The sequence below is a fragment of the Rathayibacter sp. AC451 genome (assembly GCF_979253095.1).
Genome location: NZ_CEEDBD010000001.1, coordinates 3,911,121 through 3,964,991, shown reverse-complemented (window position 1 = coordinate 3,964,991; position 53,871 = coordinate 3,911,121). Strand labels below are relative to the sequence as shown.

Sequence of the window (53,871 nt, the reverse complement as noted above, 5' to 3'; positions counted from 1 at the left end):
ACGGCCTTCTCGATGCCCTTCTTCAGGGTGATCGGGTCGGCACCGGCCGCGACGTTGCGCAGGCCTTCGCGCACGAGCGCCTGAGCGAGCACGGTCGCGGTGGTGGTTCCGTCGCCGGCGACGTCGTCGGTCTTCTTGGCGACCTCCTTGACGAGCTCGGCGCCGATCTTCTCGTACGGCTCGTCGAGCTCGATCTCCTTGGCGATCGAGACGCCGTCGTTCGTGATGGTGGGGGCGCCCCACTTCTTCTCGAGCACGACGTTGCGGCCGCGCGGGCCGAGGGTCACCTTGACCGCGTCGGCCAGAGTGTTGAGTCCACGCTCGAGGCCGCGGCGGGCTTCTTCGTCAAAAGCAATGATCTTGGCCATGTGTGTTTCTCGTCCCTCCCGGACGTCAAGAAAGTTTCATTCCTGGCACTCGGATCAACCGAGTGCCAAGAGCGATTCTGGCACTCACGGGTGACGAGTGCAAGCGACGCGACACGGGCGGAACGACAGGAGCCGCCGTCCGCTCGAGGCGGGCGACGGCTCCTGCGACAGGCGCGCGGATCAGACCACGCGCACCGATTCCGCCTGGGGTCCCTTCGATCCGCTGCCGACCTCGAAGGCGACGTGCTGGCCCTCCTCGAGGACCTTGTAGCCCGACATGTCGATCGCGGAGTAGTGGACGAACACGTCCTGTCCGCCCTCGTCGACCGTGATGAAGCCGTAGCCCTTCTCAGCGTTGAACCACTTGACGGTTCCGTTCGCCATTTCCACTCCCAAAGTGCTGTGCTGCCCTCGACACCAGCGATGCGCTAGTGCCTCCGAGTCGAGATACTAATCCGCGGAATGACGCCGGAAACGGCCGGAACGGGCGTTCGGGAAAGAGTTGTCCGCGATTCAACACGGATTAAACGTGCCGGAAACAGAACACCCCCTCCAACGCGAGGATGAATCGGCTCCCGGGCTCCGGAGGCCTCAGTCGACCGGGTAGTCCGCACCGAGGACGACGACCAGATCGCCGGTCTCGACGAACTCGTCGCCCTGCACGATCTCACCGGCGCCGAGCGACTCGACGAGGCCCAGTGCCGCACCCTCGAGGGCGGCGTCGCTGTAGTAGACGGTCGTCACGGCCTGATCCTCGGAGTTCGCGTTCGCGACCGTCGGCACCGTCCAGCCGGCCGTCGTCAGCTGATCGCCCGCACTCGCGGCGAGCCCCGCGGTCGCCGTCCCGTTCAGCACGGCGATCTGCAGCGCCGGATCGAGGGTCGGCGTCGCGGAGGGCGACGCCGACGCGTCCGCGATGCCCGTGGGGGCGGTGAAGACGTCGTTGAACTGGACGCGGTTGTCGATCACGAGGAGGCCGATGAATCCCAGCAGCACGATGACGCCCGTGGCCAGCGCCGCCCAGGCGAAGGCCACGAGGCGCGCGTGCGGGGCAGGAGGCCGACGGTGCGCTCCGACGCGCCCCTCCGTCGCCGGGATCTCGTCGAAGCGGTCCTTGGGGTGCGTGTTCGACATCGGGTCGGGGCCGGCCTTCCGTTGCGGTGTGCTCGAGCAGCGGGTCTACTCGGGGCGCCCGAGGCGTCGTGCCGCGCGGGCACCGGAGCGTCCGTCGCGGATGCGCAGGAGGCGGTTGACGAGCATCGGGTCGTGAGCGAGGGCCGCCGGAGAGGCGAGGACCGCGCCGAGGACCTGATAGTAGCGGGCGACCGAGAGGCCGAACCTGGACCGGATCGCGTCCTCCTTGTCGCCCGAGCGCGAGGTCCACTCGCGCTCGAAGGCGAGGACCTCGCGGTCCCGGTCCGAGAGGGTCGCGCCCGCGCCCCGCGTCGTTCCCGTCGTCCCGCTCATCGCTCCAGCGTAGGCACGCCGTCCGCCCGCGCCGGGGAGGCGCTCCGGTACATGCTCACGTGGGCGATGCCCGCCTCCCGGCACTCGTCGCCGAACGCCGCGAACCCCGAGCGCGCGTAGAGCCCCGCGACGTACGACTGCGCGTGCAGGAGCATCGCCTCCTGCCCGTAGCGCTCGATCACCGCCCGCACCAGGGCGTGGGCGAGTCCATGACCGCGCCGGTCCGCGCGCGTCACGACGCGTCCGATGATGCGGTGCGCATCGGCGTGCTCCGGCTCGTCGTCGCGGAGGGTGCGCAGGTACGCCGCGGCCCCGCGCTCGTCCGCGATCCACCAGTGGCGCGTGGTCGGCTCGAGATCACGCGCGTCGAGCTCCTCGTCGTCCACTTTCTGCTCCCGGAGGAACACGTCGGTCCGCACCCTCGCGAACGAGTGGACCTCCTCGATCGTGAGTTCGCTCCACGCCTTCGAGATCACGGAATTCGCCTGCACGGCTGGGAGTTTACGAGAGAGGAGGGGAGCACCCCTCCCCCGTAAACTGGCGAGGAATCCTAGGGAGACCCATGTCGTCGTATTCCGTGAACAAGACCGACGCCCAGTGGCGCGAGGAGCTCGACCGCGAGCAGTACGCGGTCCTGCGCGAAGCCGCCACCGAGCGTCCGTGGACGGGCGAGCTGCTCGACGAGCACCGCTCCGGCCTGTACACCTGTGCCGCCTGCCACGCGGAGCTCTTCCAGAGCGGCACCAAGTTCGACTCCGGCTGCGGCTGGCCCAGCTTCTACGAGTCCGTGAACCCGGACGCGGTCCAGCTGATCGAGGACAGCACCCTCGGCATGGTGCGCACCGAGGTGCGCTGCGCCAACTGCGGCTCGCACCTCGGCCACGTGTTCCCGGACGGCTTCGGCACTCCGACCGGCGACCGCTACTGCATGAACTCGATCGCACTCGAGTTCCAGGCCGAGAGCGAGTGACGGTGCCCACTCCGGTGCTCGACGCCGTCCTCGCGAGACGCTCGCGGTCGAAGGTGACGGCGGAGGCGCCGGGGCACGACGAGATCGCGACGTACGTCCAGGCGGCGTCGCGCCTCGCCGACCACAGCTCGCTGCGCCCCTGGCGGGTCATCGAGATCCGCGGAGCGGCGCGCGACCGCATCGGCCGCGCCTTCGCGGCGGCGTCCGGGTCGAAGAAGGACCCGCGCAAGTACATCGAGAAGACGCACCGCGCCTCGCTCCTGCTCGCCGTCGTGGTGAGCACGAAGAAGTCCAGCGTGCCGGACTGGGAGCAGGAGGCCGTCGCCTCGGGCGTCGCGCACCTCCTGAGCCTGCTGCTCGACGAGGCGGGCTGGGGCGTGTTCTGGCGCACCGGCTCGTACACGCGCGCCAAGGCGGTCCGCAAGGCGCACCGTCTCGAGAAGGGCGAGGAGCTCCTGGGCTGGCTGTACGTCGGGCGCCCCGACGGCAAGATCGGCGGGCCCAAGCGGCCGACGCCGGCCGAGAAGCACCTCAGCGTCCTCGCGCCCTGACGCCCGCGGGCGCCCCGCCACTCCGGCGCGGCGCCCGCGATAGTGTGTCCGGGTGCCTCCGGGCACCTGCCGACGTGGCGCAATTGGTAGCGCACCCGACTTGTAATCGGGCGGTTACGAGTTCAAGTCTCGTCGTCGGCTCAAAATATGCCGGTCAGGCCCCGTTTCGGCGGGGCCGACCGAGCGCTGAACTTGCTGCAGTCACGATCTGGTCATGATTGCCTCAAGGACAACGCCTTTCTGCGGGCTTGCTCGACTGCCTTAGTGACCTCGTCGAGACGATTCGGCCAGAGATGCGTGTAGGTCGCGAACGTCTCGCGAACGTCCTCGTGCCCGAGCATGCTGGCGATCAAGAGCGGGTCAGCGCCGGCCGCAATCGCCATGCTCGCAGCAGTGTGCCGCAGCTTGTGAGGCGTCAGCCCGGGGACGTCCAGACCTGATCCGAGCATCGCCTTCACCCAGACGCGATTGCGCCAGTTCGCATCGTGGATCGATGTGCCAGTCGGGGTCGCGAACAGCCAATCACCTGGCTTCCGCTCACCGATGAGAGCCGCAAGCTCGTCACAGAGGAACACCGGCACCGGCACCACCCGACGCTCGGAAGTCTTCGGCAGCCCTAGTACCCGCTCCCCCTGCGCTCCCTTCGTCCAAGTGCGATCCACCCGGAGTCGTTTCTCCGAGCGGGAGAAGTCACCAACGCGCAGCGCGAGCGCCTCGTTGATCCGGAGCCCCACGTAGGCCAGCGTGAGAACCAAAACGCGATCAGTCGCTCGACCGGTCGCCCCCTCCGCCGCGACCGCGAGAGCCTCAACCTCCTCGAAGTCGAGAAACACGGGTTCGTCAGCGTGCGACGAGGCGCGCGCGAGCTCGATTCCCCGGGCAGGATTCGCCTGAATCCAGGCTTGATCGACAGCGAATCCGCACACAGCCGAGAAGATGGTGTGCAGGCGCCGAACAGAAGCGGCCGCAAGTACCGAGCGGTCGCGCTCATCGAGAAAGGCAGCGGGGGCTTCTCCGCGCTCGAGAGCCGTGACCCAGTCCTCTACCTCGTGCCGCTTGATCGACGCGATCCGTCGACCACCCCACTGCGGCAGGACGTAGGTGCGGAGATCTCGTTCGTAGGCGTGACGACTGCTCGTCTTGATCTTCCGCTTAGAGTCGATCCACTTCTGTGAAACGGTCGCGAACAGCTGCTCCCCCAGCGCCGCCGGCCTGTAGGAGCCCTCCCGTGTCTGATGGTCGACGCGGGTCGCGAACTCCTCGGCAGACGCCTTCTCCGCGAACGACTTCGACCGCTGCTTCTGGCGTCCGTCCGGTTGCGTCTCGTACCAGTCGACACGCCAGCGCATCCCACGGCCAAAGGTCGGAGTGCGGAACTCCTCGGGGAGCCGTTTGATGGCCTGCAACTGCCGGGACGTGGGAGCGCGTCGCTCGACGACCGTGCCAGCTTCGTCACGAACTTGATGATCGCGAACCCACCGATCGCTGACCCAGGCGCGAGCCATTAGAGCTGCGTAGTCATGCTCTGCCCATCGAGGTGGCGCGCAAGCCACGCCTCAGGGACCTCAACCCCATAGTTGTCTCGTAGTTCTCGAGCATCGCCTTCGATGATGCGCCGGTAGCTAGCGATGGCCTGCCGCGATTCGCCGGACAGGGGCTGAAGCGTCGCCGCTGAGTTTGCCGCATAGATCCAGCTTGAGGCCTCCTCGATATCGTTCAGAAGATCCAGCACCCGTCGCGCGCGGTTGTGCGAGTCCGGCAGGTGCGAGAGCTCGAACCGAAGTCGGAACCAACGTTCCGCCTCGAGGTTCGTGAGCGTCCTAGCCATCGTCGGCAGCTCCGCGACGGCGAACGGGTCCTCGAGATCTAGGAGCAGTTCGAGCGGCGACCGGTTCAGCGTCTCCGCGATCGCCAGCAACTCTCCGACCGACGGATCACTCTTTCGGCCCAGCTCGATGTTGACGATCGTCGACCGCGTCACAGCCTCGCTCGGCACTGCGTCAGCGAGGGCCTGGGCATCCCGGAAGCCTGCCATCTTCCGGTACTTCGCGACCCGCAGGCCAAGCCCAGTCTTCTCGTACGCGCGCTTCGGTCGATCTGTCATGCGTCGAGTCTTCCAGATTCTCACCAGGAGGATCGAGCGTGCGTGATCGTAGCGCTAGTGCGCACAGCGGGAATGATGTGTTAGTTTCTCCTCAGGGCGAGAAGCAGCGCAATGGATCAGTCCTGATTCGCACAGTGGCAACTTTCGGCCCAGAACGTGAAGAAAATTTCATAGCCGCCGGTTATCCCTCTCTCCCGTGGGGTCGGCAAGCCGCGCGGTTGCACCGAACCAACCGCACGGCGACCCTGCCGCTCAACCGGACCGGTGAATAGAGGACTTGCCCCGCCCGCTGGACCGTCGCGAAGACGGACGCCGGGATGCGACGCGGGAATGGTCAAACTGCGCTGCCGGGTCCGCTTCGATGCGGTCGACGCAGCACCCACAGTCGAGCGCGCCCGCGTTCGCTGAACGAATAGAGGAGCTCATGGATTCACTGACGGCGGATCTCAAGCCGCTGAACAACCCGCAGGAGACTGCCGCGTTTCTCGGCAGGACCGTCGGCGCTCTCGCGAACGATCGCTACACCGGGACGGGTCTTCCGTTCGTGCGAGTCGGTCGATCGATTCGCTACGAGCGGTCTGCGATCGCCGAGTACATCGCCGCGAACCGATACATCCGGACGGACGAGCGCGCGGCCTCGTGACCGCAAAGAAGAAGGCCCCCGGCGTTTGCACCGCCGGAGGCCAGAACCCCACCCGAACCGTTACCACACGAAACGAAGGAGCTATTCCTGTGACTCTAGCATTCACCACCGACATCGAGCCCGAACGGCACCGCCTGGTGCACCCGATCGCGCTCCCCGCTCTCGCAGCTGCGGGGGCGGAGGTCTACGTCACCGCAGACGCGCATGGCTTGATCTGCTACGGCTCGCACCTCCCGGAAGGGTTGTTGTTCTCGACCCCCGCCGGCACGCCCTTCACAGACCAGTACGGCGCGCCCTGGACCTTCCTCGGCGCCTATGAGCTCGACGGCTACAAGCGCGGCATGGCGAATCTGCGACTGCTGTCGCCCGTCCCGTGCGTCGACTTCGACTGGTGCCGGGGCCACGAGCTCGACGACAACGCCGACCTGCTCGAGCCCGGGTGGCACGAGGCCTCGCGCGAGACGGTCGGCGTGATCAACGGTTGCGACGTCACCGCCTACCGCGTGGTCTACGAGGACGTCGACGACACGACCAAGGACCAGACAGCGATCTTCACTCCGCAGTCGATCGACTACTCGCTCGACCGGGCCGGTCTCTTGTTGTTGGCTGACGACCTCGAGCGCCTCAGCAAGCGCGTCCGCAACCTCGCCCGCAAGGCTCAGTCGTGAGTCCCGCGGAAGTGGTCGGCGCCCCGGATGGCCCCGGCCGCTCGCTCCGCAAGCTGCGCAAGCTCGCAGGAGTCGCGCTCTCCGACGCGGCCCACTCGGTCGGCGTGTGCGTCCCCTCGCTCCACAGGGCCGAGGACGGTGACTGCCGGATGCTCACCATCAGCGAAGTGTTCGCGCTCTCGACCCTCTACGCCCAGGCAATGAAGAACGGCGGCGCACGATGACCGCCGCATTCGTCGATGCGCGCTTCGCGGGCGGACCGATCAAGGTCGAGCCCGACGAGTTCCTCGAGCAGATGGTGGTTCGGGTCGACGTTCCCGGGCTGACGGTGCCGCTCGCGCCGGATGAGGCCGTGCGTCTCTCGGTCGAGCTGATCGCCGCCGCGCACCGCGCCGAACACCCCAAGCCCGATGACTGGATAGGTGAATGACTAAGCGAGACACGCACTCCGGTCAATTGTTGCGGCGCAACTAAGCGCACCGGAGACAACAGAACATCTGAATCTGAGGGGCGCGGGCAGCAACGACGTGGAACTGCCCGCGCCCTTTCATCTTATCTCCCCTGAACGAAAGGAGGACCAATTGGATGCACGTTTGAATTGCGCCTGGCACGGACGAATGGACATGGATGGACTGTCGGATGCTGCGTGGCGCGTCTTCACGAACGCTCTGATGTGGTCCAACGCTAACGGCACTGATGGATGGATTCCGGGTCGCTACCAAGTGCGGATGCACCCGAGCTACGACAGCGGCGTCATACGCGCTGCTGAGGCCGAGCTTGTCGCGGCGAGCCTCATCGTCCCAGGCAACGACTCGAGCGGCGCGATGGGGTACCAGATGCCCGGCTGGGCCGAGACGAACGGCCTTGGTCAGTCCACCGCGGAAGAGATGAAGCTCTACAAGGCCAACGCCGCCACGAGATCCCGACGTTACCGCGAGAAGCAGCGGCAGGCACTCGCGAAGGCCGTCGGGTTCACCGAGGAGGAGAGCGTCACGCGTGACGTGACTGGTGACGTGACGAGTGACGTGCGGGCGCACGTAGGCAAAGGCAAAGGCGAAGGCAGAGGCAAAGACCGAGGAAGTGTTGCTGAAACGAAATCAGCAGCAGATTCCACACCTCGGCAGCCCGGAAGCCCCTCGGCTGAGCAGTCCGAGTACCGGCAGGTTCTCGACCCTCGGACGGGCGAGATGGTCGACGTCCTGCCTGGCGTTCCTCGGCAGATCGGGGCTCAGACGTTCTACCTCCCGAAGGAGGCGTCGTGACCGTCGACAACGTGACGTGGTGGCCGACCAAGGAGCCGGGGCGTCCGTACCGGTGGCTGCTGGATCTCGACACTGAGCGGCCGGCCCCGACGTGCCCGACCCACCGCGAGAAGACCGATGGTCTAGGCGTCTGTCAGGGGTGCGTGTACGCGTGGCGCGTGGCGCTCAATTTCGAGGGTGCCCCGTGGACAACTTGCACCGTCTGCGGCTTCCCTATCCACCCCGCAGCAGAAGTACCAGGCAATACCACTTGCCCAACATGCGATATCGAGTTTGTGAACTACAAGAAGGAGTCCGTATGAATCCCCTTACTGCACTCGTCCAGCATCTCGAGATTGAGAATGCGCGGCTCATTCAGGAGAACACGTTGTTGCGGCAACAGGCGAAGGATCGCCGCGGTGGCATGACGAGGGAGAACAGGAGGTCGGCGTCGTGAGTGTCCCGGATCTCTTCAACGAGCACGTGCAACTCACTGGGTACCAGTTGCTCGCGGCCTCGGCTGATCGGCATTCGCGGGCTGAGATCGCGACGTCCGCGTTCGCCGCTGTCCCGGAGGTGGAGCGGGAGCGGTTCATGGGTGCGCTCCTCGGCGAGATCCTTGAAGCGTTCGACATGGTCCTGGCCGTGCACCCTGCGCGCGCCAGGTTCCTGCAGCTCGTCCACTCCAAGGCCGACACGTCGTCGGCGTTCAAGAAGCCCCAGTCAGGAAGAAGCGAATGATGAGCAAGAACAACGACCAGTCCGTGAACGAGCTCGACACCCTGAACTGGTGGGCGCTCCGATGGATCAAGGCAGCAACGGCGAACGACGAGAAGCCGTACCAGGCGAACTACGCAGAGTTGGTGAAATCCGGCGTCGACCCCATCGATGTCCTCACGGCACTCGCAGCAATCGTCGTCCCCCTCGTGAAGCTCAACCCCGAGTGGGAGGCGATACTCGACCGTCAGATCGAAGAGCTCGACCTCATTCGGCGTCTGGGCATCGAGGAGGATCTCGAGCGGCGAGACGACCAGAGATGACCGGAAGCCAGCAGACGGGTAGCGCACCACGTCCACCCACCGCGTACGTCCATGGTGTCGCCGGCCCCGTCGTGATCGTCCCAGGGCGCGTCGCCGCGTGGCTCGAGCAGCGCACTGACCTGCAGCGCGCGCGAGTCGACCATCGAGGGATCGACGCGGAGATCGACAACGTCCTCCTCGCTCTGCGCCTCGCTGGTCTCGCGTGGATGACTGCCGCGACCGGAAGCCCGACCGCCCCTGCTCCGGAAGCCGGGACACGATCTCCCTGGGTGAGCACGACGCAAGCCGCAACGCTTCTCGGCATCACGCCGAGGGGTGTGCGGCTAGCGATCGCGGAACACCGCCTGCCGGCCGAGAACGTCAACGGACGGTGGCGTATCGCCCGGCACGACATCGAACACGCGAGAGCCGCACGAGCGGCCTGACGAAAGGACAACAGGATGAGCCTCACCACTGATCAGGCGGACTCGATCAAGGCGAGCTACCGCGCAAGCCTCCTCAGCATCCGCGACAACCCGAAGCTCAGCGAGGAGGGGAAGCGAGAACTGATCAACGACAGCTACAGACAGACACGCCTCGAGCTCGACCGGCTCCGGGACAGCGACCAGGCAGCTACCGCGGCGCGTCGCACCGACCTCACCAGTCGGCTTCTCGCGAGATCCGTTTTCGAAGGGCAGGACCCCAGCCTCAGCATCTCCTATCGAGATGCGCACGAGCGCGCTGCACGGCTGAAGGACCAGGAAGAGGCGGTCACGCTCCTCCTCCAAGCCGTCGACAGCAAGGACGTTCCCCTCGAGAAGGCTGTCCTCGGTCGTGCCTACAAGGAGCGGTGGGTCGACGTGGCGAACACGTACAGCGCCAACCATCCCTTCTACGAAGCGGAGGTCGATGAACTGTGGGAGCTCACCGCACCGACGGGAGGGCGTGCCTCAAGCGACATGCGTGCGGCGCTCGAAGAGTCGATGAACTACAGCCTCGACAAGCCTGCGGAGTGGACGCCGTAGCTCCTGCAGCGGGACGGGGGGAGGCAACCCCTCCCTCCCCCATGCGCGGCGCTCCGGCGGCATAGCGCTTTTTCACACACGGGAAATTTCACGTCGAGAGCGCCCACGACCTGTGCCCTGGGAGCGGTCGAATAGGGCAAGCGATACCGTTCATAACGGCAATCCGCTATCCTAAGAGTGCTGCTGCATAGGGCGCCCATATGACCATCCCGATTGGTCATATGGGCGCCTTTCTTGTGTCCCTGGCCTTTTCCCGTCGATTAAGATAGAAGTGCCGGAACGCTCCGGCTGCAATAGTCATGTTCTCCCGCGTGACCCGATTATCGGGAGAATCGTGGCGGGAACTTTCTACCAGGCGTTCGTGGACGTCGTGCCTTCGGCTAAGGGCTTCGGCTCCGCGCTCGACAAGCAGGTCAGCCCTGCAGGAATCAGCGCGGGCAAGTCTGCGAGCAGCGGAATCAATTCCGGCATCCTCGGCGGCTTCAAGTCTCTCGCCGGCCCTCTCGTCGCCGCGGTCGCTGGTCTCGGTATCGGCAAGGCGTTCTCCGACTCGATCAACAACGCTTCCGACTTCCAGGAGGCGGGCACCGCGATCACCGCGGTTTTCGGTGACGCGGATGTCACGATTCAGAAGTTCGCCGCGGGTGCCGCCCAGTCTCTCGGCCAGTCGACGAATCAGGCCCTCGACGCCGCCCGTACCTTCGGGGTATTCGGCAAGGCCGCTGGCCTCTCCGGTCAGGAGCTCGCGGGCTTCTCCACCGACTTTGTGGGGCTCGCTGCCGACCTGGCCTCCTTCAACAACACTTCTCCCGAGCAGGCCATCGAAGCCCTCGGCGCTGGACTTCGCGGCGAGTCGGAGCCACTGCGTCAGTACGGCGTCCTCCTCGACGACGCGGCGCTCAAGGCACGCGCTACCGAGCTCGGCATCTACTCCGGCACGGGAGCGCTGACGCAGCAGCAGAAGGTCCTCGCCGCGCAGGCGGAGATCCTCGCGCAGACGAACACCCAGCAAGGCGATTTCGCCCGTACGTCGGGTGGCCTGGCGAACCAGCAGCGCATCCTCTCCGCCGGTATCGAGAATCTGTCGACGTCGTTCGGCGCCCTGCTGCTCCCCGCAATGCTCGGCGTCGTCGGCTTCCTGAACACGGCCGTCGTACCCGGACTCGCCCGCGTCGTCGATGCCGTGGGGACCGTGCGCAACGCCTTCCAGGGGCAGCCGCCGACCGTCGCGATGGGCGCGTGGACGGAGCCCCTGACGACGTTCGGCGCGTACCTGCGAACCGTCGTGGACTCGATCGGCTCCGCGTTCGCCGCCCTCGACTTCGGAGCTCTCGTCTCGAGCCTCGCCCCGCTTGCATCCGCGGCGCTCGGACTGTGGCAGGCGTTCTCCCCGCTGAACATCATCTTTCAGGCCATCGCGCCGCTGCTCCCTCAGCTCGGGGCGACGTTCGTGCAGCTCGGCTCGACCATCGGCGCCGCTCTCCTGCCCGTACTCACCGGCATCGTTGCCGCAGTCCAGCCCGTCGCCGCAGCCCTCTCCACCGGCCTCGGAGCCGTCATCGCGACGCTGCTGCCCGTCATCGCCCAGCTCGTCACTCTTCTCGCGGAACGTCTCGGCTCGACGCTGACCCTCGTGCTGCCGATCATCACTCAGATCGCGACGACGCTCGGCACGGTACTCGGCACTGCCATCAACGCGCTGCTGCCGATCATCACGCAGCTCGCCACGTTCGTCGGCGATCTCCTCGTCGCCCTGGCGCCCCTGTTCGGCATCCTCGTGCCCCTCATCGGTGCCGTGCTGATGCTCGTCGCCCCGCTGCTGCAGCTCATCGGGGCGGCGCTGACGCCCCTCATCAACCTCCTCGGCGTGATCATCGCCCCGATCACGACGCTCGTGTCCGCGCTCGTCGGGCTGCTCGTACCTGCCGTGCAGTTCGTCGCCGACGTCCTGACCGTGCTCGTCACCGCACTGTCGGTCGCGATCAAGTGGATCGTGAACCTCGTCACCGGCTCCGGCCAGGCCGGCTCGCAGCTCGCCGCCATCTGGAACGGCGTCGGCCAGATGTTCTCGACGTTCTTCTCGAACACGGTCGGCATGTTCGTCGACTTCATCTCCAACACGGTCGGCATGGTCACCGACTTCGGCTCCCGCGTCGTCGCCGCGTTCAACCTTATGTGGAACCTCGCAAAGACCGCAGTCTCGACCGGCGTCAACAACGTCATCGAGTTCGTCTCCGAGCTCCCTGGCCGCGCCCTCGCCGTCCTCGGCAACCTCGGCGGACTCCTCGTCGACTCCGGCCAGGCGCTCATCCAGGGGTTCATCGACGGCATCTCCGGCATGATCGGCGCCGTGGGCGACGCGGTCGGCGGAGTCATGGACTTCGCTGCTGGGTTCTTCCCCCACAGCCCCGCAGAGCGCGGCATCTTCTCCGGCGTCGGCTGGAACGCCGTCGAGGGCGCAGGCGTCGCCATCGTCAACAAGTTCGCCTCCGGTCTCGCCGACTCTCAGGGCGTCGTAGGAGCCGCGACGAACGCGATGCTCCCGAACATCAGCGGACGCGTCGCTATCTCGCCTGCGCCCCGCGTGGACGTCGGCAGCAACGCGAGCGGCGACCCGTCCGGCTGGGCGATCGAAGTCGTCGACAAGACCGGCGGCAGCCTTACGGACCTCATCGACTTCCGGATCGTGCAGAAAGTCGAGCGCCCAGCTCGCGCCGCCCTGATGATGTCAGGACTCCGCTAGCTCTACACGCCGGGGTTCTCCGCTGCGGCCTCAGCTTTCATCTCTGCACGCATCTGCTCGAGCTCCTCGGGGAGATAACTCTCGAGGAGCGAACGCATCTGGTCCGTTCCAGGGACCGCCGGCTCGAACAACACGCTCAGCTTGGTTGTCGGCGTCACGTGCACCGCGATTGTGACATCGTCCCCCTCGGACTTGCCCGGCATCGGAACCCACTCGAAGGCGCCCGCCGCGATGATTCGTCCGAGAAGCTTCCGAAGCACCACAGCGGACTCGTCGTCCTCGACGACGATCGTTTGATCGTCCACTCGAAATGTTGCCGTCATAACCGTCTCCTCAACCACTGAGCGCGGGAACATCCTCACGTCACACTGGCGAGACTACTGGTCACTTTTCACACACAGGACGCGCCAGCTCCGCTCAGCGCGGGGAGGGGTCGCAGCCATCACCAGCGGGCTTAGGCGCCGTCCTTGAGCTGGCTACTTCGCGGCGCTTGTTCCTCTGTCCATGTCCCGCAGGATCGCGTTGACCGCGAGTTGCGCTTCGATCGCGTGCGCCTGCCACTTCTCGGTGTCCTCCTCCGCCGCGAGAGCCCGCAACCCGTCATCGTCCATCGACACACGGTCAGCCCAGAGATCCGGCACGCGGTCCTTGCCCAACATGCCGATCAGCGTGAGAGCTTCGGCGCCCATCCGGCTCGACTCTTGCCGATCCGTCGAACCTCCGCGGTTCATGTTCTCGAGCAAACGAGTAGCTGCCGATAGCTCGACCTCGAGACGGGCTTGCCGTGCCGCCGCGGCCCGGTCCTGGGCGGCGATCTCGCGCGCGTTCTTCCGGTCAGCGGCTGAGATGTAGAGGGCGACGAGGGATGCGGCTACGGCCACGACGACGGCGATCACCTGGACGAGGTTCGAGACTTCGGTAGGGGTCATGACGTGACTGTAGAACTGTGTCGACGCCTTCGCCGACGACGACCATGGCTCTCGTCGACAACAGCAGGACCATCACGCTCGCCATCAACCCGAGCCACACCTCCTACAGCTACGACCCGACCCGCATGGCGAAGGACATCGTCCGCACGCAGTCGCAGGCGCTCGCGCTCTACGACAACTGACCCATCTGGGGCGGGTCCACCCTCGGGCACCCGCCCCAGACCTCCGGGTCAGGCTGTTGTCACACGCGGGGTGTTTAGCGCCCTTTCAGAAACGGGAACCGGTCAGCGGCATGGAGGCCGTCGCTCGGTTCAGTCCGCGGGACCGTTGCCGTGCAACGCGTTCGTCAATCTCAGCAACTTCATACGGCGGGTTCGCACACAACATGAACCGCTCACTGCACGTTCTTGCAGACGTCAACCCCAGGTTGACGATTTCGCGGCCCGATGTGACACTTGTGACACCTACAGATGAACCGCGGCGAGGAGTCGAGCGAATCACGCTCGCCCGTACGCGCCCAGTACTCGCGTCCAACGCGCCGAAACCCCTCATGAAGGCAGCTGACCAAATGGCTACCACTCTCCAACCGTCCGCCGTACCCGAAGGTGAACTTGCGATTCTCGAACGCGCACACGACGCCATGCCGGCCGATTCGGCACTCGCGTCGACGATCGGGATGATTTTGCACGACCTGCGCGCTGGCGACCCCGTCACGATTGCTGCAGCCCAGGATGAGCTGACACCTTCGCAGGTGGCGAAAGCGTTGGGGGTCAGCCGGGGACTGGTCTATAAGATCCTCGACTCGGGAGCGCTGCCGTTCCGTACCGTCGGCGAGCGGGATCGACGGATCGCTGTTCGTGACTTCGACAGCTACCACGCTCAGACGATGGTGGCCAGGGCCGCGGACGCTCGCGCGGTTGCGTTCAGCGACGACCTCGAGGCGAGAGTCTTCAACGCGACGAAGTAGCGCCCACATATGCTGAGCGCATGAACGATGCCCGCCGAGTGACCCTGCGCTGCCTCACTGACGATCTCGCCGACGACTGGGAGGACGCAGAACACGCTCGACTGGTGGCGGATCTGGCGCAAGTTGTCGAGGCAAACGTCGCAGATTCGAGCGACGATGCGGCCATCATGCGGGCACTGCGTAAGTTGCCTGTGATCAATAGGCTCGGTCACCCGATTATTCGCTACTTCGATTCATCCTTCTCGACCGAGGGTGACGAGGCGCGAGAGAGCATAAGTGGGCTTGCTAACCCGCACTGGTGGAAGCAGAAGACGGGCCGCTGGCGGGGGGCTGCTACAAATCACGCGATGCTCGAAAGCAAAGGAGTAGCGTGGTTGTGCGCCGCTGGACTTCGCTATGAGGGAGAGAAGAAAGACTTTTACAAAGCTTTCATGGCCCGCGCAGGTACCAACCCGGCTTACTTTCTGCCCTCAAAGGCCGACTATCGGTTACAAAAGGTGGATGAGAAGTGTGCGAAATTCGATGCATGGCAGATCCAAGTTGGGCTCGCCGCTCGAGCGCTCTACTCAGAGGCTGCTCAGCATTCGGGTGAAGCTGGCCCGGTGAAAATCGAGCCGTGGGCTCTTGTTGACGGCGAGGTCTACGAATCAGATCCAGAGCTTCGGACGAGCGAAACTGTCGTTCTCGCTGAGTTATCTCTGTCCTTAGATGAAATTAAAGAGCAGGGCGAAACTATTCGCGAAGCGACTCTGACGGTCAGTTCTCTCCGATGGGATCTGCTTGACCAAACGCTTTTGCTTAGCCAAATCGCTCGAAGCGCGCTCGGTCGTCTTGCGGAGACATGGACGCTCACTGTCGGCGCTTCTTCTGCGATTACGTACTACTCCACGCTTGTTGAAGACGAGGCTCACGAGTCCCTCATCGGGGCCCCTACCGCTCTGGAGGCTAACGAACTTGGTTTGCGAGTGGGTACTTTCGCACATTATTCGCGCCGCGAGGCACTGACGGAGGCCACGGTTGACGGCCTGCCCGTTCCCGGGCTTTGCGGGTACTGGTTCATACCGACGCGCGACCATGAGGGCCTCGAAGTTTGCCCCAAGTGTGAGAGGCGAATTTCCGAGCTGCCGGCCTGACTGACCTGCAGCGAGAGTTGAAGCCAGACCTTGCGTTAGCCAGGCGGCTGACGTTTTGCTCACCCCGCTGCTCGAGCGACTCATTCCCCGAGCAGCACCGGGTCAACGTTATAGCCAGAAGCAATTCCGACGACAACGATCATCGTGTCAGATCCGTGTTCGCTCCTCAGCCAGTTCGTGATGCTAGTGACCGAAGAAGCCGTGTATTGCACGCCCTCTAAATTTTCCAGAATGTTGAAGTTTGGCACCAGGACTTCGGCACCCTCGAATATGTCGGGCCACGGCTCACTAAAGAAGGGCCTGAATCGGGGGATTATGTCGTCGCGCACCGTGCGCAATATCAGGTCAACTTCATGCTGTAGAGGAAGCCCGGGGCTACTACTTTCAGGCAGCGACACTACTGTCTCTAAGGTGCTGACCGGAACCGTCACGTTATCACCCAGTGCAAAAGGAAGGCTTGGCATCATCGCCGTGTCACCGGAGCGAAGGGAGCGCATGAGTGGCGCGACGAAGAACAGGGGCGGAACGCGATTTTTCGCACCAATGGCAAATTCGGCATGCAGTCCCGTGCCAGCGACCACAAGAGTGAGGTTGCGGTGCTTGTCGTCATTCGACAGATCGGCCAGCCGCTCGAGTATCGGAGCGGAAGGATCGCTGGCACCAGGCAACGGCTGAATGTCGATAATGGCCTGCATCGCCAGCGGGTCAACTCCTCCAATAATCATGCCGGGAATCTTCTGCGTCCTAATCGGGAAGGCAGTAGACCCTCCGCCCGCGTTGTCCTTCGGCGTACGTCCGTGACTAAGCACAAGCGCCCTCGCCAAGTAATCAAGGCATGCGCGGATATTCTGTACTGCGTCTCCCGCAATGGCGGCTAGGTAGGCCGGTACCGGGACAGTCAGTTCGCTCTTGAGACCCCACACAACGAAGGGGTCACCGTCCGGGTCTGCTCCCTCTGTGCCTCGCTCCGGCATGAGCTTCATCGGCCGCCCCTCGGTGTAGCGGCGCGTCTCGTTGTCCAGTTCCCGAACCAGCATTTCGGCGCGCTCCATCTTCACGATGAGGTCCTGAGGCAGAGCAATCATGGAACGAGTGTCCTACGCGCACTCGCGACAATGAGATCTCGACGCGCGGGTCGTGGGGGCGAGGTCGATGATCGCCTGCGCTCTTTGGGCATGGAATCCCGCTTGGACCCGAACCACCCGGCCCGTCCTCGAGACGTCACCGTGTACGAGCAGGCGTACGGCGACCTCGGCGACGAGGCGCCGTGGCTGCTCGCGTGGAAGGATGGCGCGTTCATGATCAACCCGCAATCCAGGCGGTACATGTACGCGAGCGAGGTGCCGAACCTGTACGGAAGTGACCGGCGCGGGCGAGGTGGGCGGCGCCAGCCATCCGCGGGCAAGCCCCACCCGGTCTAAGGGCTCTTGATGGTTTGCGGGACGGTTTCCTCGAAAGCGACCCATGCAGCGGTGACCTCGGGGAGAACGGCAGGCGGGAATACCACTTCGCCACGCCACGTCTCGCCATCTACTGGAAGCATTGGGCATAGCGCGAAGCCACCGTCGGCGTAAACGCGACCCTGTAGCAGCTCGATGGACTTGTCGAGGAACTTCTGCGCTTGCTTTATGTCGCTGAAGACGATCTGTGAGCGGTGTGCCCCGCCGATCTCGGTATTCGGAATGAATTTGTCCGGGTCATCTTGGCACGAGAATTGCGTGTCCAGACCAAGGCGCCAAAGGGCAGTGAGTAGCGGTGCCATCAGCTCGTCCACCTCGATCCCGTGCGCATCAACTTGGGGATGCGGGTTGTGTCGGTAGGGGGCGACTCGGTCCGGGAGCTGAAGACTCTCATCCTCGCGGCCCGCGGCGTAACCATCCTCGAAGCCCTTGCGGTAGCGCTGCCTGCCAGCAAGCGACAGGCGATCGCGTAGGAAGTGCACTCGGATCTTCTGCATCTCAGCGCTGTTGCCCATCCACTCCCGAAAAGTCATGCGCACATGCTCGCACCCGCCACCGACATCGGAGCTAGCTCGAGTGGACCCGTGTGTCTTGTCGGTGGTCATGGCGACGATCACCGCATGTCGCATCACTGGACGCCGCTCTCGATGGTCACCCGCTCCGTCCGCCCCCACGAGTGGCGAATGGGCGACAAGCGCGAGGAGCTTGGGTGGATTCGCCTCGTCGAGTACCAGGGCCGGCCGACCTTCGTGTGCGTCACGCGCGACGAGTGGGTCGTCGGGTGTGGAGATTCACTCCGAGACGCTGCAGAGGCGTTCCTCGCGTGGCGCCGCAGCTAGCGCTGACCTCGAGAGCTGTCAGCGTCCCTGCCCCTGGCTTGAGGTCCGAACTGCTCAAACCCTGCGTCGAGGATGTGCCTCAGACCGACCAGGAGGAGACCGAGCAGGAAGATGATGCCAGCGACGTAGCCGTTGCCCACATCCATCTGCACGATCGCGCGCACGAGGATCAGCCACGACAGGACGACTGCGAACGGTCCCAGGTACGGAAGCGCGGCATCGACCAGGGGCTCCCACTTCACCAGTCAAGGCTAGCTGCCGCCGTGTAAAGACACCCAGTGGCGGACATGCCCGAGCTTCACCACATCGGCAGGCATCGACCGACACGAGCCACACTGGCCGCATGAGCGACGAAGAAGAACCTGGCGAATACGAGGGCGAGCGCGCGATCGACGTGAAGGGGCTCGCGCAGATGCTCGGAGTCTCGACAGACAAGGCCTACCTGCTCGGCAACGACCCACTGTTTCCGTCGTTCAAGGTCGGGAACCGTCACCGGTTCTGGCCATCTGAGGTCAGGGAGTACCTGAGCCGGCCGAAGGACCCTTGGAAGCAGTCAGCGCAGTCGCGCGGGCGAAAGCGCGTAGGACGCTAGACCCGTGAACCAACTTCCGCAGTCACGATCCAGTCATGATCCAGTCATGATCACACGGTGTTTTAGGCCGATCACAAGTGATGGCAGGTGAACCTGCGCCTCTGCGAAATCCGCTTCGTTGCAGGGTTCTTTGACGGCCAGTGATCGCCAGTGATTCCAATGCACGAGGGCAGATGGGAACGGGCGGTTACGGGTTCGAGTCCCGTCGTCGGCTCCGAAGTCCCCGCGCCTGAGCGGAGCCGTACTCCACACGGCCGCGGTCCGATCGTCCCGCCGCTCGGAAGGCCGGGCGGTCGGCGGGCCGCATCCTCACGGGTGCTCACCGTGCGACCGACGCGCCTCCTCGCGCCGCGCCCGCCGAACGACGACGAAGGGGCGCGCCCGGATCCTCCGGACGCGCCCCTTCGTCAGTGCTCGTCGAACGTCAGCTCGCGGGCGTCGGGGTGGGCGACGCCGAGGAGTACGTGTCGGCCGCCGAAGCGAGCACGAACGAGCTGAACGCCTCCGGGTCGGTGAGGGAGCCGGTGTAGGCCTCGCCGTTCACCAGGACGGTCGGGGTGCCGGAGACCTTCTCGACCTCGGTGCCCGGCAGCGGCCCCGCGGTCGCCCGCTCGGTCGCGGCCTGCACCCAGCTCGTGAAGGAGCCGTCGTCGATGCAGGAGTCGACGGCCGCCGTGTCCTCGACTCCGGCGTCGGCCGCGTAGCCCTTGAGCTGCTTGTCGGACAGGCCGTCGGTCCCCTCGGCGGGCTGGTTCTCGAAGAGCAGCGCGTTGAAGTCGAAGAAGGAGTCGGGAGAGCTGTCGGCGACGCAGGCGGCGGCGTTCGCGGCGCGCTCGGAGTACTTCGTGCCGTTGGAGCGCGTGGTCAGGATCGCGATCGGGTGGATCTCGACGGTCGCGGCCCCGCTCTCGACCCACTCCTGGATCTGCTCGCCGTTGGTCGTCTCGAACTGGCCGCAGTAGGGGCACAGGTAGTCGACGTAGACGCGGATGTCGACGGTGCCGGTCGAGGTGTCGAGCTCGCTCGGGCTGGGGGTGCCGCTCGCGGGGATCGGGGCGGAGGTCTGCGCGACCAGGCCCTCGCCCACGACGAGGCCGTCGCTGGCCATGTTCGCCGGACCGGGGCCCACCTCGGCCGGGCGGAGGTTCGGCACGAGCACGAGGGCGACGATCGCCACGACGGCGATGACGGCGACGGCGAGCCCGCCCTGCAGGAGGAGACGGCCGGCGCGATCGCGGCGCTTCTGCTGCTCGCGGAGTCGTCGGGCCTTCTCCCTCGCTGCCTCTCGACGCTGGTTCTTCGAGAGACGGTCGTTGGCTCCGCCGTTGGTCATGACAAGGACACTCCGAGAAAGAGAGGGGGGAAGACGTCGCCGGGTCGCGACGCCGGAATCCTACGCGCGAGCCCTGGGAATACCCCAAACGGCGGGTAGGCGCCGCGAGCGGGAGGAGAGACGAGCCGACGCGGTGGCGCGGCGATGGTGCGTGGCATACTGTGACGGTTGGCCGCCGTCGTCCACACGACGATGACCATCATCAATTCCATTCACTCGGATCGTCCGGCACGTACCTGCCGGTGAAGGAGCAAGAACAATGGCGTCCGTAACCTATGACCACGCGTCCCGCGTCTACCCCGGGGCCACGCGTGCCTCCGTCGACAAGCTGAACCTCGAGGTCGGCGACGGCGAGTTCCTCGTCCTCGTCGGGCCCTCCGGCTGCGGCAAGTCCACCTCCCTGCGCATGCTCGCCGGCCTCGAAGAGGTCAACGAGGGACGCATCCTCATCGGCGACCGCAACGTCACGGACGTTCCGCCGAAGGACCGCGACATCGCGATGGTGTTCCAGAACTACGCGCTGTACCCGCACATGTCGGTCGCCGAGAACATGGGCTTCGCGCTCAAGATCGCAGGCATCAACAAGGACGAGCGCGCCGCGCGGGTCCTCGAGGCCGCGAAGATGCTCGACCTCGAGCCCTACCTCAACCGCAAGCCGAAGGCCCTCTCCGGTGGTCAGCGTCAGCGCGTCGCGATGGGCCGCGCCATCGTCCGCAAGCCGCAGGTGTTCCTCATGGACGAGCCGCTGTCGAACCTCGACGCCAAGCTCCGCGTCCAGACCCGCACTCAGATCGGCACCCTCCAGCGCCGCCTGGGCATCACCACGGTCTACGTCACCCACGACCAGACCGAGGCGCTCACCATGGGCGACCGCATCGCGGTCCTCAAGGACGGCCTCCTCCAGCAGGTCGGCAGCCCGCGCGACCTGTACGAGAACCCGAACAACGTCTTCGTGGCCGGCTTCATCGGCTCGCCCGCGATGAACCTGTTCCACGCCGACGTCACCGACGGCGGAGTCAAGTTCGGCGACACCGTCCTCCCGATCGCCCGCGAGGCGCTCGCGAAGACGAGCCAGAAGGTCGTCACGCTCGGCGTCCGCCCCGAGGACGTCACCGTCTCGACGCAGCCCGGCGGCCTCCCCATCGAGGTCGACCTCATCGAGGAGCTCGGCTCGGACGGCTACCTCTACGGCCACACCGAGGTCGAGGGACGCCGCACCGACATCGTCGCGCGCGTCGACGGCCGCGTGCACCCCACCGCGGGCGACCGCGTCTACGTGACCGCGAACCACCGCGTGCACATCTTCGACGCGGAGTCGGGCGAGCGCCTCTCCTAAGGCTCCGCTCCCGCGCACACGCTGCCGCCGTCTCCTCCGGGACGGCGGCAGCGTTCGTTACCGCTCCTCCACCGCCCGACTTCCGACACGAACGGCGCTCCATGTCCGGATCCCTGAACATCACCTCCGCCACCGTCGACCCCGCCCTCCTGGACCTCCCGTGGAACCTGCGCCTCGACGACTGGCCCGACGCCTACATCGCCGCTCTGCCCAAGGGCATCTCGCGGCACACGGTGCGCTTCGCCCACCTCTCGGGGCACGTCGTCGCCGTGAAGGAGACGACCGCCGAGATGGCTCGTCGCGAGTACGAGATGCTGAAGACCCTCCAGCGCCTCGACGTGCCGTGCGTGGTGCCCGGCGCCGTCATCGCGAACCGCACCGACGACGAGGGCGGTGAGCTGCCCGCCGTGCTGGTGACGCGCCACCTCAAGTTCTCGCTCCCCTACCGGGCGCTCTTCTCCCAGACGCTGCGGCCGGACACGGCGACCCGCCTCGTCGACGCCCTCGCCCTCCTGCTCGTCCGCCTGCACGTGATCGGCTTCTTCTGGGGCGACGTGTCGCTCTCGAACACGCTGTTCCGCCGTGACGCCGGTGCGTTCGCCGCCTACCTGGTCGACGCCGAGACGGGACAGCTCTACTCGGGCGGGCTCTCGAACGGCCAGCGCGAGAACGACCTCGAGATCGCCCGCGTGAACATCGCGGGCGAGCTCCTCGACCTCGAGGCCGGCGGCCGCGTGGACGAGGACCTCGACCCCATCACCGTCTCGGACGGGATCGTCGCGGCGTACCGCAGCCTCTGGAAGGAGCTGACGGGCGTCGAGTCGTTCGCCACCTCCGAGCGCTGGCGCATCAACGACCGCGTGAACCGCCTGAACGACCTCGGCTTCGACATCGAGGAGCTGGCGATCAAGACGGACGACGCCGGATCGACGGTGCGGATCCAGCCGAAGGTCGTCGACGCCGGGCACCACCAGCGCCGTCTGCTCCGCCTGACCGGGCTCGACGCCCAGGAGAACCAGGCACGACGGCTCCTGAACGACCTCGACTCGTACACCGCGACCTACGGCAAGCAGGGTCTGGACGAGGAGATGGTCGCTCACGAGTGGCTGGCTCAGGTCTTCGAGCCGGTGATCCGCTCGATCCCGCGCGATCTGAAGGGGCGTCTGGAGCCGGCGGAGATGTTCCACCAGCTGCTCGAGCACCGCTGGTTCATGTCGCAGCAGCAGGCCCGCGATGTGCCGCTCGCCGAGGCGGTCACCGCCTACGTGAACGACATCCTGCGCCACCGCCGCGACGAGGCGACGATCATCGCACCGCCGACCGAAGCCCTGACGCTGCCCAACCTCGTGATCGACGAGGCGGGCGACGCCGAGCTGACCGACGAGGACGCCGAGGTCGACTGGACCAAGAACGTCTGACCCGGAACACCGAAGGGCCCGTGCGGAGCGATCCGCCCGGGCCCTTCGTCATTGGTGCCGACCCCGCGAGGGGTCCGGCGCGGTGAGCTGCAAGGCGGAGGAGGAAGCGATACCGGAGGTATCGCGCCCGACGACAACGCCGCAGATCGCCGTGCCGGGCCCTCGCGGTGAGCTGCAAGGCGGAGGAGGAAGCGATACCGGAGGTATCGCGCCCGACGACAACGCCGCAGATCGCCGTGCCGGGCCCCTCGCGGTGAGCTGCAAGGCGGAGGAGGAAGCGATACCGGAGGTATCGCGCCCGACGACAACGCCGCAGATCGCCGTGCCGGGCCCCTCGCTACTCCTGAGAGGCGCGGAGCTTCGAGATCTCGTAGAGCGCGACGGACGCGGCGATGCCCGCGTTCAGCGACTCCGCCGCCGAGCTGATCGGGATCGAGACGATCGCGTCGCACTGCTCGGTGACGAGGCGGGACAGACCCTTGCCCTCGCTGCCGACGAGCACGAGCAGGGGCCGGTCGGCCAGCTCGAGACCCGGAAGCATCGTGTCGCCACCGCCGTCGAGGCCGATGACGAAGACGCCGTCGCGCTTGAAGTCCTTGATCATGGCCGTCAGGTTCGACGCCATGGCGACGGGCACGCGGGCCGCGGCTCCGGCCGAGGTCTTCCACGCGGCAGAGTTCAGACCCACGGAACGGCGCTGGGGCACGATGACGCCCTGACCGCCGAACGCGGCGACCGAGCGGATGATCGCGCCGAGATTGCGGGGATCCGTGATGCCGTCGAGCGCGACGAACAGGGGGACCTGCGCGCGGGAGATGCTGCGCTGCAGCAGATCGCTCGGGTGGGCGTACTCGTAGGGCGGCACCTTGAGGACGAGGCCCTGGTGCACCGAGTCGGGGCCGGCGAGCCGGTCGAGCTCGGGGCGCATGACCTCGAGGACGGGCAGGCCGCGCGCGGTGGCGAGCTTGAGCGCCTCCTTGACCCGGTCGTCCATCTCGATGCGGGTCGCCACGTAGAGCGTCGTCGCGGGGATCTTCGCCCGCAGCGCCTCGAGGACGGAGTTGCGCCCCGTGACCATCTCGGACTCGTCCACGCTCTTGGGCCTGCGCGACGGAGCGGGGCGGCCCGCTCCCCCTCTCGCGGCCGCCGACAGCGTGCTGCCGGGACGCCCCTTGCCGCCGGCGGCGACGAAGCGCTCGCGCGCCGCCTTCGCCTTGCCCGCGGGGTGGTACGGGCGGTCCTCCGCCTTCGGCGTGGGCTTCTTGCCCTCGAGGGCCTGACGGCCCTGACCGCCGGAACCGACGGCCTTGCCCTTGCTCTTCTTTCGGACCGCTCCTGGGCGGCCGGGCTTATTCGCCATCGAGACTCCAATGCGCACCCGTCTGGGTGTCTTCGATCGTGATTCCCGCCGCAGCGAGATCGGTTCGGATGCGGTCGGCGGCCGCCCAGTCGCGCTGCTCCCGCGCGGACTGGCGCTCGAGGACCAGACGGTCGACGAGGACGCTCAGAGCCCGGTAGGAGGGCTCGTCGTCGGAGCGCGCCCACTCGGGCGCCTCCGGGTCGATGCCGAGCACCGACGCCATGGCGAGGACCTGCGTGCGCAGCGCCGCGACGGTGCCCAGATCCTCGGCGTCGAGGGCGGCGTTGCCGGCCCGGACGGTCTCGTGCAGGACGCCGACCGCCTGCGGGACCGACAGGTCGTCGTCCATCGCCTCGGCGAACTCCTCGGGCACGAGCGGCTCGCCGAGGGTGGCGAAGCGGGTGCCCTCCAGGCGTCGGCGCGACCTGTCGAGGAAGCCCTCGATCCGCTCGAGGGCGGCCTCGGCCTCGTCGAGCGCACCGTCGTGGAACTCGAGCGTCGAGCGGTAGTGCGCCGAGCCGAGGTAGTAGCGGACGACCAGCGGTCGCGCGGCGCCGAGGAGCTCGGAGGCGAACACGGAGTTGCCGAGCGACTTGCTCATCTTCTGCCCGGTCACCGAGACGAGCCCGTTGTGCAGCCAGTAGGACGCGAAGGCGTGCCCCGCCGCGCTGGACTGGGCCAGCTCGTTCTCGTGGTGCGGGAAGCGGAGATCGAGGCCGCCGCCGTGGATGTCGAACTGCGTGCCGAGGTACTTCGTCGACATCGCCGAGCACTCGATGTGCCAGCCCGGGCGGCCGCGGCCCCACGGAGAGGCCCAGGACGCCGACTCGGGCTCGTCGGGCTTCATGCCCTTCCAGAGGGCGAAGTCGTGCGGGTCGCGCTTGCCGCGGGGGTCCGCGTCGGTCGCGGCCTCCATGCTCTCGAGGCGCTGGTGGGTGAGGGCGCCGTAGTCGGGCCACGAGCGGGTGTCGAAGTAGACGTCGCCGGACTCGTCGGGCGCGGGGTACGCGTGGCCGAGCTCGATGAGGCGCTGCACGAGCCCGATCATCTCGGCGATGCTCGCCGTGGCGCGCGGTTCGTAGGTGGGAGGGAGGATGCCGAGGGCGTTGTAGGCCGCCGTGAACTCGAGCTCGACGCGGTAGGCCAGGGCCCACCACTGCTCGGACGGCACCTCCTCGGGGGCGGCGCGGCGCGACTCCTCGGCGATCGCGAGGATCTTGTCGTCGATGTCGGTGACGTTGCGCACGAGGGTGACGTGGAACCCGCGGTAGCGGAGCCAGCGCCGCAGCTGGTCGTAGACCAGCGCCGAGCGCAGGTGCCCGATGTGCGGGGAGGACTGCACGGTGGGTCCGCAGACGTACATCCCGACCTCGTTCGCACGGAGGGGGACGAAATCGACGAGGGCCTGGGCCTTCGAGTCGTGCAGTCGCAGAGTCACGGGGCGAGTTTACCGGGCGCGCCGCCTCCGGCCGGGCCGCGGATCAGCGCGCTGGCGGGGCGGGGAGCACGAGTGCGGTGGCGGTCGCCGCCACTCCCTCGCCCCGGCCGGTGAAGCCGAGGGCGTCCGACGTGGTGGCCGCCACGCTCACCGGCGCGCCGAGCAGCCCCGAGAGCAGCCGCTGCGCCTCGTCCCGGCGCGGCGAGAACTTGGGGCGGTTGCCGATGAGCTGCACCGCGACGTTGCCGATGACGAACCCCGCCGCCTCGACGAGGTCGCGCGTCGCGACGAGGAACACCTCGCCGTGCGCGTTCGCGAACCTCGGGTCGGAGGTGCCGAAGCGGGAGCCGATGTCGCCGAGGCCCGCGGCCGCCAGCAGCGCGTCGCAGATCGCGTGCGCGACCGGATCCCCGTCGCTGTGGCCGGAGAGGCCCCGCTCGCCGGGCCAGTGCAGTCCCGCGAGCCAGAGAGGCGACTCGTCGTCGAAGGCGTGCACGTCGGTGCCGATGCCGACCCGCGGAGGGGCGACGGGAACCGGTGGGGCGAGGAGCTGCTCCGCCCTCGAGAGGTCCCACGGCGTGGTGATCTTGAAGGCGAGCGGATCGCCCGCGACGACGACGGATCCGTGCCCGTGCGCCGCGAGGAGCGCCGCGTCGTCCGTGTGCTCCGTGCCGGCCGCCGCGTACGCGGCGTCGAGCAGTGCGCGCGGGAAGCCCTGCGGGGTCTGCACGGCGGCCAGCAGCGAGCGGTCGACCGTCTCGAGGATCGCGCCGTCGGCCTCGATGCGCTTGATGGTGTCGGTGACCGGGAGCCCGGGGACGACCCCTCCCCGGTCGAGCGGACGGCCGCGACGACCCGCTCGAACTGAGCGACGGGAGTGAGTGCGCGTGCGGCGTCGTGCACGAGCACCGTGTCGATCGAGGGCGCGAGCAGCGCGAGGCCGCGGGACACCGACTCCTGGCGGGTCGCCCCTCCGGCCGTGACCGCGATGCCGTCGGAGCCCGAGGCGGTGCGGCAGAGCGCGACGGTCTCGTCGACGAGCTCCGCCGGAGCCACGACGACAATCTCGACGGGCTCGGAGAGCGTGAGGACCGTGCGGAGGCTGCGCTCGAGGATCGTGCGCCCCGCGCAGTCGACGTAGGCCTTGGGGCGCTCGCGCCCGAGCCGGGTGCCGCTGCCCGCCGCCACGATCACGACGGCGACGGTGGGAGCAGCCGCGGAGAGCGGGGTCATCGTGCACGTCCTTCCACCGGCGGTCGCCGGCGGTCAGAGTACCAGGGGGCCTGCGCGGGTGAGGACCCCCTCGGTCGGACCGGCGCGGAGGGGTCGCTACGCTAATCTGGAATCGGCCCGTGCACCGTGAAGACGCCCTGTCCGGGGCGAGCAGGGCCGACGATCTGGAGGAACCTGTGAAGGCGCGTATCGCTGCATCCGTCGTTCTCGCGGTCGGCGTCGCCCTCGCAACCGCCGGCTGCAACCTCGTCGCCCCCCAGGCGACCCGCAACATCTACGACCCGAGCGACGGAGTCGGAGCGACCATCGGCGATCTCGCCCTCCGCAACGCCTTCATCGTCTCGAACGACGGCGAGGAGGGCACTCTCGTGGTCACGATCGTGAACGACTCCGCCGACACCGAGACGCTCGAGGTGCAGTACGAGTCGAGCGAGGGCCGGACGGACGGCGAGCTCGAGCTCGTCCCCGGCCGGAACGAGATCGGCCCGACCGCCGAGCAGGCGGTGACGATGTCGGGCCTCGACACCGTTCCCGGCAGCCTGTTCCCCGTCTACTTCCAGTACGGCGACGTGGAGGGCAAGGAGCTGCTGGTCCCCGTCCTGACCAACGCCCTGGAGTCGTACGCGACCCTCACCCCGGCCCCCTCGGCCACCCCGACCGAGACCGCCACTCCCGACCCGGCCCTGACCGCGATCCCGACCCCGACCACGGAGCCCGGCAACTCGATCGAGCCCCCCGCCGGCGAGTAGCCCGCGTTCGATCGAAGGACCGCCCACTCCGGTGGGCGGTCCTTCGTCGTTCCGCCCGGGCCCCGCGCGCACGCGTCGGACCCCCAGGCCATAGGGCGCGCACTCCCTCAGGCAAAGGTGGGTCTCGATACGCCGCTCCGCGGCTACTCGACCAGCAGGCGGTGCGCCCCCTCCAGAGCACCTCGTCGCACAGCGACGGCCCCTCGGCGGCAGCTCGTCGCGCAGCGACGGCCCCCTGAGCAGCTCGTCGCGAAGCGACAGCCCCACCCTCGGCTCGTCGCACAGCGACGGCCCTACTTCTGGAGTCCACCGCGGGGCCTGGTGGGGTCAGCTGCAAGGCGGAGGAGGGAGCGATACCGGCGGTATCGCGACCGACGACAACGCCGCAGATGGCCCCGGCAGGCCCCGCGTCCGGCGGTATCGCGACCGACGACAACGCCGCAGATGGCCCCGCCAGGCCCCGCGTCACGAGTCGAAGCGGTAGCCGAGGCCGCGGACGGTGACGAGCAGCGTCGGCTCCTTCGGCGTCTTCTCGATCTTGGAGCGGATGCGCTTCACGTGGACGTCGAGGGTCTTGGTGTCGCCGAAGTAGTCGCTGCCCCAGACGCGGTCGATGAGCTGGCCGCGAGTGAGGACGCGTCCGGCGTTGCGGAGCAGCATCTCGAGGAGTTCGAACTCCTTGAGGGGCATGGGCGTCTCGACTCCGTCGACCTCGACCGTGTGGCGCTCGATGTCCATGCGGACGGGGCCGGCGGTGACGATGCGGTCCTCTCCCGGTTCCTCGGTGCGGCGGCGGAGGACGGCGCGGATGCGGGCGAGCAGTTCGCGGGTCGAGTAGGGCTTGGTGACGTAGTCGTCGGCGCCGAGTTCGAGACCGACGACGATGTCGACCTCGGAGTCCTTCGCGGTGACCATGATGATGGGGATCTGGGAGCGGGTGCGGATCTCGCGGCAGACCTCGGTGCCGGGCATGCCGGGCAGCATCAGGTCGAGCAGGATCAGGTCGTAGTCGCCCTCGTCGAAAGCGGTGACGGCGCGGAGTCCGTCCTCGGCGACGGTGACGTCGTAGCCCTCTCGTTCGAGCAGGTAGCTCAGCGGCTCGCTGAGGGCGCTCTCGTCTTCGACGAGCAGGATGCTGGTCACGCGGTGTCTCCTATCGGGGCGGAGGATGCGAAGGGCGTCCTCGCCGGGTCTGCTTCGGGGAGTCGGATGGTGAAGGTGGAGCCGCGTCCGGGCTTGGACCAGACGCGGACGTCGCCGCCGTGGTTCTGCACGGCGTGCTTGACGATGCTCAGGCCGAGTCCTGTTCCTCCGGTGTGACGCGAGCGGGCCTGGTCGACGCGGTAGAACCGCTCGAACACCCGGTCGAGGTCGTCCTCGGGGATCCCGATGCCCTGGTCGGTGACCGCGATCTCGACGACTCCGCCCGTGGAGCGCACCCCGATGCCGACGCGGGAGCCGGGCGGCGAGTACTGGATCGCGTTGGCGAGCAGGTTGTGCAGCGCCGAGACGAGCATCTTCTCCTGGCCGGCGACGTAGGCCTTCTTCATCCCGCCCTTGACCAGCGTCACGTCGTGCGACTCGGCGAGGACGTGGGTGGTCTCGAGGGCGGCGGTGACGATGTCATCGACGCGGACCAGCTCGGCCGAGGCCCCGACGTCGGCGGACTGCAGACGCGAGAGCTCGATGATCTCGCGGGTGATCTTGGCGAGACGGTGCGACTCCTGGGTCAGCCGGCGCGCGAAGCGGCGGACCTGCACCGGGTCGTCGGCGGCGGAGTCGAGCGCTTCGGCGAGCAGGCCCACCGCTCCGATGGGCGTCTTCAGCTCGTGCGAGATGTTGGCGACGAAGTCGCGGCGCACGGCCTCGAGGCGGCGCGCCTCGGTGTGGTCCTCGGCGAGGACGAGCACGAAGCGGGATCCGAGTCGCGTGGCGTGGACGACGAGGGTGACGGCCTGCTCCGAGAGGGGGCTCGTCGCGAGCTCCAGGTCCTGCTCGATGTCGTCGCCGAACCGGCGGACGCGGTCGACGATCGCGACGAGATCCGGGTGCAGGAGCGTGTCCTGCGAGACCAGGCCCAGCGCGATCGCCCGGGTCGACGCCTTCAGCACGTTGTGCGAGGGATCGGTGACGAACGCGGGAGCTCCGACGGCCTCGATGATCGCGTCGATCCCCTCGGGAAGCGTGGCCGAGACCACCTCGGCCGCGATGCGCCCCTGCCTCGCCGCGAGAGTGAAGACGGTCGTCAGCAGGACGCCGATCGCCACCCCGAGGACGAGCGCCAGAATCACGAACACACCCGAATCCACGCACCCAGGCTAGTCATCCACCGGGCGTCTCCCTACCGGATGCCCGCCGACGGACTGCAGGTCGAGTACTGTTCAAACCCGCGGCACCGTTCGTTAACCTGCCGTCGTCATCATTGCTCCGCCTGCGCCGCGAAGGAACAGGTGCTGTGTCGCGCGTGGTGCGCGACGCCAACCCGGCACCGTTCGCCGTGCGTGCCGCAGAGAGGGTCGATCACAAGATGCGCGAAGTATTCCAGCAGGAGCTGGCCGAGGTCCAGGATCGCCTCGTCGAGATCTCCGGACTCGTCGAGATCGCGATCGAGAAGGCGACTCAGGCGTTCAACCACTCCGATGTCACCCTCGCCGAAGAGGTGATCGCCAGCGACGCCCGGATCGACGAGCTCGCGATCAGCCTCGACGAGCTCGCGATCGACATCCTCGCCCGCCAGAACCCGGTCGCCCGCGACCTCCGGATCGTCGTGTCGGCCCTGCGCATCAGCGCCTCGCTCGAGCGGATGGGCGACATCGCGGAGCACATCGCGCAGCTGTCGCGGTACCGCTTCCCCGACAAGGTCGTCCCGAAGAGCCTGCGCCCCACGTTCGTCGAGATGGGCCGCCTCGACGTCGTCGTCGCGCACAAGCTCACCGAGCTGCTGCGCTCGCAGGACGGCCGCATCGCCGAGGAGATCCGCGACGAGGACGACAAGATCGACGAGCTGCACGTCAGCGTCTTCGACAAGGTGCTCAGCGAGGCCTGGAAGGGCCAGGCCGCGGACACCGTCGACGCCACCCTCGCCAGCCGCTACCACGAGCGCTTCGCCGACCACGCGGTCTCCATCGCCAAGAAGGTGCAGTATTTGATCTCAGGCGATTACGCCTGAGTGCTGAGATCGCGCTCTGCGCGATCACAGCCGCGGTCGGCCTGCGCCTGAATGCGAGGATCACGCTCCGCGCGATCCTCGCCGCGGTCGGCTTTCCGGGATGGTTTCGTTCCGAGGAGCGTCCCGCGTTCGGCTAGGCCGAATCGCTCACACGCGATTCGGCCGTTCGCCTTTAAGGGGGTCGGCCGGCCTGCACGATCGAAGCTCGGATGCCGTCCGAGCCGATTCGGGGGACGGATTCTCGCCCGTCATCCGGTGATGGAGTAGCACGCGATCGTCCGCTCCCGTCGTTTCCGCTGATCGAGTGCGCGTGGAGCGCGCGTATAGAGATCCGCCGATGCAGGGGGCGGGGCAGACCCTCTCCGTCGACCTTCGGCGCGTCTCGAGCGCGTCGGTTCGCGGAACGGCGCAGTTCGAGCGAGCCGAACCGGGTTCCGCGAGCCGGACGTACCGGCGGGAACGCGGAAGGCCCGCGCGGATCGGGGATCCGGCGGGCCTTCCGTGAGGGCGGGACCTACTTCTTGGCACCCTGGGCGGCGACGGCGGCGGCACCGGCGGCGGCGGCCTCCGGGTCGAGGTACTCGGCGGGGCCGATCGGCGCGAAGTTCTCGTCGAGCTTGTAGACCAGCGGGATGCCGGTCGGGATGTTGAGCTCGGCGATGTCGGAGTCGGAGATGCCGTCGAGGGTCTTCACGAGCGCGCGGAGCGAGTTGCCGTGGGCGGTGATCATGACGGTCTTGCCCGACGCGAGGTCCGGCTTGATGTCCGACTCCCAGTACGGCAGCATCCGCTCGATGACGAGCTTCAGCGACTCCGTGCGCGGGAGGGCGTCGCCCAGGTCCGCGTAGCGCTCGTCGTGCGCCTGCGAGTACTGGTCGTCGTCGTCGAGCGGGGGCGGCGGGACGTCGAAGGAGCGGCGCCAGGTCTGGAACTGCTCGGGGCCGTACTCGGCGAGCGTCTGCGCCTTGTCCTTGCCCTGCAGCGCGCCGTAGTGGCGCTCGTTGAGGCGCCAGGACCGCTTGACGTCGATCCACAGGCGGTCGGCCACCTCCAGCGCGATGTTCGCGGTCTGGATCGCGCGGGTCTGCCGCGACGTGTAGACCACGTCGGGGTGGAGCCCGGCCTCGGTCAGCAGCTCGCCGGCGCGCGTGGCCTCCGCGACGCCCTGCTCGGTGAGCCGCACGTCGACCCAGCCGGTGAACAGGTTCTTCTGGTTCCACTCGCTGTTGCCGTGGCGCACGAGGATGAGAGTGTAGGTCTCGGACATGCGCCCAGTGTAGAGGCGGGGCCTCCGCCCGCGGATACGCTGGAGCCCATGCCGATCGGAGCCGTGACCCGCGGGACCACGGGCACGAACCGCCTCCGCCGGGTCGACCGGTGGATCGCCGAGCTCCCCGCACTGCGCTCCTCTCCGCAGCCCCTCGTGGTCGACCTGGGCTTCGGGGCGAGTGCGGTCACGACCCTCGAGCTGCATCGCCGGCTCGTGGCCACCGTCCCCGGCATCGAGGTCGTCGGCTTCGAGATCGAGCCCGCCCGGGTGACCACCGCGCGGGAGCAGCTCGCGGTCGTCCGGGGCGGCGGCACCGCCTTCCCCTCGGATGCGCGCGTCGGCTTCGAGCGCGGCGGCTTCGAGATCCCGCTCCCCCGGGGACGGCGGGCCGACGTGATCCGCGCGTTCAACGTGCTCCGCCAGTACGACGAGGACGCGGTCGCCGGCGCCTGGCGGATCATGACCGAGCGGCTCCAGCCGGGCGGGGTCCTCGTGGAGGGCACCTGCGACGAGATCGGCCGCATCTGCACGTGGATCGAGATCGGCCGGGACGGCCCGCGGTCGTTGACGCTCTCGCTCCGACTCGGAGCGGTCCCGTCCCCGCTCATCGCGGCGGAGCGACTGCCCAAGGCCCTGATCCACCGCAACGTGCCGGGCGAGCGGGTCCACGACTTCCTGCACGCCCTCGAGCGGGCGTGGACGATCAACGCCCCCCTGGCCGTCCACGGCCCCACGCAGCGCTGGATCGCCTCGGTGCGGTCGCTGCGGTCGGACTGGCCGATCCTCGGCGGTCCCCGGCGGTGGCGGCTCGGCGAGGTGACCGTCGCGTGGGACGCGGTCGCGCCCGCGGATCGGGCCCCGTCACTCCTGTGAGCATTCTCAGATCCGCGGCCGGTACCGTCTGCTCCCATGGACGACCCTCCCTCAGACGCGCCCGCTCATGAACCGGCGCGCCACCCCGCCCCTCTGATCGGCGGTGATGCGCGTGCCTGAGTGGCTCGGCATCGTCATCGGCCTCCTCCTCACCCTCGGCACCGGCCTCTTCGTCGCCTCCGAGTTCGCGCTGGTCAATCTCGACCGCAACGAGCTCGAGGAGCGCCGCGCTCGCGGCGAGAAGCGCCTCGACCCCACGATCTCCGCCCTGCGGATCACCTCGACCCACCTCTCGGGCGCGCAGCTGGGCATCACGCTCACCACGCTCCTCACCGGCTACACGTTCGAGCCGGCCATCAGCTCGCTGCTCGCGGAGCCCCTCCGCTCGGTGGGGGTCCCCGAGGGGATCGTCCCCGGCATCGGCGCCGTCATCGGCGTGCTGCTCGCCACGGTCTTCTCGATGATCATCGGCGAGCTCGTGCCCAAGAACTTCGCCCTGGCCCTCCCGCTCGCCACCGCGCGCGTGGTCGTGCCGTTCCAGGTCGCGTTCACGACGGTGTTCAAGCCGGTGATCCTCCTCTTCAACAACACGGCGAACGCCCTCATCCGCGCGATGGGGATCGAGCCCAAGGAGGAGCTGTCGGGCGCCCGCAGCGCCGACGAGCTCGGCTCGCTCGTGCGCCGCTCCGCTCTGGAGGGCACCCTCGACCGCGATCACGCCGACCTGCTGCACCGCACCCTGCTCTTCTCGAGTCGGAGCGTCGCCGACGTGATGACCCCGCGCGTGCGCATGTCGTCGGTCACCCTGCGCAGCACCGCGGAGGACGTCGTCGAGCTCGCGAACCGCACCGGCTTCTCGCGCTTCCCGGTGCTCGGCCGCGACTCCGACGACATCCGCGGCGTGCTGCACGTCAAGCACGCCTTCGCCCTCGAACCCGAGCGGCGGCGGCGGGTGAGCGCCGAGGAGCTGATGGTGGCTCCGATGCGCATCCCCGAGACCGCTCGCGCCGACGCTCTGCTGGCTCCGCTGCGCGGCAGCGGTCTGGCGATCGCGGTGGTCGTCGACGAGTACGGAGGCACCGCCGGCGTCGTGACTCTCGAAGACCTCGTCGAGGAGATCGTCGGCGAGCTCGAGGACGAGCACGACCGCACCCGCGCCGGAGTCATCCGCTCCGGCCGCTCGGCCACGTTCGGCGGTGAGCTGCGCCCCGACGAGGTCGCCGCCCGGCTCGGCGTGATCGTCCCCGAGGGCGAGGACTACGACACCGTCGCCGGCTTCCTCTCGTCGAGCCTGGGCCGACTGCCCGAGCTCGGCGACGAGGTCGCCCTCGAGGCCGGCGTGCTGCGCGTCGACCGCGTCGCCGCGAACCGGGTGGACCGCGTCCGCTTCACCCCCGGCTCGGAGGGCGGTACCGCCACCGGAGTCGCAGCCCTGCGCGCGGAAGGAGCCGTTCATGAGTGAGTACCTGCCCGGGATCGCCTGGCTGGTGGTCCTCCTGCTCGTCAACGCCTTCTTCGTCGGCGCGGAGTTCGCGGTGATCTCGGCAAGGCGGTCCCAGATCGAGCCGAAGGCCGACGCCGGGAGCCGCGCCGCGAAGACGACCCTCTACGCCATGGAGCACGCGACACTGATGCTGGCGACGAGCCAACTCGGCATCACCGTGTGCTCGCTCGTGATCCTCAACGTGTCGGAGCCGGCGATCCACCACCTGCTCGAGATCCCGCTCGGGCTCACCTCGCTGTCCGCCGAGGCGATCGGCGTGATCGCGTTCGTCGCGGCGCTGCTGCTCGTCACGTTCCTGCACGTGGTGTTCGGCGAGATGGTGCCGAAGAATCTGGCGTTCTCAGTGCCGACGCGGGCGGCCCTGCTGCTCGCTCCCCCGCTCGTGCTCGTCTCGCGTCTCGTGAAGCCCGTGATCTGGTCGCTCAACGCGGTGGCCAACGGGATCCTCCGTCTCGTCCGCGTCGAGCCGAAGGACGAGGCGACGAGCGCGTTCACCCTCGACGAGGTCGCAGCGATCGTGCGCCAGTCCACTCGGGAGGGAATGCTGGTGGACGCCTCGGGCACCGTCACCGCCGCCTTCGAGTTCACGACGAAGCAGGTGTCGGACGTCGCGGTTCCGCTCGACGAGATGGTGCTCCTGGCGTGGGAGTCGACTCCCGCGGATCTGCGCCGAGCGGTCGCCGTGCACGGGTACTCGCGCTACCTCCTCGCGGGAGCCGACGGCCTGCCGGCAGGCTACCTGCACCTCAAGGACGTGTCCGACCTCGGGGATCAGGAGTCGCCGGTGCCCGCGAAGCGCATCCGCCGCCTGGCCGCGGTGTCGGGCGGCGACGAGCTCGAGGACGCCCTGGCCGCCCTGCGGCGCACCGGAGCGCACATCGCCCGCGTCGTCGACCGCGAGGGGCGCACGACGGGAGTCCTGTTCCTCGAGGACATCATCGAGGAACTCGTCGGAGAGGTGCAGGACGCCACGAACGCCTGAGCCGGGGCCGCACTGTCAGCCGAGCTCCGGCAGCGCGGCCCTCGCCGACGCGGCGTCCATCCCGGTCGCGGTCAGCAGATCGACCGCGAGCGGACGGAGGATCACCAGCAGGGTCTTCTCGGCGAGGCGCGCGTCCGGGATCATCCGCTGCGGGTCGAGGGTGGTGGCCAGCAGGACCAGATCCTGGCGGGCGAGAGCCGTCATCGACGCGTCGGAGACGCACCGGCCCAGCAGGGCGATGCCGGGCCCGAACGCCGCGACCGCCTCCGCGAGCTCCGGACGCGGCACACCGTCCCCGATCAGGAAATCGGTGCGGCGCGCGACGATGCGGAGGTTGCGGGTCGCGAGGTCCAGCGAGGCGAGCAGTGCGCTCTGGCGCTCGAGCTCGCCGCGGTGCCTCCGGACGAACGGGGAGATGCGCGCGACCCCGATCGCCGATTCGAGTGCCGCCGACCACGCGTCGATCACCGGCTGCGTCCCGCGGACGCGCTCGAGGGCGGCGGCCGACGCGGAGGCGTCACCGCTGCGGAGCGCGTCGGCGAGCGTCTCGACCGTCCCGGCCAGCGCCGCGACCAGCCGTCGCGCCTCCGCTCGCGCCGCCCGCAGCGGATTACGGGGCACGATCGCCGTGCAGAGCAGCGCGGCGAGACCGCCGACGAGGCCGTCGAGGCTGCGCGTGAACACTCCCCCGTCGGGAGCCGGGAGCACCATCACGAGCATGGCCTGCGTCCCCGCCGCGACCGCGAAGCCGGGCGAGGGCGAGAGCGCGCGTCCCACCGTGAAGACGACCGCGAGCACGAGGGCCAGCTGCCAGACGCCGGTGCCCCAGAGCAGCAGGAGCACCTCGCTGAGCGCGATGCCGAGGACCATCCCGACCGCGGTCTCGGCGACCTGCTTCGGGCGGGTGTCGCGCGCGATGCCCAGGCTCGAGATGGTGACCGTCAGCGACAGCACCGGCGCCGGGTGCCCGAACACGAAGCGCGAGACGGAGTAGGCGAGCACCGCCGCGAGCACGATCTGCACCACCGCCGGGGCCGACGCCACGGCGCGCGCAACGCCCCGCGAGGGTCGCGGACGATCGCCGTGGACGAGGCTCCGGATCCGCTCGGCCGCCCGATCCCGACGTGCGGGTCCTGCGGCCACCACGGTGTGGCCTACCTGGTCTTCGCCCCGAGCCGGGGCAGACAGGGCACGCCCGCCTCCGCACCGGCTCCGGGCGGGACGACGACCTCCTGGGCCGCCGCGACCCGGACCTCGCCCGCGAGGACCGTGAGCTCGAGATCGACCGGGACGGCGCGCTTGACGACCGCGAGCGCCACCGGGCCGTCCTCGTAGTGCCAGGCGCTGGAGGTGACCGCGCCGACCTCGACGCTCTCGCCGTTCTTCAGTGCGAAAACGGGATCGCCGTGCGACGGCAGCGCGGAATCGGAGCCGTCGAGCTGCAGCAGGACCAGGCGGCGGGGCGGGTGGCCGAGGTTGTGCACCTTCGCCACCGTCTCCTGGCCGCGGTAGCAGCCCTTGGCGAGGTGCACCGAGGAGCGGAGGAGGTCGAGCTCGTGCGGGATCGACCGCTCGTCGACCTCGGTCGCGTGACGCGGACGCCACGCCGCGATGCGGAGCGCCTCGAGCGCGTCGGCGCCGGCGAGGACCACGCCGGCCGCCGCAGCAGCCGAGGGGAGGCCCGCGAGAGCGGTGCGCGGCACGAGGGTCTCGCGCGCGTGCCAGTCGGCCGCCGGATGCTCGGCCGCGGCGTACTGCCAGCCGCCGGGCTGGACGCTCGTCCACGGGTCGATCCAGCTGACGGCGGAGTCGCCCGCGAGACCGAGGACGAACGAGGCGGCGGATCCGTCGCCGAGGGTGGCGAGCGTCGCGAACTCGTCGGTGCGGTCGGCGATCTCGACGCGGAGCAGGAAGCGCATCCGGTCGAGCCAGGCCGCGAGGCCGGCCGTCTCGTCGCGGTCGAGCAGCAGCCAGGCCGCCTCTCCGTCGTCGACGAGGCGGATGAGGTGCTCGATGCGGCCGGTCGGGTCCAGGAGGAGCGTCTCGGCGGAGTCGCCGGGCTGCAGCCCTCTGAGCGCCTGACTGGTCAGGGAGTCGAGCCAGGTGAGGCGGTCGGGACCGGTGACGGTGACGACTCCGCGCCCCGACAGGTCGACGAGCGCGGTGCCCGCGGCGAGCGCGCGCTGCTCGCGGAACGGCTCGCCGTAGTGCGCGGCCACACCCGGCTCGGCGACGCTCGCGGTGGCCACCGCCCCCGGGACGTCGAGCAGGGGCGAGAGCGGGTCAGTCGACACGGGCGAGCCTTCCGGAGGCGTGGGTGCGCAGGCCCTGGCCGAGCGCGGCGATGTCCCACGCCCAGAGCAGGTGGTCGTCGACGAGGCCGTAGAGGCGGGTGGCGGCGGCGTAGTCCTTCGCGGCGGCGGTGCGCATGACCGCATCCGTCGCGAGGTCGATCCTGGGGCCCTTGACCTGGCCGAGGTAGAGCTCGCTCACGCCGTCCGGGTGGACGAGGGAGACCTCGATGTCGAAACCGCCCGCGGCGTTGCGGAGCGTCTCGACCGACTCCGCGTCGGGGTAGGCGGGAGCACCGCGTCCCGGCAGCATCGCGGGGCCGGCATCGGCGTCCGTCAGGGCACGGCTGAGGCGCCAGTAGCCCATCTCGCTCACCAGCGGGCTGTGCCCGATCTCGCGCTCGTCGTCGAGCAGCCAGGTGTAGGAGCTGTAGTTGAGGTAGGGCAGACCGTCGTAGCTGAAGCTGACGCGGTGGCCGAACTCGGCCTGCACGCTCTCGTCTCCGACGGCGTAGTCGACGACGCCGGACCCCTCCCAGACGCCGAGCAGCCAGGAGAGGGGGACGAGCTCGGGCGGCAGGCCCGACGGAAGGGAGATCACTCCGGCTCCGACGCGGCGGCTAGCTCTGGCCGCGGTAGAGCTTGTAGACGACGACTCCCGAGACCCACGCGATCGCGAGGGAAGCGAGCCCGAGCAGTCCGAGATAGAAGAGTTCCAGCGCGAGAAGCATGCCCCCATCCTACCCGGCCGCGCGGGCTCCCAGCGGGGGCGGGGGCAGCGGGACGACGGGGAGCGTCAGCGCCCGGCGAGTGCCGCGATCGCGCTCGCGACGCCGACGACGACCATCGCGCCGACGACGCTCGTCATGGTCCGGAGGAGGTACCCGGAGGCGCGGGCGACGGCGAGCTGCACCGCGAAGGTCGCCAGCACGCATCCCCCGAACGTGAGGGCGAGCCACGTCTGAGCCGACCCCGGCGACGCGAGCACCAGCGACACGACCGACCCCGCGAGTGCCAGCACCCAGACGATGCCGACGCCCACCCGATCCCCGCTCATCCGTCAATCATGCCCGAGGCGATCGGCCGTTCCGGCCCGCCGCTAGTATTGCCGCAGACCATTTCTGGAGGATCCGTGGCGCAGTTGTTGATACTGACCTCTGCGGGGGGGCACCGAGGTGCTGCCCGCGCTGGGGCTCCTCAGCCACAAGACCCGGCAGATCCCGGCAGAGCCGGCCCAGCTCGTGAACGCCCCGAGCTGCGATCTCATCTTCGTCGACGCCCGTCAGGACCTCGCGAGCGCCAAGTCGCTCTGCAAGATCCTGACCACCACCGGCATCAACGTGCCGCTCATCCTGATCCTCACCGAGGGCGGGCTGACGGCGGTCTCGGCCGACTGGGGCGTCAACGACGTGATCCTCGACTCCGCCGGGCCCGCCGAGGTCGACGCGCGCATCCGCCTCGTCATCGGCCGCCTCGCCCAGGAGCAGTCGACGTCGCGCATCCAGGCCTCCGGCGTCGTGATCGACGAGGCGAGCTACTCCGCGAAGGTCCACGGCCGCCCCCTCGACCTCACCTTCAAGGAGTTCGAGCTCCTGCGCTTCTTCGCCACCCACCCGTCCCGGGTGTTCACCCGCGAGCAGCTGCTCAGCGAGGTGTGGGGCTACGACTACTTCGGCGGCACGCGCACGGTCGACGTGCACGTGCGGCGCCTGCGCGCGAAGCTCGGCGACCTCGAGTCCCTCATCGGCACCGTCCGCAACGTCGGATACCGGTTCAACGTCTACGAAGAGGACAATGAGCGAGTCCCTCAACCTCTCCGTTGAGAACCTGGCCGACCCCTCGGTGTCGGCCGGTCTCGAGCAGCTGATCGGCCGCGCCCAGTGGTTCGACGGGCAGCCGCCCTTCAGCGACCAGACCCTGGTCGACGCGCGCACCGGCTCGCGCACGCTGCTGATCGGCCTGCGCGCCGACGTGGTCGTCGCCGCGGCCGTCCTCGGGCAGGGCGAGCTCGAGTTCGTCGTCGATCCGGAGTGGCGCGGCGTGGGCTTCGGCCGCGCCGTGCTCGAGCAGGTGCTCGCGAGCGGACGCACGGGTCTGCTGGCGTGGGCGCACGGCGACCACCCCGCGGCGCGCTCGCTCGCCGAGTCGCGCGGCTTCGCTCCGGTGCGCACGCTCCTGCACCTCGAGCTCGAGCCCCTGGTCGCCCCCGCGGTGCGGGTCCCCGAGGGGTACGTGCTCTCGGACGCCCGCGGTCTCGATCCTGCGGAGTGGGTCGCGCTCAACGCGCGCGTGTTCGCTGCGCATCCGGAGCAGGGACGGATCACCGAGGACGACCTCGCCGCCCGCCGGGCCGAGGACTGGTTCGACGAGGGCGACTTCCTGGTGCTGCGGAACGCCTCCGGCGCTCTCGTGGGCTACGACTGGCTGAAGATCGAGCCCGGCTCCGCGACGGGCGAGATCTACGTGCTCGGCATCGCTCCGGAGGAGGCGGGCCGCGGCCTCGGCCGCGCCCTCCTGGGCGCGGGCCTCGCCCGCATGCTCGCGCGCGGCTGCACCACCGCCGACCTCTACGTCGAGGCCGAGAACCGCTCGGCCGTGGCCCTGTACCGCTCGCTCGGCTTCACCGACGCCTCCGTCGACGTGCAGTACCTGCAGCGCACGCCCGCCGTCCGCTGATCCGGAGGCTCCTCCCCCGACCGCGTTCACCCCGCATTCACCACGGGCGGCGCGGAGCGCGCGGAGGCGGTGCCAGGATGGTCGCATGGACGGCGACAACCTCATTCTCGAAGACGGCCTGAGCGACGAACTCGACGACGACTTCGATGACGAGGAGGAGCACTCGGACCCCCTCCTCCCGGACAACCGCTACCTCGACCGCGAGCTGAGCTGGCTGGCGTTCAACCAGCGCGTGCTCGAACTCGCCGAGGACCCGCTGGTGCCGGTGCTCGAGCGCGCCAACTTCCTCGCGATCTTCTCCTCGAACCTCGACGAGTTCTTCATGGTGCGGGTCGCCGGTCTGAAGCGCCGCATCCTCACCGGCCTCGCCCTCACGACGAACATCGGCCGCGTCCCCCTGGACGTGCTGACCGACATCTCGGAGAAGGCGCACCAGCTCCAGCAGCGTCACGCCCGGGCCTTCAAGGACCAGGTCGAGCCCGCCCTGCGGGACGCCGGCATCGACATCGTCCGCTGGGACGAGCTCAGCGACGCCGAGCGGGCGGTGCTGGACGACTACTTCTCGGCACAGATCTTCCCGGTCCTGATGCCGCTGGCCGTCGACCCGGCGCACCCGTTCCCGTACATCTCCGGGCTCTCGCTCAACCTGTCGGTCCGGGTGCGCAACCCCAAGACCCAGAAGACCGAGTTCGCCCGCCTCAAGGTGCCGCAGATGCTCCCCCGCTTCGTGCGCATCGCCGGCGTCGCCGCGCCCGGCGAGCCCATGCGGTTCATCTCGCTCGAGGACCTCATCGCCAACGAGCTCGACGACCTGTTCCCCGGCATGGAGATCCTCGATCACCACGTCTTCCGGGTGACCCGCAACGAGGACGTCGAGGTCGACGAGGACGAGACCGAGAACCTCATCAAGGCGCTCGAGAAGGAGCTGCTGCGACGCCGGTTCGGCCCGCCCATCCGCCTCGAGGTCACCGACGACATGGACGACGAGACGCTCGGCCTGCTCGTCCGGGAGCTCGACATCACGACGCAGGAGGTCTACAAGCTCCCGGCTCCCCTGGATCTCAGCGGCCTCTTCAGCCTGCAGAAGATCGACCGGCCGGACCTGAAGTACCCCAACCACGTGCCCACGACGGCGGCGCAGCTCATGCCGACGGAGCCGAACCAGCGCCAGGACGTCTTCAAGGCGGTCTCGCGCGGCGACGTGCTGCTGCACCACCCCTACGAGTCGTTCGCGACGAGCGTGCAGTCGTTCCTCGAGCAGGCCGCCGCCGATCCCGACGTGCTCGCGATCAAGCAGACGCTCTACCGCACCTCGGGCGACTCCCCCATCGTCGAGGCCCTCATCGACGCGGCCGAGTCGGGCAAGCAGGTGCTCGCCCTGGTCGAGATCAAGGCGCGCTTCGACGAGCAGGCCAACATCTCGTGGGCCCGCAAGCTCGAGAAGGCCGGCGTGCACGTCGTCTACGGCCTCGTCGGCCTCAAGACGCACTGCAAGCTCGCTCTCGTCATCCGCCAGGAGAAGGGCGGAGTGCTGCGGCACTACTCCCACATCGGCACCGGCAACTACAACCCGAAGACCTCGCGCATCTACGAGGACCTCGGCCTGCTGACCGCCGACGACGAGGTCGGCAAGGACCTCACCCGTCTGTTCAACGAGCTGTCGGGGTACGCGATCGAGAAGAAGTTCAAGCGCCTGCTCGTCGCTCCGCGCCACCTCCGCAAGGGACTCCTCAAGAGGATCGATGCCGAGACCGAGAACGCCCGCGCGGGCAAGCCCTCCGGGATCCGGATCAAGGTCAACTCGATCGTCGACGAGGCGGTGATCGACGCGCTCTACCGCGCCAGCCAGGCCGGGGTCCCGGTCGACGTCTGGGTCCGCGGCATCTGCGGGCTGAAGCCGGGGCAGGAGGGGCTCAGCGAGAACATCCGCGTCCGCTCGATCCTGGGCCGCTACCTCGAGCACTCGCGCATCTTCAGCTTCGTCAACGACGGCGATCCGGTGGTCTACATCGGCAGCGCCGACATGATGCACCGCAACCTCGACCGCCGTGTCGAGGCCCTCGTGCGGATCGTCGAGCCCGCCCACCTCAGCGAGATCGACGACATGTTCGAGCGCGCGATGGACGAGAAGACGGCCTCGTGGTGGCTCGGACCCGACGGAGTCTGGACGCGCCGCCACCTCGACGAGGACGGAGCCCCGCTGTCGGATCTCCAGAACCGTCTGATGGCGCACATCACGCACCGCAAGCGCATCGCGTCGCGGGCCGCTTCCCGGGCCTCCTCCCGCTGACGCCGTGACGGGGACCGTCTACGCGGCCGGAGCGGTGTGCTGGCGGATCATCGAGGGCCGCCCGCACATCCTCGTGATCCACCGGCCTCACCGGAGGGACGTCAGCCTGCCCAAGGGCAAGGTCGACCCCGGCGAGTCGCTGCCCGAGACCGCGGTGCGCGAGATCCGGGAGGAGACCGGGCTCGCCGTCGGGCTCGGCGTGCCGCTGGGCTCGACCGAGTACACGCTGCCCAACGGGCGGCCCAAGGCCGTGTACTACTGGGCCGCGAAGGTCAGCGAGAAGGCCGTGCTCCACTCCGACTTCCTCCCGAACCGCGAGGTGGAGGCGCTGGAGTGGGTGACGCCCAAGCGGGCGCGCGGGTACCTCACCTACTCGCACGACGTCGCGATCGTCGACGAGTTCGCCCGGATCGCCGCACGGGGGGCGCTCGAGACGTTCGCGCTCGTGGTGCTGCGGCACGCGAAGGCCGTGCCCGCCTCCTCCTGGGACGGGCGCGACTCCACCCGCCGCCTCAACCGCCGCGGTGCCGAGGAGGCCGCGGCCGCCGGACGCGCCGTCGCCGCCTGGCGCCCGCGCCGCCTCGTCTCGAGCACCGCGAAGCGCTGCCGTGCCACCGTCGCTCCCCTCTCCTCCCTTCTGAAGCGACCGGTGCGACTGTCCGAGGAGATCAGCCAGGAGTCGTACGAGAACGGCACGGCCGACATCCGGAGCCTGGTCGGCAAGCGCGTGCGCGCACGCAAGTCGGCGGTGCTCTGCAGCCACCGGCCGGTGATCCCGGAGATCCTGCGCGAGATCGCCCTCGCCACCGCGACTCCGATCGGCCCGTACCTCGACGAGGCGTCGCACCTGCCCACCGGGGGATTCACGGTCGTGCACCTCTCGAGCGAGCACCCCGGCTCGGGCATCGTCGCGATCGAGACGCACTCGCCGCTCGCCTGAGCCTCCTCCCGAAGACGGCGGATCGAGCCGGATCCCCGTCGCGCCCGGCAAGCCCCGACGGGCCTCGTTCACCGCCCGTTCACCCAGCGGACCGTGGGCGGACACGACCCCCTCGTACATTCGCTCGCGGGCTGCACCAGGCCCTGTTCTGTTTCCATGCTTTCCTACCCGAAAGGGATACTTGTGAGAATCTCGCGTCTCGGCCAGGCGGCCGTCGTCGCCGCCGTCGCAGCGATCACTCTGACCTCGTGCGCAGCCAACGAGGGGGGCGCCTCCGCAGGCGGGTCCTCCGAGTCGGGCTCCGGCAGCAGCCTCGAGGGCACGCTCAACGGCATCGGCGCCTCGTCGCAGGGGTCGGCCCAGGAGGCCTGGGTCGCCGCCTTCCAGACGGAGAACCCCGGCGTCACCATCAACTACTCGCCCGACGGCTCGGGCGCGGGCCGCGAGGCGTTCATCGCCGGCGGTGCCGACTTCGCCGGCTCGGACCGCGCGCTGAAGCTCGAGGAGCTCGACGGCTCCTTCGGCAAGTGCGCCGAGGGCACCTCCGCCATCGACGTCCCCGCCTACATCTCCCCCATCGCCCTGGTCTTCAAGGTCGACGGCGTGGACGAGCTCAACCTCGACGCGGCCACCGCCGCGGGCATCTTCAAGGGCACCATCACCAAGTGGAACGCCCCCGAGATCACCGCGCTCAACCCCGACGCGACGCTCCCGGACGCCAACATCACCGCCGTTCACCGCTCGGACGACTCGGGCACCACCGAGAACTTCGCCGCGTACCTCAACGCGACCGCTCCTGACGTGTGGGACGCGGAGCCGGACGGCGTCTGGCCCTACGAGGGCGGCGAGGCGGCCCAGGGCACCTCGGGCGTCATCGACACCGTGACCAACGGCACCAACACCATCGGCTACGCCGACGCGTCGCGCGCCGGTGACCTCGGCACCGCGAAGATCAAGGTCGGCGAGGAGTTCGTCGAGTACTCCCCCGAGGCCGCTGCCGCGATCGTCGACGCCTCGCCCGAGGCGACCGACCGTCCCGAGAACGACATCGTGTACGACATCGACTACTCCACCGAGGAGTCGGGCGTCTACCCGGTCGTCCTGGTCAGCTACCTCATCGCCTGCCAGGAGTACCAGGACCCCGCGACGGCTGAGCTCGTCAAGGCGTACCTTGGCTACGTGACCAGCGAGGCCGGTCAGGAGGAGGCCGCGACCTCCGCCGGTGCCGCCCCGCTCTCGTCCGAGCTGTCGACCCAGGTCGCCACCGCGATCGAGTCCATCAAGTAGCACCCCCCGCGCGAATCGGCCCCGGACCCCCACCGGTCCGGGGCCGTCTCGCGGCTCGGCCCCCTCCCCCACACCGAACGCAGGGAACCCACCATGAGCACCGCAGAGCGGCCCGTCGGCGCCATCAAGGCGAAGCAGCGTCCGGCCGACCGGATCTTCGCCGGGTCGGCAGTCGCCTCCGGCACGCTGATCCTCGTCATCCTCGCCGCCGTCGCCCTCTTCCTGGTCGTGCAGTCGATCCCCGCGCTCACCGCGCCGGCCGACGACATCTCCGGCGGCGCCGGCTTCTGGGCCTACGTCGGGCCCCTGGTCTTCGGCACGGTCTACGCCGCGGCCCTGGCCCTCGTCATCGCCGTCCCGATCTCGATCGGCATCGCGCTCTTCATCTCGCACTACGCCCCGCGCCGTCTCGCGCAGGGCCTGGGCTACGTGATCGACCTGCTGGCCGCCGTGCCGTCGGTCGTCTTCGGCCTCTGGGGCATCACGGTCCTCGCCCCCTTCGTCCAGCCCTTCTACACGTTCCTCACGAACGCCTTCGGCTGGTTCCCGCTCTTCTCCGGTCCCGTCTCGGGCACCGGCCGCACGATCCTCACCGTCGCGCTGGTCCTCGCCGTGATGATCCTGCCGATCGTCACGGCGATCTCGCGCGAGGTCTTCCTCCAGACGCCGACCCTGCACGAGGAGGCGGCGCTCGCCCTCGGCGCGACCCGCTGGGAGATGGTCCGCACCGCGGTCCTCCCCTTCGGCCGCCCCGGCATCATCTCGGCCTCGATGCTCGGCCTCGGCCGCGCGCTGGGCGAGACGATGGCCGTCGCCATCGTCCTCTCGCCGTCCTTCGTCGTGAACTTCGCGCTGCTTCAGTCGACCAACTCCAACACGGTCGCCGCGAACATCGCGCTGAGCTTCCCCGAGGCGTACGGCCTCAAGATCAACGAGCTGATCGCCTCCGGCCTGATGCTCTTCGCCATCACGCTCATCGTGAACATGCTGGCCCGCTACATCATCAACCGCCGCAAGGCCTTCTCGGGAGCGAACTGATGGTCACCATGACGACTCCTCCTCGCCAGCGCCGCCGCGTCGAGGACGCCGCTCCCGCAGTGACGAACACCCTCACCAGCGGGCAGCTGCCCAAGTGGGCCCCCCTCGCGCTCCTGGTCGGCAGCATCGCCCTGATGGCCGTCGTCTACGGGCTCCTCGCGGTCAGCGGAGTGACCGAAGGCTTCGACGTCGTCGGCACCGTCTTCTTCGGCGCCGTGCTCTACACCGTGTCGGTGTTCGTGCTCGCCCGACTGGTGGAGGGCGCGCGGCGCGCCACCGACCGGGTCGTCACGACGCTCGTCACCGCCGCGTTCGTCGTCGCGCTGATCCCGCTGATCTCGCTGATGTACACCGCGATCACGGCCGGTGCCGCGCGCTTCGACCTCCTCTTCTTCACCTCCTCGATGCGCAACGTCGTCGGCGAGGGCGGCGGCGCGCTGCACGCGATCATGGGCACGCTCATCATCACGGCGCTCGCGGCGGTCATCTCGATCCCGATCGGCCTGATGACGGCCATCTACCTGGTCGAGTACGGCCGGGGCGCGCTCGCCCGCGGCATCACCTTCTTCGTGGACGTGATGACGGGCATCCCCTCGATCGTCGCGGGACTGTTCGCCTACGCCCTGCTGGTGCTGTTCTTCGAGCCGGGCGTCCGCATGGGCTTCGGCGGCGCGATCGCCCTCTCGGTGCTGATGATCCCCGTGGTCGTCCGCTCGACCGAGGAGATGCTGCGCCTCGTCCCGAACGAGCTGCGCGAGGCGTCCTTCGCCCTCGGCGTGCCGAAGTGGCTGACCGTCCTGAAGATCGTCCTCCCCACCTCCATCGCCGGCATCGTGACGGGCGTCATGCTCTCGATCGCCCGCGTCATCGGCGAGACGGCTCCGCTGCTCATCGTCGCCGGTTTCACGCAGTCGATGAACTACAACCCGTTCGACGACCGGATGATGACCCTCCCGGTCTACGTCTTCCGCCAGTACGCCGACCAGGGCTCCGACGCCGCCGCCTACATCGACCGGGCCTGGACGGGCGCGCTCGTCCTCATCCTGATCGTCATGCTCCTCAACCTGCTCGCACGCCTGGTCGCGCGCATCTTCGCCCCCAAGCTCGGCCGCTAACCCGAAGGATCTCCGTTGTCCAAGCGCATCGAAGTCAACGACCTCAACGTCTACTACAGCAAGTTCCTCGCGGTCGAGGGAGTCGGGCTCACCATCGAGCCCCGCACCGTCACCGCCTTCATCGGGCCCTCCGGCTGCGGCAAGTCGACCTTCCTCCGCACGCTCAACCGGATGCACGAGGTCATCCCCGGCGCCTACGTCGACGGCGAGGTGCTGATCGACGGGAACAACCTCTACGGACCCGGCGTCGACCCCGTCCTCGTCCGCCGCCAGGTGGGCATGGTCTTCCAGCGGCCGAACCCGTTCCCGACGATGTCCATCCGCGACAACGTGCTGGCGGGCGTCAAGCTCAACAACCGCCGCATCAGCAAGAGCGACGCGGACGACCTGGTCGAGAAGTCGCTCCAGGGCGCGAACCTCTGGAACGAGGTGAAGGACCGTCTCGAGAAGCCCGGCTCCGGTCTCTCGGGCGGGCAGCAGCAGCGTTTGTGCATCGCCCGCGCGATCGCCGTCTCCCCCGATGTCCTGCTGATGGACGAGCCCTGCTCGGCGCTCGACCCGATCTCGACCCTCGCGATCGAGGACCTGATCGAGGAGCTCAAGAACGAGTACACGATCGTGATCGTGACGCACAACATGCAGCAGGCCTCGCGCGTCTCGGACCGCACCGCGTTCTTCAACATCGCGGGCACCGGCAAGCCGGGCAAGCTCATCGAGTACGACGACACCGCGACGATGTTCTCGCGCCCGTCCGTCCAGGCCACCGAGGACTACGTCTCGGGCCGCTTCGGCTGATCCTCCGCCACGACGACGAGAGCCGCACTCCCCTCGGGGCGTGCGGCTCTCGTCGTCTGAGGAGGTCCGGTGTCAGGCGGTCTCGATCGCCAGGATCGGCTCGGTGGTCGGGGTCTCCGATCCGCCCTCGTCCTCGACGGTGACGGCGACCACGGCGCCCTCGGCCATCGTCCCCTCGAGGGGCGCGACCGTCCGGCCGTCACCACCCTCGAAGAGGCCGGCGGCCACGGGTCCCGACGAGTCGATGTACCAGAGCTCGTAGGTCTTGCCGTCGGGCAGCGGAGCGAGGTCGTCGACGACGAGCGCCGAGCGTCCCAGCGAGCTCGACCAGACCAGCGTGGCGGACTCGCCCGAGGCGACCGTGGCGGTCGACTCCTGCGCGTCGGGAGCACTGCGAATCTGCTCGAGGGCCGTCAGCTCCTGCGTCTGGCCGGAGCCCGGCGAGAGGACGGAGGGCAGCGTCACTCCGCCGACCACGATCACCGCGGCGGCGGCCGCGGCCGACAGGTAGATCGCCGGTCGCGTGAACCAGCGTCCGCGAGCCCTGGCCTCGGCGCCGTGGCGACCGGACGCGGACGGCGGCACTGCGGCCGCCTCCCGGTCGGGTTCGACGGCGTGGAGTCGGGGCGCCTCGGTCTGCTCGAGGGGCTCCTCGCGCGGGAGCTGGGGCGTGGTGGCGATGAGCGCCATCAGATCGGCCTTGAGGGTCGGCGACGGCGCCACGGACGGCGCGTCGTCGGCGAGCGCCTCGGCAACGGCCGAGAACTCGTCGGCTTCGGCCCGCGCCTCCGGATGCTCAGCGAGGTACTGCTCGTAGCGGGCCTGCTCGCGCGGAGTCAGGATGCCCAGGGCGTGCCCGGCGGCGAGGTCGCGGGGATCCTCCGCCTCGTCGGGTCGAAGCGCATCGGTCACCGGGTCACCCCCATCTCTTCTCGAAGTCTGATCATTCCATCGCGCAGGCGCGTCTTCACGGTACCGACGGGGCACTGCAGGATCCCCGCGATCTCGCTGTGCGAGTATCCGCCGTAGTACGCCAGCTGCAGCGCCTGCCGCTGCAGCTCCGTCAAGCGGCCCATGGCGGCCGCGACCTTCTCGTGCTCAAGAGACACCTCCGCCTGCTCGGCGACCTGGTCGTAGTCACGACCGAGATCCCGGATTCCGATGCGGACGTCCCTGTCGCGGCCCGCCTGGGCCGCGCGTACCCTGTCGATGGCCCTGCGGTGTGCCATCGTGAGGATCCAGGTCGTCGCGCTTCCTTTATTCGGAGCGAAGCGTGCAGCGGTTTGCCAGATCTCGAGGAACACCTCCTGGGTCACCTCCTCGGACTGCGCGCGGTCGACGAGGACGCGGGTGACGAGCCCGAGGACCCGCGAGGCGGTGAGGTCGTAGAGCTCGGCGAAGGCCGCCTGGTCGGCGGAGGCGACGCGCTCGAGGAGCGTGCCGAGATCGGTCGTCGTCCCGTCGCTCATCCGCGCTGCCCCGCCCGGGCCCTGCTCCGGAAGCCGTTGGCCACGGAGGAGACCACGATCGACACGGCTGCGACGATCACGACGACCTCGATCGGGTGCACCACGAAGCGGATGTCGATCGCGAGGGCTCCGAGATCCAGCGGCGCGGGGGCGGACAGCCGGGGCGAGAGCCAGAGGGCGATCAGCCCGGCGGCCGCGGCGGTGAGAGCCGGGTAGGTGCGCGGACGGATGAGCACCCAGAGGCCGGCGATCACGTCGAGGATCGCCAGCGAGCGCATCACCGCCCCCTGCGAGACCGTGAGGCCCCCGCCGAGGAGGGCGCCGTCCGCGCCGTCGACGAGCGGGGCGCCGAGGAAGTACAGGACGGCGGCGACCAGCAGGCCGATCCCGGCCCACCACCGCGCGCCTCTCCGGAACGCGGTGCGGTTCTTCATCGGGATCGCGCCTGTCTGTCGAGGACTCTGACGTGCTGTGCGGAACGGCCGTCTCGGGCCGCCCGTCACCGGGCCCTCACTTCCTCGCTCACGAGCGGGGAGAAGGGGCCGGACCGCAGGAACGCCTCTCGGCGCGAGGCCGCTCGAAGCGGCTATAAGTGGAGCCCGGGGTTACTGCGATCCGGCCGTACCCAGTGTAACCACTGCCCCCGGGGTGCTCGCGAGACGCGTTCGCGGGCGGTGAACGGGGTTGCGGCCGACGGCGGCCGAGTGCGCGCTACTCCAGCGAGTCGCTGCGCCAGAGGCGCGCGCAGCTGACGAGCTCGGCGGCGGTGGTCGAGAGGCGCAGTGCGCGGGTGGTGAGCTCGCTCGCCCTCGGTCCGTCGATCAGCTCGACGTCGTCGGCGACCGAAGCGGCTCCGGAGGCGCTCACGCGGCAGAAGGCGGCCGCGCGATCCAGCGCCACGGCGAAGTCGCCGTCGAACACCCCGCGCAGGATGCGATCGGCGAGCTCGGTGATCTCGGCCGGGCCGGTCGGCGTGCTGGCACCCGCGACCACCGGATCGATCGTGGACGACAGCTCCACGCCCCGCTGGTACAGGAAGCTCGTGCTGTCGGGGTCCTGCCGGATCACCAGACGCAGCAGGTAGATGCGCCAGAGCGCCCCGGGCAGGCTGGCCGCGCTCGAGCGCGCCCAGAGCTCGGCGAGCGCGTCGATGCCGTTGTGATCGGTGTACTCGACGAGGCGGTCGATGATCACCGGATCGGGATCGTTCCGGACGCGGCTGAGGAGCGCGATGGCCGTCTCGTGGGCGACGCGGCTGATCTGCGCCGGGTCCTCTCCTCCCTGGAACGCCTCGAAGACGTGGGAGGGGAACTTGGTCGGCTTGTGGAAGCCGTCTGTCATGGGGCCGCCTTCCGCGGTCGGTGGGCGGACGCGCGCGTCCGTCCGGTGGTGGAGGGGTTCGGTGAGGGTAACGCCCCCGGGTGCCCGAGTATGCCCCTCGACCTGCGCTCCCGCACGCCCGCGGGCCCCCGCTCCCGGGTCTCCGCGGGCGCGCTACCCTGGGACCCGCGGGCCTCTAGCTCAGTTGGCAGAGCAGCGGACTTTTAATCCGCGGGTCGTCGGTTCGAGCCCGACGGGGCCCACTCCCTCCCCCGCCGTCCGGGACCGCCGCCGCCCCGAGTCCGGTCCCTACGGCCTCGGCGACTCCGGCACGGCGCTCGACTCGGGCTCGCGGGTCACGACGACGCCGCGGTCGCCGTGGGCCGTCGCGAGCATCTCGCGCAGCCAGAGGTCGTTCAGGCGCGGCGGGCGTCCGCCGACGAAGTGGAACTGCAGCGGGATGTGGGGCGAGATCCAGACGGAGACGCGTCCGGATCCGCTCTCGACGGGCTTCACCCAGCTCAGGTAGAAGGTCTCCTGTCGGCGGAGCTCGCGACCCACGACGGCCTGAACGTGGGCCAGCACGCGGTCCTCGAACTCGTAGACGTCGGAGGAACCGTAGATGAGCTGACCCATGGAACGATTTTCCCAGGGGGGCCGGATCGGCCCGTCGGGGTGGACACGGCGCGCCGTCCTGGGGCGGCCCCCCGATCGTGGGGCCCTTGTCCGGGGTGCTAGCGACCTCGGCGGAGGAACGGAATCCCCCTGCAGGCGCCGGGAGCCGAGGCGAGCATGGAGGGCATGAAGCGCCTTCACTACGCCGGCGGAGCACTCCTCGTGGGGGACGCCGTGGCACACGAGATCCTCGCCTACGCCCGCGAGCTCGGACTGCGCGGCATCGCCGACACCGTCCGGATCGCGGGCAGGTCCCTCGACGGCGACCCGGAGCAGGCGGAGCTGCTCATCGGTCCCGCGAGCCAGCTGCTCCTCGTCGAGGACGACGCCCCGGAGGATCCGGAGGCCGACGCCGAGGCGCTCGCCGACCTCACGGAGCGCAGGCGCGCGCTGGAGCCGCGGATCGAGCACGTCGCGGCCGAGGATCAGCCGGACGTCGGCGACGAGTACGACGAGTGGGCCCTGCTGGGCCGCGAGCAGGACTGATCCTGCGCCCTACTCGTGGCAGAGAGCCCAGATCGAGTCGGGGTACTCGGTCAGCTCGTCGCCGTCGACCAGGCGCCAGACGCCGCCCTGGTGCTCGAGCAGCCGGCCGTGCACGACCTGCGAGCGCCAGCCGTCGTCGGTCCGGTACCACCGGACGAGCCGAACGCTGACAGAGCTGCGGGATGCGGTCCGCTGAGACATCGTCGTCCTCACTGGCGACCCTGCCGTCGTCGCGGCGGTGCGACGGCGGTGGGGAGCACCTGTCGGGAGCCTACGCCCCCGGAGGAGGGACGCGGTTGGTGCGGAGGGAGCGCTTCGATCACGATCGGAGCGCGGAGGGGCGACCGTCCGGTCGCCCCTCCGGTCGGTCAGCGCGTCGGATCGTCCGCCCAGAAGCAGACCATGGTCATCGTCGAGCGGTACCAGAGCGTGCTCGCGTCCACGGAGTCGACCGGGCGATCGGGATCGTCGAGATAGACCTCTCCGGCGGACTCGACTCCGGGAGGGAGGCACGCGTTCTCGGCGACGAAGCGCACGGGCTTCGTCGGGGCGTACCAGTCGCCGTCCCCGTTCTCCGACGCGGGGATGAACGAGGGGATGCCGGTGTACGAGCACACCAGCGTCAACGATCTCCCGCTTCGCACGAATCGGTAGCTGGTGGTGACCAGGCTCCTGTCGGGCGCGCCCGAGAGCAGCTCGCCGTAGTAGCAGGAGCCGGTCGACGAGATGTCGCTCGAGGCGTGGTCGTCGAGGTTGGCGCCGGCGTTGTGGTCGGCGAGGGCGGGGAGCCGCCGCGGCGCCCGCGAGGGCGACGACGGAAGCGAGAGCGAGGACGGTGGAGCGGATCGACATGACGGTCTCCTCATCGAGACGGCGTCGGCGCAGTGCGTCGGCAGTGGCGGGTCGCTCGCCGTGGCGAGCGGACGGCGGCGGCGCGTCGCTCCGACGACGGGATCGTCGGGGGGCTCCTCCGCGGGCGTCCGGCGGACCGGATGGCACGACTCTAATCCGCGCGGAGCCGCGTGTCTGCCCCCGGAGCGCTCACACGAGGTCGGACCGGCGGTGCTCCCTGCAGGAGGCGAGGGCGGGAGGCCCTCAGTGGATCAGTGGACGACGCCGGAGACGCCGCGCCCGGCGGCGCACCGCGCGTTCGCTCGGCCCGAAGGTGCCCGCTTCGAGCAGGAGCCGGAGCGAGGTCGCGACCTGTCTCGCCAGCCGAGGGTCGATCGCCCCGGGTACGCGGATCGCGTCGATGAGATCGAGGGCTGTCCGCGTGGTGCGAGAGATCGCCATGCCGGAACCCTAGGGAGCACCGACACAGCTCGACGCACCCCGCACGGGGGCGCGCGGCGGCATCATTGCTCACCGCCGCGCGACTCCCCTATTGCGCCGGTAGCGGCTCAGTCGTGGCCGTTCGTGGACTCGCCGCGACCGGTGGAGGACTGCAGGCGGTCGATGTGCTCGGACGCCTGCGCCTTCGTCAGATCGGCGGGGAGGGTCTCGCCCGCCTCGCGCGCGAGGGTGTCGAGGTAGCTGCGCTGCGGGCCGGTCATCGGCTCGTCGCCGGTCACCCAGTCGGACGGGTCCTTGCTGGCGCTGGTGTCGCTGCCGTCGTCGGCGCGGGCGCCGAGGACGTCGCCCTCGGTCTTGATGTCGGATCCGGTGGTGTCGTTGTCGCTCATGCTGCGACGGTACGCGCGACCACCGACACCGGCGAGGGCTTGCGGAGCGGCGGTCGCCGCTCCCCGGGACACCGCCCTTCTCCCAGGAACCGCCGCCCGGTCAGGAGCCGAGGAGGGCGTGCGCGACGGTGAAGATGACGAGGCCGGCGAGCGCGCCGACGACCGTGCCGTTGATCCGGATGAACTGGAGGTCCTTGCCCACCTGCAGCTCCAGCTTGTCGGAGGTCTCGCGCGGGTCCCAGCGCTGGATCGTGTCGCCGATGATGCTCGCGATGTCCGCCCGGTAGCGGTCGACGAGGTTCGACGCGACAGTGCCGACCCACGCGTCGACCGTTCCGGCGAGGCGCTCGTCGGTCGACAGCCGGCGGCCGAGATCGACGACGATGGACTCGAGGTTCGCGCGCAACGGGCTCTCGGGATCGT

Annotated in this window: 64 protein-coding genes, 2 tRNA genes and 2 pseudogenes (2 of these 68 running past the window's edge); 36 read left to right on the top strand and 32 right to left on the bottom strand. The window is 68.9% G+C overall.

All coding sequences use genetic code 11. From position 1 onward, the window contains the following. The 5 genes from groL to AC0CID_RS19090 form a co-directional block, all read right to left on the bottom strand. A protein-coding gene (gene groL / locus AC0CID_RS19110) for a chaperonin GroEL (RefSeq protein WP_207405914.1) crosses the window boundary here: on the bottom strand, positions 1–368 show its beginning. 1,252 nt of this gene lie to the left of the window's left edge; only the first 368 of its 1,620 coding nucleotides appear in the window; its start codon is at positions 366–368; the stop codon falls past the left edge of the window. Positions 369–548: 180 nt separating this feature from the next. Continuing rightward, positions 549–752: a cold-shock protein gene (locus AC0CID_RS19105; RefSeq protein ID WP_207405912.1), complete on the bottom strand. Its 204-nt coding sequence runs from the start codon at positions 750–752 to the stop codon at positions 549–551. 207 nt (positions 753–959) lie between these two features. Further along, positions 960–1,502 carry a LytR C-terminal domain-containing protein gene (locus AC0CID_RS19100; RefSeq protein ID WP_207405911.1) on the bottom strand — a complete coding sequence of 181 codons (543 nt, stop codon included), beginning with the start codon at positions 1,500–1,502 and terminating at the stop codon, positions 960–962. A gap of 45 nt (positions 1,503–1,547) precedes the next feature. Then, positions 1,548–1,835, bottom strand: a complete 288-nt coding sequence (locus AC0CID_RS19095) for a DUF3263 domain-containing protein (protein ID WP_207405908.1) — start codon at positions 1,833–1,835, stop codon at positions 1,548–1,550. Then, complete coding sequence (locus AC0CID_RS19090; RefSeq protein WP_465228009.1) at positions 1,832–2,326, bottom strand: GNAT family N-acetyltransferase; 495 nt, start codon at positions 2,324–2,326, stop codon at positions 1,832–1,834. The genes AC0CID_RS19095 and AC0CID_RS19090 overlap by 4 nt, the downstream gene beginning before the upstream one ends. 71 nt (positions 2,327–2,397) lie before the next feature. Between AC0CID_RS19090 and msrB the strand changes: the two genes are divergently transcribed. From msrB to AC0CID_RS19075, 3 genes are all read left to right on the top strand, one after another. Beyond that, positions 2,398–2,805 carry a peptide-methionine (R)-S-oxide reductase MsrB gene (msrB, locus tag AC0CID_RS19085; RefSeq protein ID WP_207405905.1) on the top strand — a complete coding sequence of 136 codons (408 nt, stop codon included), beginning with the start codon at positions 2,398–2,400 and terminating at the stop codon, positions 2,803–2,805. A 2-nt stretch (positions 2,806–2,807) separates the two neighbouring features. After that, positions 2,808–3,356, top strand: a complete 549-nt coding sequence (locus AC0CID_RS19080) for a nitroreductase family protein (protein WP_307786174.1) — start codon at positions 2,808–2,810, stop codon at positions 3,354–3,356. Positions 3,357–3,424: 68 nt separating this feature from the next. Next, a tRNA-Thr gene (locus tag AC0CID_RS19075) sits at positions 3,425–3,497 on the top strand. Between the two features lie 71 nt (positions 3,498–3,568). Here the strand turns inward: AC0CID_RS19075 and AC0CID_RS19070 are convergent. Next, the gene (locus AC0CID_RS19070) at positions 3,569–4,861 is read right to left on the bottom strand and encodes a tyrosine-type recombinase/integrase (protein WP_465228008.1); all 1,293 of its coding nucleotides are present in this window, start codon (positions 4,859–4,861) and stop codon (positions 3,569–3,571) included. Beyond that, positions 4,861–5,460, bottom strand: coding sequence for a helix-turn-helix transcriptional regulator (locus tag AC0CID_RS19065; protein ID WP_465228007.1), 600 nt, complete (start codon positions 5,458–5,460; stop codon positions 4,861–4,863). Before AC0CID_RS19065 ends, AC0CID_RS19070 begins: the two co-directional genes overlap by 1 nt. Positions 5,461–5,884: 424 nt before the next feature. Here AC0CID_RS19065 and AC0CID_RS19060 point away from each other — a divergent pair, with 424 nt between their 5' ends. The 11 genes from AC0CID_RS19060 (at position 5,885) to AC0CID_RS19010 (ending at position 12,799) form a co-directional block, all read left to right on the top strand. Beyond that, a complete protein-coding gene (locus AC0CID_RS19060; protein WP_465228006.1) occupies positions 5,885–6,103 on the top strand; it encodes a helix-turn-helix domain-containing protein in 219 nt (72 codons plus the stop codon). Between the two features lie 89 nt (positions 6,104–6,192). Continuing rightward, complete coding sequence (locus tag AC0CID_RS19055) at positions 6,193–6,771, top strand: DUF6907 domain-containing protein (protein ID WP_465228005.1); 579 nt, start codon at positions 6,193–6,195, stop codon at positions 6,769–6,771. Further along, on the top strand, positions 6,768–6,995 hold the full coding sequence (locus tag AC0CID_RS19050; RefSeq protein WP_465228004.1) for a hypothetical protein: 228 nt from the start codon (positions 6,768–6,770) through the stop codon (positions 6,993–6,995). Before AC0CID_RS19055 ends, AC0CID_RS19050 begins: the two co-directional genes overlap by 4 nt. Next, on the top strand, positions 6,992–7,201 hold the full coding sequence (locus AC0CID_RS19045; RefSeq protein WP_465228003.1) for a hypothetical protein: 210 nt from the start codon (positions 6,992–6,994) through the stop codon (positions 7,199–7,201). Before AC0CID_RS19050 ends, AC0CID_RS19045 begins: the two co-directional genes overlap by 4 nt. A gap of 298 nt (positions 7,202–7,499) precedes the next feature. Further along, a complete protein-coding gene (locus AC0CID_RS19040; RefSeq protein WP_465228002.1) occupies positions 7,500–8,033 on the top strand; it encodes a hypothetical protein in 534 nt (177 codons plus the stop codon). Further along, the gene (locus AC0CID_RS19035) at positions 8,030–8,335 is read left to right on the top strand and encodes a hypothetical protein (RefSeq protein ID WP_465228001.1); all 306 of its coding nucleotides are present in this window, start codon (positions 8,030–8,032) and stop codon (positions 8,333–8,335) included. Before AC0CID_RS19040 ends, AC0CID_RS19035 begins: the two co-directional genes overlap by 4 nt. Before the next feature lie 130 nt (positions 8,336–8,465). Next, positions 8,466–8,753 (top strand): hypothetical protein, encoded by a 288-nt coding sequence (locus tag AC0CID_RS19030; protein ID WP_465228000.1) that lies wholly within the window; start codon positions 8,466–8,468, stop codon positions 8,751–8,753. After that, on the top strand, positions 8,753–9,052 hold the full coding sequence (locus AC0CID_RS19025) for a hypothetical protein (RefSeq protein WP_465227999.1): 300 nt from the start codon (positions 8,753–8,755) through the stop codon (positions 9,050–9,052). The genes AC0CID_RS19030 and AC0CID_RS19025 overlap by 1 nt, the downstream gene beginning before the upstream one ends. Then, entirely contained in the window at positions 9,049–9,477 is a 429-nt protein-coding gene (locus tag AC0CID_RS19020) for a helix-turn-helix domain-containing protein (protein ID WP_465227998.1), read from the top strand. Before AC0CID_RS19025 ends, AC0CID_RS19020 begins: the two co-directional genes overlap by 4 nt. Before the next feature lie 15 nt (positions 9,478–9,492). Next, the gene (locus tag AC0CID_RS19015) at positions 9,493–10,056 is read left to right on the top strand and encodes a hypothetical protein (protein WP_465227997.1); all 564 of its coding nucleotides are present in this window, start codon (positions 9,493–9,495) and stop codon (positions 10,054–10,056) included. Between the two features lie 334 nt (positions 10,057–10,390). Continuing rightward, positions 10,391–12,799, top strand: coding sequence for a phage tail protein (locus tag AC0CID_RS19010; RefSeq protein ID WP_465227996.1), 2,409 nt, complete (start codon positions 10,391–10,393; stop codon positions 12,797–12,799). A gap of 2 nt (positions 12,800–12,801) precedes the next feature. On the opposite strand, the gene AC0CID_RS19005 is transcribed toward AC0CID_RS19010, so the two are convergent. After that, positions 12,802–13,140, bottom strand: coding sequence for a hypothetical protein (locus tag AC0CID_RS19005; RefSeq protein WP_465227995.1), 339 nt, complete (start codon positions 13,138–13,140; stop codon positions 12,802–12,804). 135 nt (positions 13,141–13,275) lie between these two features. After that, positions 13,276–13,728, bottom strand: coding sequence for a hypothetical protein (locus AC0CID_RS19000; RefSeq protein ID WP_465227994.1), 453 nt, complete (start codon positions 13,726–13,728; stop codon positions 13,276–13,278). A gap of 44 nt (positions 13,729–13,772) precedes the next feature. Between AC0CID_RS19000 and AC0CID_RS18995 the strand changes: the two genes are divergently transcribed. The 3 genes from AC0CID_RS18995 to AC0CID_RS18985 all read left to right on the top strand — a co-directional run bounded on the left by AC0CID_RS18995 (position 13,773) and on the right by AC0CID_RS18985 (position 15,828). After that, positions 13,773–13,910 (top strand): hypothetical protein, encoded by a 138-nt coding sequence (locus AC0CID_RS18995; RefSeq protein ID WP_465227993.1) that lies wholly within the window; start codon positions 13,773–13,775, stop codon positions 13,908–13,910. Between the two features lie 386 nt (positions 13,911–14,296). Then, positions 14,297–14,695: a helix-turn-helix domain-containing protein gene (locus AC0CID_RS18990; RefSeq protein WP_465227992.1), complete on the top strand. Its 399-nt coding sequence runs from the start codon at positions 14,297–14,299 to the stop codon at positions 14,693–14,695. 20 nt (positions 14,696–14,715) lie between these two features. Further along, entirely contained in the window at positions 14,716–15,828 is a 1,113-nt protein-coding gene (locus AC0CID_RS18985; RefSeq protein WP_465227991.1) for a DUF3039 domain-containing protein, read from the top strand. 80 nt (positions 15,829–15,908) lie between these two features. Here AC0CID_RS18985 and AC0CID_RS18980 read toward each other — a convergent pair whose 3' ends face one another. Together AC0CID_RS18980 and AC0CID_RS18975 are read right to left on the bottom strand one after the other, a co-directional pair. Further along, positions 15,909–16,913 (bottom strand): hypothetical protein, encoded by a 1,005-nt coding sequence (locus AC0CID_RS18980; protein ID WP_465227990.1) that lies wholly within the window; start codon positions 16,911–16,913, stop codon positions 15,909–15,911. A 332-nt stretch (positions 16,914–17,245) separates the two neighbouring features. After that, positions 17,246–17,893 (bottom strand): hypothetical protein, encoded by a 648-nt coding sequence (locus tag AC0CID_RS18975; RefSeq protein WP_465227989.1) that lies wholly within the window; start codon positions 17,891–17,893, stop codon positions 17,246–17,248. A 15-nt stretch (positions 17,894–17,908) separates the two neighbouring features. Here AC0CID_RS18975 and AC0CID_RS18970 point away from each other — a divergent pair, with 15 nt between their 5' ends. Continuing rightward, positions 17,909–18,127, top strand: a complete 219-nt coding sequence (locus tag AC0CID_RS18970) for a hypothetical protein (RefSeq protein ID WP_465227988.1) — start codon at positions 17,909–17,911, stop codon at positions 18,125–18,127. Here AC0CID_RS18970 and AC0CID_RS18965 read toward each other — a convergent pair. Next, positions 18,124–18,369: a hypothetical protein gene (locus AC0CID_RS18965; RefSeq protein ID WP_465227987.1), complete on the bottom strand. Its 246-nt coding sequence runs from the start codon at positions 18,367–18,369 to the stop codon at positions 18,124–18,126. The genes AC0CID_RS18970 and AC0CID_RS18965 overlap by 4 nt on opposite strands. Before the next feature lie 101 nt (positions 18,370–18,470). On the opposite strand from AC0CID_RS18965, the gene AC0CID_RS18960 reads away from it, so the two are divergent. Further along, positions 18,471–18,719 (top strand): helix-turn-helix transcriptional regulator, encoded by a 249-nt coding sequence (locus AC0CID_RS18960; protein WP_465227986.1) that lies wholly within the window; start codon positions 18,471–18,473, stop codon positions 18,717–18,719. A gap of 424 nt (positions 18,720–19,143) precedes the next feature. Here AC0CID_RS18960 and AC0CID_RS18955 read toward each other — a convergent pair whose 3' ends face one another. Next, entirely contained in the window at positions 19,144–20,052 is a 909-nt protein-coding gene (locus AC0CID_RS18955) for a DsbA family protein (RefSeq protein WP_465227985.1), read from the bottom strand. A 259-nt stretch (positions 20,053–20,311) separates the two neighbouring features. On the opposite strand from AC0CID_RS18955, the gene AC0CID_RS18950 reads away from it, so the two are divergent. Continuing rightward, complete coding sequence (locus AC0CID_RS18950; RefSeq protein WP_207405899.1) at positions 20,312–21,388, top strand: ABC transporter ATP-binding protein; 1,077 nt, start codon at positions 20,312–20,314, stop codon at positions 21,386–21,388. A gap of 101 nt (positions 21,389–21,489) precedes the next feature. Further along, complete coding sequence (locus tag AC0CID_RS18945; protein WP_207405897.1) at positions 21,490–22,806, top strand: DUF4032 domain-containing protein; 1,317 nt, start codon at positions 21,490–21,492, stop codon at positions 22,804–22,806. A gap of 337 nt (positions 22,807–23,143) precedes the next feature. Here the strand turns inward: AC0CID_RS18945 and rlmB are convergent, their stop codons facing one another. From rlmB to ispD, 3 genes and pseudogenes are all read right to left on the bottom strand, one after another. Further along, positions 23,144–24,166: a 23S rRNA (guanosine(2251)-2'-O)-methyltransferase RlmB gene (rlmB, locus tag AC0CID_RS18940; RefSeq protein ID WP_465227984.1), complete on the bottom strand. Its 1,023-nt coding sequence runs from the start codon at positions 24,164–24,166 to the stop codon at positions 23,144–23,146. Next, positions 24,156–25,604, bottom strand: coding sequence for a cysteine--tRNA ligase (gene cysS, locus AC0CID_RS18935; RefSeq protein WP_207405893.1), 1,449 nt, complete (start codon positions 25,602–25,604; stop codon positions 24,156–24,158). The genes rlmB and cysS overlap by 11 nt, the downstream gene beginning before the upstream one ends. Before the next feature lie 43 nt (positions 25,605–25,647). Beyond that, positions 25,648–26,837, bottom strand: a pseudogene (gene ispD / locus AC0CID_RS18930) (2-C-methyl-D-erythritol 4-phosphate cytidylyltransferase). A 176-nt stretch (positions 26,838–27,013) separates the two neighbouring features. Between ispD and AC0CID_RS18925 the strand changes: the two are divergent. After that, complete coding sequence (locus AC0CID_RS18925; RefSeq protein ID WP_465227983.1) at positions 27,014–27,586, top strand: hypothetical protein; 573 nt, start codon at positions 27,014–27,016, stop codon at positions 27,584–27,586. A 465-nt stretch (positions 27,587–28,051) separates the two neighbouring features. On the opposite strand, the gene AC0CID_RS18920 is transcribed toward AC0CID_RS18925, so the two are convergent. Together AC0CID_RS18920 and AC0CID_RS18915 are read right to left on the bottom strand one after the other, a co-directional pair. Continuing rightward, on the bottom strand, positions 28,052–28,729 hold the full coding sequence (locus tag AC0CID_RS18920; RefSeq protein ID WP_207406566.1) for a response regulator transcription factor: 678 nt from the start codon (positions 28,727–28,729) through the stop codon (positions 28,052–28,054). After that, positions 28,726–29,883, bottom strand: a complete 1,158-nt coding sequence (locus tag AC0CID_RS18915) for a sensor histidine kinase (RefSeq protein WP_465227982.1) — start codon at positions 29,881–29,883, stop codon at positions 28,726–28,728. Before AC0CID_RS18915 ends, AC0CID_RS18920 begins: the two co-directional genes overlap by 4 nt. Before the next feature lie 230 nt (positions 29,884–30,113). Here AC0CID_RS18915 and phoU point away from each other — a divergent pair, with 230 nt between their 5' ends. After that, positions 30,114–30,755: a phosphate signaling complex protein PhoU gene (gene phoU / locus AC0CID_RS18910; RefSeq protein WP_207406622.1), complete on the top strand. Its 642-nt coding sequence runs from the start codon at positions 30,114–30,116 to the stop codon at positions 30,753–30,755. A gap of 514 nt (positions 30,756–31,269) precedes the next feature. On the opposite strand, the gene AC0CID_RS18905 is transcribed toward phoU, so the two are convergent. Then, a complete protein-coding gene (locus AC0CID_RS18905) occupies positions 31,270–32,022 on the bottom strand; it encodes a phosphoglyceromutase (protein ID WP_465227981.1) in 753 nt (250 codons plus the stop codon). Between the two features lie 48 nt (positions 32,023–32,070). Here AC0CID_RS18905 and AC0CID_RS18900 point away from each other — a divergent pair, with 48 nt between their 5' ends. The 3 genes from AC0CID_RS18900 to AC0CID_RS18890 all read left to right on the top strand — a co-directional run bounded on the left by AC0CID_RS18900 (position 32,071) and on the right by AC0CID_RS18890 (position 35,384). Next, positions 32,071–32,898, top strand: coding sequence for a class I SAM-dependent methyltransferase (locus AC0CID_RS18900; protein WP_465227980.1), 828 nt, complete (start codon positions 32,071–32,073; stop codon positions 32,896–32,898). A 112-nt stretch (positions 32,899–33,010) separates the two neighbouring features. After that, positions 33,011–34,360 (top strand): hemolysin family protein, encoded by a 1,350-nt coding sequence (locus AC0CID_RS18895; protein WP_207406572.1) that lies wholly within the window; start codon positions 33,011–33,013, stop codon positions 34,358–34,360. Beyond that, positions 34,353–35,384 (top strand): hemolysin family protein, encoded by a 1,032-nt coding sequence (locus AC0CID_RS18890; protein ID WP_465227979.1) that lies wholly within the window; start codon positions 34,353–34,355, stop codon positions 35,382–35,384. Before AC0CID_RS18895 ends, AC0CID_RS18890 begins: the two co-directional genes overlap by 8 nt. A gap of 15 nt (positions 35,385–35,399) precedes the next feature. Here AC0CID_RS18890 and AC0CID_RS18885 read toward each other — a convergent pair whose 3' ends face one another. From AC0CID_RS18885 to AC0CID_RS18870, 4 genes are all read right to left on the bottom strand, one after another. Then, positions 35,400–36,428 (bottom strand): FUSC family protein, encoded by a 1,029-nt coding sequence (locus AC0CID_RS18885; RefSeq protein ID WP_465227978.1) that lies wholly within the window; start codon positions 36,426–36,428, stop codon positions 35,400–35,402. A gap of 110 nt (positions 36,429–36,538) precedes the next feature. Beyond that, positions 36,539–37,678 (bottom strand): CAF17-like 4Fe-4S cluster assembly/insertion protein YgfZ, encoded by a 1,140-nt coding sequence (ygfZ, locus tag AC0CID_RS18880; protein ID WP_465227977.1) that lies wholly within the window; start codon positions 37,676–37,678, stop codon positions 36,539–36,541. After that, positions 37,668–38,276 carry a nitrobindin family protein gene (locus AC0CID_RS18875; RefSeq protein WP_207406577.1) on the bottom strand — a complete coding sequence of 203 codons (609 nt, stop codon included), beginning with the start codon at positions 38,274–38,276 and terminating at the stop codon, positions 37,668–37,670. Before AC0CID_RS18875 ends, ygfZ begins: the two co-directional genes overlap by 11 nt. Positions 38,277–38,471: 195 nt before the next feature. Beyond that, positions 38,472–38,732, bottom strand: coding sequence for a hypothetical protein (locus AC0CID_RS18870; RefSeq protein WP_207406578.1), 261 nt, complete (start codon positions 38,730–38,732; stop codon positions 38,472–38,474). 75 nt (positions 38,733–38,807) lie between these two features. Here AC0CID_RS18870 and AC0CID_RS18865 point away from each other — a divergent pair. From AC0CID_RS18865 to pstB, 8 genes and pseudogenes are all read left to right on the top strand, one after another. Continuing rightward, positions 38,808–39,498, top strand: a pseudogene (locus AC0CID_RS18865) (winged helix-turn-helix domain-containing protein). Then, on the top strand, positions 39,470–40,351 hold the full coding sequence (gene mshD / locus AC0CID_RS18860) for a mycothiol synthase (RefSeq protein ID WP_465227976.1): 882 nt from the start codon (positions 39,470–39,472) through the stop codon (positions 40,349–40,351). The pseudogene AC0CID_RS18865 and the gene mshD overlap by 29 nt, the downstream one beginning before the upstream one ends. An 85-nt stretch (positions 40,352–40,436) precedes the next feature. Continuing rightward, positions 40,437–42,641 carry an RNA degradosome polyphosphate kinase gene (locus tag AC0CID_RS18855; protein WP_207406581.1) on the top strand — a complete coding sequence of 735 codons (2,205 nt, stop codon included), beginning with the start codon at positions 40,437–40,439 and terminating at the stop codon, positions 42,639–42,641. Positions 42,642–42,645: 4 nt separating this feature from the next. Beyond that, positions 42,646–43,581 (top strand): NUDIX hydrolase, encoded by a 936-nt coding sequence (locus tag AC0CID_RS18850; RefSeq protein WP_207406582.1) that lies wholly within the window; start codon positions 42,646–42,648, stop codon positions 43,579–43,581. Positions 43,582–43,764: 183 nt separating this feature from the next. After that, complete coding sequence (locus AC0CID_RS18845; protein ID WP_465227975.1) at positions 43,765–44,868, top strand: phosphate ABC transporter substrate-binding protein PstS; 1,104 nt, start codon at positions 43,765–43,767, stop codon at positions 44,866–44,868. Positions 44,869–44,961: 93 nt separating this feature from the next. After that, the gene (gene pstC / locus AC0CID_RS18840) at positions 44,962–45,906 is read left to right on the top strand and encodes a phosphate ABC transporter permease subunit PstC (protein ID WP_207406586.1); all 945 of its coding nucleotides are present in this window, start codon (positions 44,962–44,964) and stop codon (positions 45,904–45,906) included. An 8-nt stretch (positions 45,907–45,914) separates the two neighbouring features. Then, entirely contained in the window at positions 45,915–47,021 is a 1,107-nt protein-coding gene (gene pstA, locus AC0CID_RS18835; protein ID WP_465227974.1) for a phosphate ABC transporter permease PstA, read from the top strand. A 15-nt stretch (positions 47,022–47,036) separates the two neighbouring features. Further along, positions 47,037–47,816, top strand: a complete 780-nt coding sequence (gene pstB / locus AC0CID_RS18830) for a phosphate ABC transporter ATP-binding protein PstB (protein ID WP_159985721.1) — start codon at positions 47,037–47,039, stop codon at positions 47,814–47,816. A 72-nt stretch (positions 47,817–47,888) separates the two neighbouring features. On the opposite strand, the gene AC0CID_RS18825 is transcribed toward pstB, so the two are convergent. The 4 genes from AC0CID_RS18825 to AC0CID_RS18810 form a co-directional block, all read right to left on the bottom strand. Next, entirely contained in the window at positions 47,889–48,728 is an 840-nt protein-coding gene (locus AC0CID_RS18825; RefSeq protein ID WP_465227973.1) for an anti-sigma factor, read from the bottom strand. After that, positions 48,725–49,285, bottom strand: a complete 561-nt coding sequence (gene sigK / locus AC0CID_RS18820; protein ID WP_465227972.1) for an ECF RNA polymerase sigma factor SigK — start codon at positions 49,283–49,285, stop codon at positions 48,725–48,727. The genes AC0CID_RS18825 and sigK overlap by 4 nt, the downstream gene beginning before the upstream one ends. Then, on the bottom strand, positions 49,282–49,719 hold the full coding sequence (locus AC0CID_RS18815; protein WP_465227971.1) for a hypothetical protein: 438 nt from the start codon (positions 49,717–49,719) through the stop codon (positions 49,282–49,284). The genes sigK and AC0CID_RS18815 overlap by 4 nt, the downstream gene beginning before the upstream one ends. 277 nt (positions 49,720–49,996) lie before the next feature. Further along, on the bottom strand, positions 49,997–50,626 hold the full coding sequence (locus AC0CID_RS18810) for a DNA-directed RNA polymerase subunit beta (protein ID WP_207406595.1): 630 nt from the start codon (positions 50,624–50,626) through the stop codon (positions 49,997–49,999). A 169-nt stretch (positions 50,627–50,795) separates the two neighbouring features. Here AC0CID_RS18810 and AC0CID_RS18805 point away from each other — a divergent pair. Continuing rightward, a tRNA-Lys gene (locus tag AC0CID_RS18805) sits at positions 50,796–50,868 on the top strand. Positions 50,869–50,914: 46 nt separating this feature from the next. On the opposite strand, the gene AC0CID_RS18800 is transcribed toward AC0CID_RS18805, so the two are convergent. After that, entirely contained in the window at positions 50,915–51,241 is a 327-nt protein-coding gene (locus tag AC0CID_RS18800) for a DUF7882 family protein (protein ID WP_465227970.1), read from the bottom strand. Positions 51,242–51,406: 165 nt separating this feature from the next. On the opposite strand from AC0CID_RS18800, the gene AC0CID_RS18795 reads away from it, so the two are divergent. Then, on the top strand, positions 51,407–51,766 hold the full coding sequence (locus AC0CID_RS18795; protein ID WP_465227969.1) for a hypothetical protein: 360 nt from the start codon (positions 51,407–51,409) through the stop codon (positions 51,764–51,766). A gap of 9 nt (positions 51,767–51,775) precedes the next feature. Here AC0CID_RS18795 and AC0CID_RS18790 read toward each other — a convergent pair whose 3' ends face one another. The 4 genes from AC0CID_RS18790 to AC0CID_RS18775 form a co-directional block, all read right to left on the bottom strand. After that, positions 51,776–51,967, bottom strand: a complete 192-nt coding sequence (locus AC0CID_RS18790; RefSeq protein ID WP_465227968.1) for a hypothetical protein — start codon at positions 51,965–51,967, stop codon at positions 51,776–51,778. 167 nt (positions 51,968–52,134) lie between these two features. Next, a complete protein-coding gene (locus tag AC0CID_RS18785; protein WP_465227967.1) occupies positions 52,135–52,632 on the bottom strand; it encodes a hypothetical protein in 498 nt (165 codons plus the stop codon). A 534-nt stretch (positions 52,633–53,166) separates the two neighbouring features. Further along, positions 53,167–53,448 carry a DUF3072 domain-containing protein gene (locus AC0CID_RS18780; protein WP_207406607.1) on the bottom strand — a complete coding sequence of 94 codons (282 nt, stop codon included), beginning with the start codon at positions 53,446–53,448 and terminating at the stop codon, positions 53,167–53,169. A 100-nt stretch (positions 53,449–53,548) separates the two neighbouring features. Further along, a protein-coding gene (locus tag AC0CID_RS18775) for a DUF445 domain-containing protein (RefSeq protein ID WP_465227966.1) crosses the window boundary here: on the bottom strand, positions 53,549–53,871 show its 3' portion. It continues 946 nt past the right edge of the window; 323 of the gene's 1,269 nt are visible here — the last part of the coding sequence; its start codon lies beyond the right edge, outside the window — the gene reads right to left on this strand; the stop codon is at positions 53,549–53,551.

Coding starts and splice junctions, on each gene's coding strand:
- AC0CID_RS19105 (WP_207405912.1), bottom strand. CDS start 752: ATGGCGAACGGAACCGTCAAGTGGTTCAACGCTGAGAAGGGCTACGGC.
- AC0CID_RS19100 (WP_207405911.1), bottom strand. CDS start 1,502: ATGTCGAACACGCACCCCAAGGACCGCTTCGACGAGATCCCGGCGACG.
- AC0CID_RS19095 (WP_207405908.1), bottom strand. CDS start 1,835: ATGAGCGGGACGACGGGAACGACGCGGGGCGCGGGCGCGACCCTCTCG.
- msrB (WP_207405905.1), top strand. CDS start 2,398: ATGTCGTCGTATTCCGTGAACAAGACCGACGCCCAGTGGCGCGAGGAG.
- AC0CID_RS19070 (WP_465228008.1), bottom strand. CDS start 4,861: ATGGCTCGCGCCTGGGTCAGCGATCGGTGGGTTCGCGATCATCAAGTT.
- AC0CID_RS19065 (WP_465228007.1), bottom strand. CDS start 5,460: ATGACAGATCGACCGAAGCGCGCGTACGAGAAGACTGGGCTTGGCCTG.
- AC0CID_RS19060 (WP_465228006.1), top strand. CDS start 5,885: ATGGATTCACTGACGGCGGATCTCAAGCCGCTGAACAACCCGCAGGAG.
- AC0CID_RS19045 (WP_465228003.1), top strand. CDS start 6,992: ATGACCGCCGCATTCGTCGATGCGCGCTTCGCGGGCGGACCGATCAAG.
- AC0CID_RS19040 (WP_465228002.1), top strand. CDS start 7,500: ATGCACCCGAGCTACGACAGCGGCGTCATACGCGCTGCTGAGGCCGAG.
- AC0CID_RS19025 (WP_465227999.1), top strand. CDS start 8,753: ATGAGCAAGAACAACGACCAGTCCGTGAACGAGCTCGACACCCTGAAC.
- AC0CID_RS19020 (WP_465227998.1), top strand. CDS start 9,049: ATGACCGGAAGCCAGCAGACGGGTAGCGCACCACGTCCACCCACCGCG.
- AC0CID_RS19015 (WP_465227997.1), top strand. CDS start 9,493: ATGAGCCTCACCACTGATCAGGCGGACTCGATCAAGGCGAGCTACCGC.
- AC0CID_RS19000 (WP_465227994.1), bottom strand. CDS start 13,728: ATGACCCCTACCGAAGTCTCGAACCTCGTCCAGGTGATCGCCGTCGTC.
- AC0CID_RS18995 (WP_465227993.1), top strand. CDS start 13,773: ATGGCTCTCGTCGACAACAGCAGGACCATCACGCTCGCCATCAACCCG.
- AC0CID_RS18990 (WP_465227992.1), top strand. CDS start 14,297: ATGGCTACCACTCTCCAACCGTCCGCCGTACCCGAAGGTGAACTTGCG.
- AC0CID_RS18985 (WP_465227991.1), top strand. CDS start 14,716: ATGAACGATGCCCGCCGAGTGACCCTGCGCTGCCTCACTGACGATCTC.
- AC0CID_RS18980 (WP_465227990.1), bottom strand. CDS start 16,913: ATGATTGCTCTGCCTCAGGACCTCATCGTGAAGATGGAGCGCGCCGAA.
- AC0CID_RS18975 (WP_465227989.1), bottom strand. CDS start 17,893: ATGACCACCGACAAGACACACGGGTCCACTCGAGCTAGCTCCGATGTC.
- AC0CID_RS18970 (WP_465227988.1), top strand. CDS start 17,909: ATGTCGCATCACTGGACGCCGCTCTCGATGGTCACCCGCTCCGTCCGC.
- AC0CID_RS18960 (WP_465227986.1), top strand. CDS start 18,471: ATGAGCGACGAAGAAGAACCTGGCGAATACGAGGGCGAGCGCGCGATC.
- AC0CID_RS18955 (WP_465227985.1), bottom strand. CDS start 20,052: ATGACCAACGGCGGAGCCAACGACCGTCTCTCGAAGAACCAGCGTCGA.
- AC0CID_RS18950 (WP_207405899.1), top strand. CDS start 20,312: ATGGCGTCCGTAACCTATGACCACGCGTCCCGCGTCTACCCCGGGGCC.
- AC0CID_RS18945 (WP_207405897.1), top strand. CDS start 21,490: ATGTCCGGATCCCTGAACATCACCTCCGCCACCGTCGACCCCGCCCTC.
- rlmB (WP_465227984.1), bottom strand. CDS start 24,166: ATGGCGAATAAGCCCGGCCGCCCAGGAGCGGTCCGAAAGAAGAGCAAG.
- phoU (WP_207406622.1), top strand. CDS start 30,114: ATGCGCGAAGTATTCCAGCAGGAGCTGGCCGAGGTCCAGGATCGCCTC.
- AC0CID_RS18905 (WP_465227981.1), bottom strand. CDS start 32,022: ATGTCCGAGACCTACACTCTCATCCTCGTGCGCCACGGCAACAGCGAG.
- AC0CID_RS18900 (WP_465227980.1), top strand. CDS start 32,071: ATGCCGATCGGAGCCGTGACCCGCGGGACCACGGGCACGAACCGCCTC.
- AC0CID_RS18890 (WP_465227979.1), top strand. CDS start 34,353: ATGAGTGAGTACCTGCCCGGGATCGCCTGGCTGGTGGTCCTCCTGCTC.
- AC0CID_RS18870 (WP_207406578.1), bottom strand. CDS start 38,732: ATGAGCGGGGATCGGGTGGGCGTCGGCATCGTCTGGGTGCTGGCACTC.
- mshD (WP_465227976.1), top strand. CDS start 39,470: ATGAGCGAGTCCCTCAACCTCTCCGTTGAGAACCTGGCCGACCCCTCG.
- AC0CID_RS18855 (WP_207406581.1), top strand. CDS start 40,437: ATGGACGGCGACAACCTCATTCTCGAAGACGGCCTGAGCGACGAACTC.
- pstC (WP_207406586.1), top strand. CDS start 44,962: ATGAGCACCGCAGAGCGGCCCGTCGGCGCCATCAAGGCGAAGCAGCGT.
- pstA (WP_465227974.1), top strand. CDS start 45,915: ATGACGACTCCTCCTCGCCAGCGCCGCCGCGTCGAGGACGCCGCTCCC.
- sigK (WP_465227972.1), bottom strand. CDS start 49,285: ATGAGCGACGGGACGACGACCGATCTCGGCACGCTCCTCGAGCGCGTC.
- AC0CID_RS18815 (WP_465227971.1), bottom strand. CDS start 49,719: ATGAAGAACCGCACCGCGTTCCGGAGAGGCGCGCGGTGGTGGGCCGGG.
- AC0CID_RS18810 (WP_207406595.1), bottom strand. CDS start 50,626: ATGACAGACGGCTTCCACAAGCCGACCAAGTTCCCCTCCCACGTCTTC.
- AC0CID_RS18800 (WP_465227970.1), bottom strand. CDS start 51,241: ATGGGTCAGCTCATCTACGGTTCCTCCGACGTCTACGAGTTCGAGGAC.
- AC0CID_RS18795 (WP_465227969.1), top strand. CDS start 51,407: ATGAAGCGCCTTCACTACGCCGGCGGAGCACTCCTCGTGGGGGACGCC.
- AC0CID_RS18790 (WP_465227968.1), bottom strand. CDS start 51,967: ATGTCTCAGCGGACCGCATCCCGCAGCTCTGTCAGCGTTCGGCTCGTC.
- AC0CID_RS18785 (WP_465227967.1), bottom strand. CDS start 52,632: ATGAGGAGACCGTCATGTCGATCCGCTCCACCGTCCTCGCTCTCGCTT.
- AC0CID_RS18780 (WP_207406607.1), bottom strand. CDS start 53,448: ATGAGCGACAACGACACCACCGGATCCGACATCAAGACCGAGGGCGAC.